General features: G+C 57.8%; 47 protein-coding genes and 3 pseudogenes (1 of these 50 only partly in view). 25 read left to right on the top strand and 25 right to left on the bottom strand.

The window, feature by feature from the left end:
* The 5 genes from benC to PSH80_RS12515 form a co-directional block, all read right to left on the bottom strand.
* A protein-coding gene (benC, locus tag PSH80_RS12535; protein ID WP_120733027.1) for a benzoate 1,2-dioxygenase electron transfer component BenC crosses the window boundary here: on the bottom strand, positions 1-240 show its start. The gene continues 783 nt to the left of window position 1, outside the view; 240 of the gene's 1023 nt are visible here — the first part of the coding sequence; the start codon lies at positions 238-240; the stop codon falls past the left edge of the window.
* Between the two features lie 10 nt (positions 241-250).
* On the bottom strand, positions 251-739 hold the full coding sequence (benB, locus tag PSH80_RS12530) for a benzoate 1,2-dioxygenase small subunit (RefSeq protein ID WP_128593680.1): 489 nt from the start codon (positions 737-739) through the stop codon (positions 251-253).
* On the bottom strand, positions 736-2112 hold the full coding sequence (locus PSH80_RS12525; protein WP_198817383.1) for a Rieske 2Fe-2S domain-containing protein: 1377 nt from the start codon (positions 2110-2112) through the stop codon (positions 736-738). Before PSH80_RS12525 ends, benB begins: the two co-directional genes overlap by 4 nt.
* A 107-nt stretch (positions 2113-2219) precedes the next feature.
* On the bottom strand, positions 2220-3167 hold the full coding sequence (locus tag PSH80_RS12520; RefSeq protein WP_057959707.1) for an AraC family transcriptional regulator: 948 nt from the start codon (positions 3165-3167) through the stop codon (positions 2220-2222).
* 294 nt (positions 3168-3461) lie between these two features.
* A complete protein-coding gene (locus tag PSH80_RS12515) occupies positions 3462-4916 on the bottom strand; it encodes a TrkH family potassium uptake protein (protein WP_305420394.1) in 1455 nt (484 codons plus the stop codon).
* Positions 4917-5340: 424 nt separating this feature from the next.
* On the opposite strand from PSH80_RS12515, the gene PSH80_RS12510 reads away from it, so the two are divergent.
* A complete protein-coding gene (locus PSH80_RS12510; protein WP_120733018.1) occupies positions 5341-7107 on the top strand; it encodes a penicillin-binding protein 2 in 1767 nt (588 codons plus the stop codon).
* Between the two features lie 141 nt (positions 7108-7248).
* Here the strand turns inward: PSH80_RS12510 and PSH80_RS12505 are convergent, their stop codons facing one another.
* Positions 7249-8904 carry a methyl-accepting chemotaxis protein gene (locus tag PSH80_RS12505; RefSeq protein WP_120733016.1) on the bottom strand — a complete coding sequence of 552 codons (1656 nt, stop codon included), beginning with the start codon at positions 8902-8904 and terminating at the stop codon, positions 7249-7251.
* 324 nt (positions 8905-9228) lie between these two features.
* Complete coding sequence (locus PSH80_RS12500) at positions 9229-10113, bottom strand: LysR family transcriptional regulator (protein ID WP_305420391.1); 885 nt, start codon at positions 10111-10113, stop codon at positions 9229-9231.
* A gap of 113 nt (positions 10114-10226) precedes the next feature.
* Between PSH80_RS12500 and argC the strand changes: the two genes are divergently transcribed.
* Positions 10227-11183: an N-acetyl-gamma-glutamyl-phosphate reductase gene (gene argC / locus PSH80_RS12495; protein ID WP_198817387.1), complete on the top strand. Its 957-nt coding sequence runs from the start codon at positions 10227-10229 to the stop codon at positions 11181-11183.
* Between the two features lie 49 nt (positions 11184-11232).
* On the opposite strand, the gene PSH80_RS12490 is transcribed toward argC, so the two are convergent.
* On the bottom strand, positions 11233-12123 hold the full coding sequence (locus tag PSH80_RS12490) for a LysR family transcriptional regulator (RefSeq protein ID WP_057438424.1): 891 nt from the start codon (positions 12121-12123) through the stop codon (positions 11233-11235).
* 165 nt (positions 12124-12288) lie between these two features.
* On the opposite strand from PSH80_RS12490, the gene PSH80_RS12485 reads away from it, so the two are divergent.
* From PSH80_RS12485 to PSH80_RS12470, 4 genes are all read left to right on the top strand, one after another.
* Positions 12289-13371: a 4-oxalomesaconate tautomerase gene (locus PSH80_RS12485; RefSeq protein WP_057438423.1), complete on the top strand. Its 1083-nt coding sequence runs from the start codon at positions 12289-12291 to the stop codon at positions 13369-13371.
* Between the two features lie 43 nt (positions 13372-13414).
* The gene (locus PSH80_RS12480; RefSeq protein ID WP_057438422.1) at positions 13415-14722 is read left to right on the top strand and encodes a dicarboxylate/amino acid:cation symporter; all 1308 of its coding nucleotides are present in this window, start codon (positions 13415-13417) and stop codon (positions 14720-14722) included.
* A gap of 126 nt (positions 14723-14848) precedes the next feature.
* Positions 14849-16153, top strand: a complete 1305-nt coding sequence (locus tag PSH80_RS12475; RefSeq protein ID WP_186625708.1) for a CitMHS family transporter — start codon at positions 14849-14851, stop codon at positions 16151-16153.
* Between the two features lie 86 nt (positions 16154-16239).
* Positions 16240-17493 (top strand): OprD family porin, encoded by a 1254-nt coding sequence (locus PSH80_RS12470; protein ID WP_305420389.1) that lies wholly within the window; start codon positions 16240-16242, stop codon positions 17491-17493.
* Between the two features lie 87 nt (positions 17494-17580).
* On the opposite strand, the gene PSH80_RS12465 is transcribed toward PSH80_RS12470, so the two are convergent.
* A complete protein-coding gene (locus PSH80_RS12465) occupies positions 17581-18825 on the bottom strand; it encodes a M20/M25/M40 family metallo-hydrolase (protein WP_169990102.1) in 1245 nt (414 codons plus the stop codon).
* 621 nt (positions 18826-19446) lie between these two features.
* On the opposite strand from PSH80_RS12465, the gene PSH80_RS27365 reads away from it, so the two are divergent.
* From PSH80_RS27365 to PSH80_RS12445, 5 genes and pseudogenes are all read left to right on the top strand, one after another.
* The gene (locus PSH80_RS27365) at positions 19447-19929 is read left to right on the top strand and encodes a 4-fold beta flower protein (protein WP_370693726.1); all 483 of its coding nucleotides are present in this window, start codon (positions 19447-19449) and stop codon (positions 19927-19929) included.
* 422 nt (positions 19930-20351) lie between these two features.
* Positions 20352-22892, top strand: a complete 2541-nt coding sequence (locus PSH80_RS12460; RefSeq protein WP_305420387.1) for a hypothetical protein — start codon at positions 20352-20354, stop codon at positions 22890-22892.
* A gap of 9 nt (positions 22893-22901) precedes the next feature.
* Positions 22902-24773 carry a hypothetical protein gene (locus PSH80_RS12455; RefSeq protein WP_305420385.1) on the top strand — a complete coding sequence of 624 codons (1872 nt, stop codon included), beginning with the start codon at positions 22902-22904 and terminating at the stop codon, positions 24771-24773.
* Between the two features lie 500 nt (positions 24774-25273).
* On the top strand, positions 25274-25843 hold the full coding sequence (locus PSH80_RS12450) for a DJ-1/PfpI family protein (protein ID WP_305420384.1): 570 nt from the start codon (positions 25274-25276) through the stop codon (positions 25841-25843).
* Positions 25844-26103: 260 nt separating this feature from the next.
* Positions 26104-26205 (top strand): annotated as a pseudogene (locus PSH80_RS12445) (hypothetical protein); the annotation flags it as partial.
* A gap of 27 nt (positions 26206-26232) precedes the next feature.
* Here PSH80_RS12445 and PSH80_RS12440 read toward each other — a convergent pair.
* The 4 genes from PSH80_RS12440 to PSH80_RS12425 form a co-directional block, all read right to left on the bottom strand.
* The gene (locus tag PSH80_RS12440; protein WP_305420382.1) at positions 26233-27447 is read right to left on the bottom strand and encodes an aldose 1-epimerase family protein; all 1215 of its coding nucleotides are present in this window, start codon (positions 27445-27447) and stop codon (positions 26233-26235) included.
* 275 nt (positions 27448-27722) lie between these two features.
* Positions 27723-28202: a YbaK/prolyl-tRNA synthetase associated domain-containing protein gene (locus PSH80_RS12435; protein ID WP_081044254.1), complete on the bottom strand. Its 480-nt coding sequence runs from the start codon at positions 28200-28202 to the stop codon at positions 27723-27725.
* 16 nt (positions 28203-28218) lie between these two features.
* The gene (locus PSH80_RS12430; RefSeq protein ID WP_032859412.1) at positions 28219-28977 is read right to left on the bottom strand and encodes a TSUP family transporter; all 759 of its coding nucleotides are present in this window, start codon (positions 28975-28977) and stop codon (positions 28219-28221) included.
* Positions 28978-28981: 4 nt separating this feature from the next.
* Positions 28982-30067: a TauD/TfdA family dioxygenase gene (locus tag PSH80_RS12425; RefSeq protein ID WP_057959720.1), complete on the bottom strand. Its 1086-nt coding sequence runs from the start codon at positions 30065-30067 to the stop codon at positions 28982-28984.
* A 109-nt stretch (positions 30068-30176) separates the two neighbouring features.
* Between PSH80_RS12425 and PSH80_RS12420 the strand changes: the two genes are divergently transcribed.
* Entirely contained in the window at positions 30177-31109 is a 933-nt protein-coding gene (locus PSH80_RS12420) for a LysR family transcriptional regulator (RefSeq protein ID WP_057959721.1), read from the top strand.
* Between the two features lie 722 nt (positions 31110-31831).
* Here the strand turns inward: PSH80_RS12420 and PSH80_RS12415 are convergent.
* Positions 31832-32725, bottom strand: a complete 894-nt coding sequence (locus tag PSH80_RS12415) for a LysR substrate-binding domain-containing protein (protein WP_057438414.1) — start codon at positions 32723-32725, stop codon at positions 31832-31834.
* 94 nt (positions 32726-32819) lie between these two features.
* Between PSH80_RS12415 and PSH80_RS12410 the strand changes: the two genes are divergently transcribed.
* The gene (locus tag PSH80_RS12410) at positions 32820-33986 is read left to right on the top strand and encodes an MFS transporter (protein ID WP_200661112.1); all 1167 of its coding nucleotides are present in this window, start codon (positions 32820-32822) and stop codon (positions 33984-33986) included.
* 51 nt (positions 33987-34037) lie between these two features.
* On the opposite strand, the gene PSH80_RS12405 is transcribed toward PSH80_RS12410, so the two are convergent.
* From PSH80_RS12405 to PSH80_RS12395, 3 genes are all read right to left on the bottom strand, one after another.
* Positions 34038-34523, bottom strand: a complete 486-nt coding sequence (locus tag PSH80_RS12405; protein WP_057959725.1) for an ATP-binding protein — start codon at positions 34521-34523, stop codon at positions 34038-34040.
* A gap of 270 nt (positions 34524-34793) precedes the next feature.
* The gene (locus PSH80_RS12400) at positions 34794-35648 is read right to left on the bottom strand and encodes an EamA family transporter (protein ID WP_128593695.1); all 855 of its coding nucleotides are present in this window, start codon (positions 35646-35648) and stop codon (positions 34794-34796) included.
* A gap of 62 nt (positions 35649-35710) precedes the next feature.
* Positions 35711-35875 (bottom strand): hypothetical protein, encoded by a 165-nt coding sequence (locus PSH80_RS12395; protein WP_198799237.1) that lies wholly within the window; start codon positions 35873-35875, stop codon positions 35711-35713.
* Between the two features lie 230 nt (positions 35876-36105).
* On the opposite strand from PSH80_RS12395, the gene PSH80_RS12390 reads away from it, so the two are divergent.
* The gene (locus tag PSH80_RS12390) at positions 36106-36300 is read left to right on the top strand and encodes a helix-turn-helix domain-containing protein (RefSeq protein WP_233096723.1); all 195 of its coding nucleotides are present in this window, start codon (positions 36106-36108) and stop codon (positions 36298-36300) included.
* On the opposite strand, the gene PSH80_RS12385 is transcribed toward PSH80_RS12390, so the two are convergent.
* From PSH80_RS12385 to PSH80_RS12370, 5 genes and pseudogenes are all read right to left on the bottom strand, one after another.
* Positions 36297-36878, bottom strand: a complete 582-nt coding sequence (locus PSH80_RS12385) for an HD family hydrolase (RefSeq protein ID WP_198799236.1) — start codon at positions 36876-36878, stop codon at positions 36297-36299. The genes PSH80_RS12390 and PSH80_RS12385 overlap by 4 nt on opposite strands.
* A 107-nt stretch (positions 36879-36985) precedes the next feature.
* Positions 36986-37543 (bottom strand): helix-turn-helix transcriptional regulator, encoded by a 558-nt coding sequence (locus PSH80_RS12380; RefSeq protein ID WP_200661407.1) that lies wholly within the window; start codon positions 37541-37543, stop codon positions 36986-36988.
* Positions 37544-37700: 157 nt separating this feature from the next.
* The gene (locus PSH80_RS27360) at positions 37701-38405 is read right to left on the bottom strand and encodes a methyl-accepting chemotaxis protein (protein ID WP_370693737.1); all 705 of its coding nucleotides are present in this window, start codon (positions 38403-38405) and stop codon (positions 37701-37703) included.
* Between the two features lie 201 nt (positions 38406-38606).
* A pseudogene (locus PSH80_RS27355) lies at positions 38607-38687 on the bottom strand (hypothetical protein); the annotation flags it as partial.
* An 804-nt stretch (positions 38688-39491) separates the two neighbouring features.
* Positions 39492-40031 carry an adenylate kinase gene (locus PSH80_RS12370; protein WP_200656348.1) on the bottom strand — a complete coding sequence of 180 codons (540 nt, stop codon included), beginning with the start codon at positions 40029-40031 and terminating at the stop codon, positions 39492-39494.
* A 172-nt stretch (positions 40032-40203) separates the two neighbouring features.
* On the opposite strand from PSH80_RS12370, the gene PSH80_RS12365 reads away from it, so the two are divergent.
* Entirely contained in the window at positions 40204-41184 is a 981-nt protein-coding gene (locus PSH80_RS12365; RefSeq protein WP_200661409.1) for an NAD-dependent epimerase/dehydratase family protein, read from the top strand.
* Here PSH80_RS12365 and PSH80_RS12360 read toward each other — a convergent pair.
* Entirely contained in the window at positions 41150-41539 is a 390-nt protein-coding gene (locus PSH80_RS12360) for a MerR family transcriptional regulator (RefSeq protein ID WP_057959732.1), read from the bottom strand. The genes PSH80_RS12365 and PSH80_RS12360 overlap by 35 nt on opposite strands.
* A gap of 392 nt (positions 41540-41931) precedes the next feature.
* Between PSH80_RS12360 and PSH80_RS12355 the strand changes: the two genes are divergently transcribed.
* The 3 genes from PSH80_RS12355 (at position 41932) to PSH80_RS12345 (ending at position 44234) form a co-directional block, all read left to right on the top strand.
* A complete protein-coding gene (locus tag PSH80_RS12355) occupies positions 41932-42327 on the top strand; it encodes a hypothetical protein (RefSeq protein ID WP_305420368.1) in 396 nt (131 codons plus the stop codon).
* A gap of 156 nt (positions 42328-42483) precedes the next feature.
* The gene (locus tag PSH80_RS12350; RefSeq protein ID WP_057438400.1) at positions 42484-43110 is read left to right on the top strand and encodes a LysE family translocator; all 627 of its coding nucleotides are present in this window, start codon (positions 42484-42486) and stop codon (positions 43108-43110) included.
* Positions 43111-43271: 161 nt separating this feature from the next.
* Complete coding sequence (locus tag PSH80_RS12345; protein WP_305420366.1) at positions 43272-44234, top strand: arsenic resistance protein; 963 nt, start codon at positions 43272-43274, stop codon at positions 44232-44234.
* Here the strand turns inward: PSH80_RS12345 and yddG are convergent.
* Positions 44231-45121 carry an aromatic amino acid DMT transporter YddG gene (yddG, locus tag PSH80_RS12340; RefSeq protein ID WP_057438397.1) on the bottom strand — a complete coding sequence of 297 codons (891 nt, stop codon included), beginning with the start codon at positions 45119-45121 and terminating at the stop codon, positions 44231-44233. The genes PSH80_RS12345 and yddG overlap by 4 nt on opposite strands.
* Before the next feature lie 865 nt (positions 45122-45986).
* Here yddG and mexE point away from each other — a divergent pair.
* From mexE to PSH80_RS12325, 3 genes and pseudogenes are all read left to right on the top strand, one after another.
* The gene (gene mexE, locus PSH80_RS12335) at positions 45987-47231 is read left to right on the top strand and encodes a multidrug efflux RND transporter periplasmic adaptor subunit MexE (RefSeq protein ID WP_057959775.1); all 1245 of its coding nucleotides are present in this window, start codon (positions 45987-45989) and stop codon (positions 47229-47231) included.
* 15 nt (positions 47232-47246) lie between these two features.
* Positions 47247-50428: pseudogene (locus tag PSH80_RS12330) on the top strand (efflux RND transporter permease subunit).
* A complete protein-coding gene (locus PSH80_RS12325; RefSeq protein WP_057959735.1) occupies positions 50425-51840 on the top strand; it encodes an efflux transporter outer membrane subunit in 1416 nt (471 codons plus the stop codon). The pseudogene PSH80_RS12330 and the gene PSH80_RS12325 overlap by 4 nt, the downstream one beginning before the upstream one ends.
* Positions 51841-51991: 151 nt before the next feature.
* Here PSH80_RS12325 and PSH80_RS12320 read toward each other — a convergent pair whose 3' ends face one another.
* On the bottom strand, positions 51992-53008 hold the full coding sequence (locus PSH80_RS12320) for an AraC family transcriptional regulator (protein ID WP_305420363.1): 1017 nt from the start codon (positions 53006-53008) through the stop codon (positions 51992-51994).
* A gap of 189 nt (positions 53009-53197) precedes the next feature.
* On the opposite strand from PSH80_RS12320, the gene efeU reads away from it, so the two are divergent.
* The 4 genes from efeU to efeO (PSH80_RS12300) are packed head-to-tail and all read left to right on the top strand — an operon-like array spanning position 53198 to position 57377.
* Complete coding sequence (efeU, locus tag PSH80_RS12315; protein WP_115128163.1) at positions 53198-54031, top strand: iron uptake transporter permease EfeU; 834 nt, start codon at positions 53198-53200, stop codon at positions 54029-54031.
* 9 nt (positions 54032-54040) lie between these two features.
* Positions 54041-55237 carry an iron uptake system protein EfeO gene (efeO, locus tag PSH80_RS12310; protein WP_370693725.1) on the top strand — a complete coding sequence of 399 codons (1197 nt, stop codon included), beginning with the start codon at positions 54041-54043 and terminating at the stop codon, positions 55235-55237.
* 14 nt (positions 55238-55251) lie between these two features.
* Entirely contained in the window at positions 55252-56541 is a 1290-nt protein-coding gene (efeB, locus tag PSH80_RS12305) for an iron uptake transporter deferrochelatase/peroxidase subunit (protein ID WP_057959776.1), read from the top strand.
* A gap of 23 nt (positions 56542-56564) precedes the next feature.
* The gene (gene efeO, locus PSH80_RS12300) at positions 56565-57377 is read left to right on the top strand and encodes an iron uptake system protein EfeO (RefSeq protein WP_115128161.1); all 813 of its coding nucleotides are present in this window, start codon (positions 56565-56567) and stop codon (positions 57375-57377) included.
* Positions 57378-57671: the final 294 nt, after the last annotated feature.

Genomic DNA, 57671 nt, shown 5'->3' with positions numbered 1-57671 from the left:
GGTCAGCACCTGGCGTTCCCGGGCTTCGTCGGCGCTCAGGGCGTCGTCGATATAGTCGTCACCCAAGTCGTAGGCGCCGGTTTCACAATGGCATTTGCAGGTACCGCACACCCCGTCGGAGCAGTCCATGGGCAGGTTGATGCGTTGGCGAAAGGCGGCATCGAGGACCTTCTCTCCCACCTTGCAGTCGATGAAGCGGGTCACCCCATCTTCGAAGTTCAGGGCAATGGCATAGCTCATGGCGGTGTCCTCAGATGTGGTAGATGTCGATGACCTGGTGGATGTAATCGTTTTTCAGCACCACTTTCTTGCGCGTGATCAGCGGCTGCTCGCCACTGATATCCAGGCCATAGAAGGACGTCCCGAAATAGCTGTCCGTGGTCTTGTAGCGGTGGCTGAGGGTGTGCCAGTTGAAACGCAGTTCTACCTGCGCGCCATCGTCGGCCAGCACTTCGAGGTTGCCGAGCAGGTGCACCGTGCGCGGCTCGGGCGTGCTTGCGCTGGATCGCTCGGTCTTGATCCGGAAGATCCGGTCTTCCAGGCCGTCGCGGCTGGGGTAGTAGATCAGTGAGATTTCGCTGTGCGGGTCTTCGGTGAGGGTGTCGTAGTCGTCCCAGGCGGGCATCCAGAACTCCACTTTGGGCGAGTAACACGCCAGCCATTCATCCCACTGTCGGTCATCCAGCAGGCGCGCTTCGCGGTAGAGAAAATCCAGCAGGCGGTCACGGGACAGGCTCATGGCTGCACCTCCCGGTCGCTGGCGATCAGGCCCTGCCGTTCGCGCTCGATTGCGCGCTGCAGGCTGGCGGCCCAATGCGCATGCTGGCGCACGAACAAGCCTTCGTCTTCGGTCTTCACCCCGCTCAGTTGCGGGTGCATGCCCATGGCCCTGGCGTTGTCGTCGGCCCCCTCCACCCACTGTTTGGCGCCACGGCTCAGGTCATTCCACAGGGTGGTCGCCCCCTGGTAGCCGGTCTGGCAGGCGCGGAACTCCTCCAGGTCATCCGGGGTACCCATGCCGCTGACGTTAAAGAAGTCTTCGTACTGGCGAATCCGCGTCGCCCGCTCCTGGGCACTTTCGCCGATCGGCGCCATGCAATAGATGGTCACTTCGGTCTTGTCCACCGCGAGGGGCCGCACCACACGGATCTGCGTGGAGAACTGGTCCATCAGGTACACATTGGGGTAGAGGCACAGGTTACGGGTCTGGTCGACGATAAAGTCCGCACGCGCCTGGCCCAGGCGCTCGGCCAATGCTTCGCGATGGGCATGCACCGGACGCACCTCAGGGTTGAGCAGGCGCGTCCACAGCAGGATATGCCCGTGATCGAAGGCGTAGACCCCGCCCAGGCTTTTCGACCAGCCATTGGCATCGACCGTGCGCGTGCCTTCGGCCTCGTAATTGCGCCGGCCCATGGTCGCCGAGTAGTTCCAGTGCACGGAACTGACGTGGTAACCGTCGGCACCGTTCTCGATCTGCAGCTTCCAGTTGCCGTCGTAGACATAGGATGAACTGCCGCGCAGCACCTCCAGGCCCTGGGGAGCCTGGTCGACCATCTGGTCGATGATAACGCGGGTCTCGCCCAGGTAATCACTCAGTTCCGGCACCGCGTCGCTGAGGCTGCCGAACAGAAAACCGCGGTAGTTTTCAAAGCGCGCCAGGCGCTTGAGGTCATGGGAGCCGTCACAGTCGAAGCTGTCCGGGTAGGCCCCGGTCTTGCCATCCTTGACCTTGAGCAGCTTGCCGGCGTTGCTGAAGGTCCAGCCGTGGAATGGGCAGGTGAATGAGCCCTTGTTGCCCTGCTTGCGCCGGCACAACATGGCGCCGCGATGGGCGCAGGCATTGACCAGGCCATGCAGGGTGCCCTGTTTGTCGCGGGTGATCACCACCGGCTGGCGGCCAATCCAGGTGGTGTAGTAGTCATTGATTTCCGGCACCTGGCTTTCATGGGCCAGGTACAGCCACCCGCCTTCGAAGATGTGCTTGATCTCCAGGGCAAACAGCTCGGGGTCGGTAAAGATGTCGCGGCGGCAGCGGAACACCCCGGTAGCGGGATCTTCCTGAACGGACTCGCGCAGTTGTGCAGCGAGGCGCTCGAGTGTACTGGTCATGGGGCAGGCCCTCCGTTGTTCTTGTATCAGGCGCCCTCACCGTACGTGTTCGTCCTGTTCCTCAATATCCGCTTCCTGCAAATCAGTATCCGGCTGGCGCAAGCCGCTCAGCGATGGCGCTTCCAGGTCTGCGAAGGCAGCTCACCAAAACGTTTGCGATAGGCCTCGGAGAAGCGCCCCAGGTGCATAAAGCCATGGTCCAGTGCCACCTCCGTCACACTGCGCGCGGTAGTCAGTTGTAAACGCGCATGCACCCGCTCCAGCTTGCGCTGGCGCACATAATCACGGGGCGACAGACCCACCTGGCGTTCGAACAGGCTATACAGCGAACGCTCACTGACCTTGGCCACCGCCATCAGTTGCTCGATGCTGATGTCCTCGCCCAGATGTCCCTCGATAAACTCGCGCACGGCCTCAAAACCGCCGCCTTGCGCCGCCTGGGGAACCACCCGCAGCACATTGCTGGCCAGCAGCGCCAGCAGCTTATTGGCCACAATCCGCTCATACAGGCCCTGTACCTCAGGTTCGGCGGCGTTTTCCGCCTCATGGCAGATCAGCCCCAGTAACTGCAGAAAACCGTCCATCTCACTCAGCGCCCGGCGTGCATCCGCAAAGCGAATACCCGGTTGCGGCAGCGTCCAGTGCTGCGCCAGGCAAGCGTTTTCCAACAGACGCACCGGTAACTTGATGATGAATTTCTCGCAGTCGGCGGAATAGGTCAGGTCCACCGGGTCATCCGGGTTGATCAGCAAGATCTCTCCTGGCCCGAAGACCTGCTCCCCGCCCCGGGAGTTGGAGCGGCAGTGGCCTGTCAGCAGGATCTGCAAGTGATAAATGGTTTCCAGCGCCACCGACGTGACCCTGACCGGCGCGCCATAGCTGATACGGCACAAGTCCAGGCTGGAAAAGGTCCGGTGACTGATACTCGCCATGGGCCGGCCCTTGGGCGGCAGGCGGATACAGTGGCTGCCCACATGCTGGTTGACATAGTCCGACACGGCATAGGCATCGGCGCCCTGGAAAATCTGGCTGCGCTCACTCAATAGCACGGTCATGGTGCGCCTCTTTATCGTTATTGGCCTCAGGCTGAGGCGTGATGCCGCGACCGTCCAATATGGATAAGGTCTGACGGGATACCTTGGAGGTATGGTCGGCTTTGCGTGGGGCGATAATCCGCACTAGGCCGGGCATCATGCGGCGCACGACCGCTTGGGGGGCGACATGTCTTGATACGTGTTCCGTAGCGCCTTAGATCAGAAGTGCGCTCATGGGACGTGCTGCCACTTTTTATAAACGGGCGCGGGTTGCGGCCTTCGAGGTGGATTAGTCCCGGCCCTCGACAAGCGGGGTCAATATCTCCAGAAAACCGGAGTTACGAGTACCAACACCGTCAGGATTTCCAACCTTCCCAGAAGCATGCCAACGGTCAGTAGCCATTTTGCGGCATCCGGTAATGATGAGAAGTTACCGGCCGGGCCAATGATTGTGCCAAGCCCCGGCCCGACGTTACACACCGCAGTAGCGGCACCGCTCAACGCGGTTGTCCAATCAAGCCCGATGAGCGCCAGGCCCAAGGCGATGACGGCAATGGTGATGGTGAAGAAAAACGAGAAGGTCAATAGCGAGCGCACGATCTCTTCGTCGATGGGATGGCCGTTGTATTTTTTCTGAATCACGGCTCGGGGGTGAATCAACTGCTTCAAGCTACTGACCAGTAGAGCGGCAGCCACCTGAAAACGGAAGATTTTAAGCCCGCCGGCAGTGGAGCCGGAACAACCACCCACGAACGTCAGATAGAAAAACAGCAAGACCGCGAAGCTGCCCCACAAGGTGTAGTCGCCAACAGCAACACCCGTGGTCGTGACGATTGAGGTCACGTTGACTGCCACGATACGAAACGCATCCCACCACTCGTAATCGCTGTGAAAATGCAGCCAGGTGCCCACAGCCAGCGATGTGACAAGCAAGAATCCAATAAATCCGCGTACCTGGTGATCCTTGATCAGCGCACGCCGATTACCCCGCAATGTGGCGACGTACAAGGTGAACGGCATACTGCCCAGAATCATGATGGCCACTGCCACCCAGTGAATCGTTGGTTGTGTCCAATGCCCGAGTGAGGCATCGGAAGTTGAGAACCCGCCGGTAGAGATCAACGACATTGCGTGGTTGATCGCGTCAAATGGCGTCATTCCAGCGAGCCAGAGCGCGATTGCGCCGATGCCAGTAAGCCCGCAATAGAGCAGCAGGATGTACTTGGCGCCCACATGGGAACGCGGCGTCATTTTCTCTGACCAGTCTGAGGACTCTGTCTGGAACAGACGCATGCCACCCACTCGTAACAGTGGAAGGATCGCCACCGCCATGCCAATAAATCCTATGCCTCCCAACCAATGCAGCATGGAGCGCCAGATCAACAAGCCGGGAGATGAGGTGTCCAGGCCACTGAGTACAGTCGAGCCGGTGGTTGTGATGCCAGACATCGTTTCAAAAAACGCGTCGGTGTAACTGATGTCAGTGATGAACAGCATTGGCAACGCTGCGAAGGTGCACACCACCACCCAACTGCCCGTCGTCAGCAGATACATATCTCTCGGGCGAAGCTGACCAGTATCCGGGCGCCCCCGGACGACCAACAGGAGTCCACAGATGAGGGTAATCAAACTCGACCAGAGAAATGCCGACAGATCGTCGCTACGGCCGGAGACCACCAGCGTGATCATGGGAATAGCCATGCTTATGGCCAGCGTGACCAGAAAAATGCCTAAGATAAATCCAATAAGCCGAATTGCTGCGAGGGACATGAGGAGCGTTCCAAATTATCACCGCGCAGTATTCGATGCCGAACCTGGAAGCTCCGTAAATTTTGCGTAAAATTTTCACGAGCAAGCCGTCAGACTGCGTGCGTCAAAGACAGCTTTTGGCCCAGAGCAATTCAACCAGCAGCATGCTGCCAAACGGGTATGACCTCATCACGTTGCCGGGTACTCGATTCGCTTAAAGCGTCTGCATTTCAGTCGTCATTATTATTTTCCCATTTAATAACGAGAAAGCTCGTTGTAAAGATAAAAAATTATCTGTATTGCCAACATTCAAAACTAGAATCGACCATCCAATTCGCTAGAGGCGAATAGATCGAGAAAAGACATTTCTTAATATTACAGAGCGAAGCACGAATAATTTAGTTAGGCTGGTCCTGTTTTGAACGTATACAACAGGATGTGCCGTGTGAAGCCCCTAGCGACAAACCCAAGATTCGCCATTGTCTTAGCTGTTTTTTATACACTATCAATGGTTCTTGCGGCCAAAGTAACTTACCTGATGATTTTTTCCCATGAATTCCTGGCCAGCGAAGGCCGCAAACGAACAACGCGAATGATTGAAACGATCCCCGTTCGCGGGACTATATTCGACAGATTCAGTCAGCCGCTGGCAGTTTCCACACCGGTGAGCACCTTGTGGGTAAACCCTAAACAGTTTGACCCAACAAATCAGCAAGCAGCCTTACTCAAAGAACATCTTGACATCAATGAATCACTAACAAAAAACCTAACACTAAACACTCAAAACAAATCCTTTGCCTATTTGGCCAGAAGGATTGATCCCCAGCTGGCGAACACGATAATGGAACTATCTATTCCTGGCGTTTATGAACGCCAGGAATACAAGAGATACTACCCTCAATCCTCGATGCTTGCTCAGTCAATAGGCTTCACCAATATTGACCAGAAAGGTATCGAAGGTATCGAATTAATGTATAACCATAAACTTTCTGGCCTGCCTGGCATAGAAGAGCACACGTTAAACCTACACAAGCGAGCCACTCGTGAAATCGTTGTGCACAAACCCTTTACTCCGGGAGACAATCTGCATTTGACGATTGACTCCACACTTCAACATTACGTTGAAAAAGCACTACTGAAAGCCCTCATGAAAAATGCAGCCAAGTCTGCAAGTGCGATCCTTATACACGCTAAAACAGGTGAGATATTAGCACTCTCTACAATGCCCTCCTTTAATCCCAATGCACGCAAAAGCTTCAACGCGGAGCTTATTCGAAATCGCGTTTTCACTGATGTGTATGAGCCCGGCTCAGTGATAAAACCATTCAGTATGGCAGCCGTTCTGACGGCTAAAATAATTGACAAAGACGCCATTATTCAAATAGCACCAGGATTCGTAAAGATAAATGGATATACCATCAGGGATGTAGGCAGAGACAGCCAATTGGATTTGGCGGGAATTATCCGCCGCTCTTCAAATGTTGGCATGAGCAAGGTCGCGATTCCGACAGGTGGAGCAGTCATCTCGCAATTGCTTACTGAGTTGGGATTCGGAATCAACACAGCTATCTACTTCCCCGGGGAAAGCGTCGGGACGGTTCCCGTCAACCGGGTGTGGTCCGACATTGCTACAGCGAGCCTCTCATACGGATACAGCTTGTCTGTCAACTTGGCACAACTGGCTCAAGCCTATACCGTCTTTGCGAATGACGGGAATCTAGTTCCACTATCAATAATCAAAGGCGAGGCAAAGCCGTCACGCAACGTCATAAGTCCGGAGGTCGCCAACAGTGTTCTGAGCATGATGGTGCAGGCCGTGGATGGCCCTGGAGCAGGTGGAAAGCGCGCAGCCATCGACGGTTATACAATTGCAGGCAAAAGCGGCACGTCACGCAAGGCATCCAGCGGCGGATATCAAAACAATAAATATAGAGCCATGTTCGTAGGTATCGCTCCGGCCAACGCGCCGGAATTCATAATGGCCGTAATCGTAGATGAACCCACTGCCGGAGGCTATTTCGGGGGCGCTATTGCTGCACCGATTTTTAAGGAGGTCCTTGAAGACGCTCTTCGGATCAGAAATATTCCGAGTGATGAGCGTCGTTCCACTCGCGCCACGCCTGGGCGTGCGGGGGCCCCATCGCCCGCGATGTTTACGACGCCTATACACTCGCAGCCACCATTGCGAGCCCATATACCCGCGACGGGTTGAACGCTCAGTCTGAACTGGGCAGTAAGCTGGGTTCCCAATGATGAGTTGGATGTGGGCCAGCTTTCCGAGTGCAACTCAATGATCATTGCTAGGGAGCCATTTCTCGCAGCAACGCGGCTCGCGATGAAACGGCAACAGCCCCTAGAGCTGAAAGCGCGAGATGTTCTCTCGCAATGTCACGCTGGTGCGTGCCAATCCTTCGCTTTCCTGCTGAGCGCTGCGGAAGGCTGCAGCGGATTGCTCGGCGCTTTCGCTGACGGTCACGATGCCCCGGCTGATCTGCTCGGCAACGGTACTCTGCTGCTCGGCGGCAGCGGCGATTTGGTGGTTCATGCCGTTGATCCGCTCGATCATGGTGACGATCGTGCTTACCGCGTCACCGGCCTCGGAAACGCCGGACACCGACTGCGCACTGGAGTGCTTGCAGCGTTGCATATGCTGCGAGGTCTCATCGGCAATTTTCTGCAGACTGGCGATCAGCCCCTCAATCTCTGAGGTGGCCTTCTGGGTACGCTGTGCCAGGCTGCGCACCTCGTCGGCGACTACCGCGAAGCCGCGTCCGGCCTCGCCAGCACGGGCAGCCTCGATGGCAGCGTTGAGCGCCAGCAGGTTGGTCTGGTCGGCCACCGACTTGATCACTTCAAGCACGCCGCCGATATTGCCGGTTTCATTCTTCAGCCGACCCATGGCCATATTGGACTGTTCGATTGTCTCGGCCAGTTCGCCGATCATGTTCACGGCATCTTTGGCCTTCTGCTGGCTGTACAGGGCCGCGCTATCGGCCTCGCTGGCGGCACTGGCGGCGGATTCGGCATTGCGCGCGACATCCTGCACGGTGGCGGCCATTTGGTGAACGGCGGTGACGATCTGCTCGACTTCGCACTGTGCCACAGCCACGCTTTCGGCGTTTCTCAGGCTCGATTGGCTAAGCTCCTGGCTGGATTCGGCCACGGTTTGTGAGGACAGGTTTATGCCCTTGGTCATGTCCCGCAGGTTCTCTTGCATGCTCAGCAAGGCGGCCATGATGCTGGCTTGTGGTGGCTCAATCGTGCGCTCGCTAGCGCGCAAATCGCCCTGGGCAACCCGTTGGGCGAGCTGGTTGAGTTCACTCGGTTCGGCACCCAGCGCGCGCAGCAGGTTGCGGCTGATGACGTAGCCCAGTACCGCAGCTAGCAAGACGGCCAGCGCCGTAATGGCGAGCAGCAGGTTGCGTTGTGACAGATAGTTTGCGTCATTTTCGCTGACCTGCAGGTCTGCCTTCTGGTTGGTGTAGCGCAGGTATTCGCCAATTGCCCGGGTCAGCTCGGCCAGCAATGGTGTGCACTGCTCGCTGACCATGCGCATGGCCTCATCGTTTTCACCCTTGAACAGGTGTTCGGCAATGGTGTGCGCTACCGGTTTGTAGCGGCTCTCGACCTGCTCGATGGTTGAGAACAGCTCACGTGATCTGGGCGACACATCATCATGGCTATCAATTGCCTGGCGTAGCGCGGCGAGGCTGCTGGCCACCGTTTGTTCGTTAAGGGCAATCGCGCCCCGCTGCTGTCCTCTCGCAGTGACATTGCTGTTCAAGGCGATGTTACGCAGGGCAATCGCGCGCTGGGCGGCGGCGTCGTTCAGTGTGTTGGCCAGGCGGGTACGTGCATCAACCCCATTAACGTAGAGAAAAAAATCCTTATTGCTGTTAGCCAGGGCGTACAGCGAGATCGCGGCGATCAGCAACATAAACGCGACCAGGCTGGCATAGCCGGCATAGAGACTGGTGCGTGTAGAGAACCGGAGAGTGTGCGATGGCATGATGTACCTGCGTAATGAGAGGAGCAATTAAGGGACACCTGCAAGGGTATGTATTCGCCCCTGGTCCGCATCCTGCGCAGGTATTCTTTTGTTCATCGGCAACGAGTAGCGGCGTTGTTTCCTGGCCAGCGATACTTGTACAAGAATTTATTCCTGTACAACTCTTGTACAGATATATTTGGATGATGTCGTCATGACATCACTCAATCCCGATGAACGGTTAGTCACCTCCGGTTTCTGACAGGCGCGAGAAATAGAGGCCGGGCTGACTGTCGCCAACGTCAGCGATAGCTCGAAAGCGCTCCTTTCTCTGACAACATCGCCCTAGCCCGCGCTCAACCCCCACAACACATCCAGCACATGCTGCGTCGGCCGCTCGACGTCCCCACCACGGTGGGCAATACCGAGTTGACGCCACAATAAAGGCTGTAATGGCCGCATGACGATCCGGGTATCGGGCAATGGTGTGGAGGCTTCATGGGGCAACAACGTCGCGCCGTAACCGGCCGCCACCAGGCTTTTGATCGCATCGTTGTAGTTCAGTTGAATACGCGGCATGGGCTGGCATCCATCACTGGCGAACCACTCCGAGGTCAAGCGCGAAAGCCGAGTAGTGTTGTCATTCAGAATCAATGGCTGAGCGGCCAGCCAACCAGGGCTCACAACATCCGGGCATTCCCAGCGCGCCGGCAAGAAAGCCATGACCGGGTCCCGCCGCCATGGTTCGATCCGCAATGCCTTCACCGGGGTCTGTGGCAGCGCGACCAGACCGATCTCCAAAGAGCCCTCGGCAAGCTTCTTCAAGGTTTCCTGCGACGTGAGCACCGCGACCTGCACATCGATAGCGGGATGGCGTTGGCTCAAGGTCTCCAACGCTTGCGGCAACAACTGCGCGATAGCCCCTGTGGAGGCACCCAGCCGCACACACCCGGCCAAGCCCTGCACCTGACGCTCCACATCCTCAAGCGCCTGCTCGGCATCCGCCAACAGGCGCCGCGCGCGGCCCACCAGGGTTCCTCCAATCGCCGTAGGCTGCACGCGCCCACGCGTGCGCGACAACAGCTTGCCGCCAACCCGCGACTCCAGGTCGGCGATATGCAAACTCACCGTGGGGGGCGCCAGGTGTAGCGCACGGGCCGCCTCGGCAAACGAACCCAGGTCGGCAATGGCCACCAACGTGCGCAGACGGTCTAGGCTGATTTCGCGCATGGTTACTCACCCTTCAGAAAAACTGAATTTCATCGTTTGGAAATTCAACTTTTCCTATCTTAACCCCGCACTGAAGATTGGAACTCCTGATTTCCTATGTCCGAGAGCATTCCATGGCAAGCCCCCTTGTATTCATCGACGGCGACCAAGGCACCACCGGGTTGCAAATCCATCAACGTCTACGCGACCGGACCGATCTGCGGCTCATCACGCTCAGCCCCGAACACCGCAAGGACCCGCAACGTCGCGCCGAAATCATCAACGCCTGCGACATCGCGATTCTCTGCTTGCCCGACCAAGCCGCACGCGACGCCGTAGCGAGCATCGAAAACCCCGCCGTTCGGGTGATCGATGCGAGTTCGGCGCACCGCACTCATCCAGACTGGACCTATGGTTTTGCGGAGATGAACTCACAGCAGGCCCAGCACATCGCCCTGGCGCGGCGGGTCAGCAACCCCGGTTGCTATCCCACGGGAGCGATAGGGTTGCTGCGCCCATTGCTGGAGGCCGGGTTGCTGCCCAGGGACTTCCCGACGAACATTCATGCGGTGTCGGGCTATTCCGGAAAAGGCCGCGTCGGCGTGCAAGAGCATGAGGGAGAAGGCGCGTCACAGGCGCCGTCGTTTCAGGTTTATGGCCTGGGGCTGGCACACAAACATATTCCGGAAATTCAGCAGCAAAGCGGTCTGACGGAACGGCCGATGTTTGTGCCGGCCTATGGGGCTTTTCGTCAGGGGATCGTGCTGACCATACCGTTGCAACTTCGGCTGTTGGCGCCGGGCGTGGATGCGCTGCGGTTGCATGCGTGCCTTATGCAGCACTACATCGGTGCGGAGCATGTACAGGTGATGTCGATGCAAGAGTCTAAAGAGTTGACGCACCTTGATCCTCAGGCGCTTAACGGGACGGACAGATTGCGCTTGGTGGTGTGTGAAAATGATGAGACGGGGCAGGTTTTGTTGGCTGCGGTGTTTGACAATCTTGGGAAGGGAGCCGCTGGAGCGGCGGTGCAGAATCTGGACTTGATGGTTGCAGGAAGCCGTTTGCAATCCAGTCGGGCTCGGGGTTAAACGGTCGTCCACGGCAGGCAGCAATCGGCCAAACTCAGCCGTTCACTGCCTATTGCGGCCATTGCTCAAGCAATATCGAGACGAATTTTTCCGCCGCTGGCGAAAGTGATGATCCGCGGCGGTAGACCAAGCCCAAAGAGCGGTTCACAACCGGTTCGATCAACGGGACGCTGACCAAGGTGGGATGATCTTCCGCCGGCATGGACAGGCTCGGCATCGCCGAAACCCCCAGACCGGCCTCCACCAGGCCCAGAGAAGTGGAGAGATGCTGCACTTCGTAGAACCATTGCGGCCGCCAACTCAACCCAGAAAGGGCATGATCGAGCAGCATGCGGTTCCCGCTCAGGCGCCCTACCCCAATAAGACGGTAATCGCTCAGTTCAGACCAAGTGACCGCACTGCGCCCAGCCAATTCATGATCGCGCCGGCACGCCAGTACAAAAGGTTCGCTGACCAATGGCACGAACTCAATGTCCGGATGCTGCCCACTCATCATGTTGATACCGAAGTCGGCCTCCCCCCGCAGTACCGCTTCAAGCCCCTCATTGGCACTCAAATCCAGCAGACGGATCCGGATTTTTGGGTAGCGCTCGTTGTACAGCCGAATGACTGAAGGCAAGAAATAGAATGCGGCAGTTGGGATACACGCCAGGGTTACCCGGCCAATCTGGCGCTCGGCCAGTTCACGGATATTGAGAATCGACTCATCGAAGTCATCCAGCAACCGACGCGCCTTTGGAAGAAAGTCACGGCCGACGCTCGTGAGGCTGACCTTGCGTGTGGTGCGATCCAGTAAAGAGGTGCCCAACCCCTCCTCCAGTTTTTTTATCCGCCGACTGAGTGCAGGTTGAGACAGATGCAAGGCATCAGCTGCTTCGTGAAAACTGCCAAGTTCGGCAATTTTAACGAAAGATCGAATGTCGTTCAGCTCATAGTCCATGTCTTATCTCATCAGCAGCAGGCACCAGAAGAACACCCAGCGTAAATTTATCATTCGCAAAACGCAATAATCTCTTCAATCTTTGCATTTGATAGATTTTTTAAAGCTTGAGACTCTTGCCCCAAGAACATCAATTGCGTCGATTGATTAACAAGAGTCAGCATCATGCAAAGAATTCCCTGTGTGCTTATGCGCGGTGGCACCTCTAAAGGCCCGGTTTTTCTTGACTGGGACTTACCGGCAGCCATTGAGGCCCGTGACGAACTGCTGCTCAACCTGATGGGCTCCGGCCACGAGCTGGAGATCGACGGAATCGGCGGGGGCAGCCCGCAAACCAGCAAGGTGGCGATTGTCAGCCCTTCGCTGCACCCGGACGCAGACGTTGACTACCTGTTCGTTCAAGTGATGGTTTCGCAACGCCGGGTCGACAGCGCGCCCAACTGCGGCAACATGCTGTGCGCCGTCGGCCCGTTCGCCATCGAACAGGGCCTGGTCAAAGGCACACCGGGCCGCACCCGTGTGCGCATTCGCAACGTAAACACAGGGACCTTTATCAACGCCGACGTGTACACACCGGATGCCAAGGTCAGTTACGAGGGCGACACCGCCATCGATGGTGTGCCGGGTACGGCAGCGCCGGTGCAACTGACGTTCCTCGATGCGGCTGGCAGCAAGACCGGCAAACTTTTCCCTACCGGCAATACACAAGACGTGATCGACGGCATTGCAGTGACCTGCATTGATATGGCCATGCCCATGGTGCTGATCGAGGCCAGTCAACTGGGCAAGCGTGGCGATGAAAGCCCGGCAGAACTGGACGCCGATAAAGACTTCCTGCGGCGCCTTGAGTCATTGCGGCTTAAGGCAGGCCTCGCCATGGGCCTGGGTGATGTCAGCGACAAAGTGATACCAAAGCCGGTGCTGGTCTCGCCCGCCAAAGCCGGCGGTACGATCCAGGTTCGCTATTTCATGCCACATAACTGCCACCGCGCCCTGGCCATTACCGGCTCGATTGGGTTGGCCACCGCGTGCGTGATAGAGGGCAGCATCGTCGCGCAGATGCTCGGCGGGATCAGTACGCCGCGCCTTGAAGCGGTACGTATCGAACATCCGAGCGGCGGGATTGATGTCGTATTGTCCTACACCGGCGTCAACGATGAGACAATTCAAGCGTCCGTCGTACGCACTGCGCGCAGGCTTTTCTCTGGCTACGTCTACGCCACAAACGCTCAACGCCTGGCCGGGTAATTCCGGTGGTCGTTGGCGCTTTTGCATCCGCACAATTCTAAAAATGGGTGATGCCATGAAAGTTGTTAAATCGCTCTACTTCCAGATTCTCTGCGCCGTGGTGCTGGGCATCATGGTTGGGCATTTCTGGGCTCAGCAGGCCATCGCGCTCAAACCACTGGGTGATGCGTTCATCAAGCTCATCAAAATGATGATTGCTCCCGTGGTGTTCTGCACCATCGTCACCGGCATCGCCGGGATGAGCGACAAACGCTCGCTCGGCCGCCTGCTCAGCAAAACCATGCTGCTGTTTTTCGGCCTCACGGTGATCAGCCTGGTGATCGGCCTGGTGGCGGTGTACGTGTTCCAGCCAGGTGCCGGCATGAACATCGATCCCAGCCAACTGAGCACCAAAGGCCTGGCCCAGTACACGGAGTCGGCCGCGAAGCTTGGGGTTGTGGAGTTTTTCATGCACATCATCCCGGACACTTTTATCGGTGCCTTCAGTAAAGGGGAAGTGCTGCCGGTGCTGTTTATCGCGGTGTTGTCCGGCTTCGCCCTGTCATCCCTGGGCGAGCGTGGCAAGCCAGTACTCGACGTGCTCGAATCGGCTTCGCAAATGGTGTTCAAGATCTTCGCTTACCTGATGCGTTTTGCTCCGATCGGCGCCTTTGGCGCCTTGGCGTTCACCGTCGGCCAGTACGGCATCACTTCGCTGGGTTCGCTGGCGAAACTGATCATGACCTTGTACATCGCCTGCGGCTTCTTCGTGTTCGTCGTATTGGGCAGTATTTGCCGGGCCAACGGTTTCAGCCTGTGGAAACTGCTGCGCTACTTGCGCGAGGAGTTTCTGGTGGTACTCGGCACCTCTTCCACGGAACCCGTCATGCCGCGCATGTTGGAGAAACTCGAAGCGCTGGGTTGCAAAAAAGGCGTCGTGGGCCTGGTACTGCCCACAGGCTACTCGTTCAACTTGGACGGCACGGCCATCTACCTGTCATTGGCGGCGATTTTCATTGCCCAGGCCTGCAACATTGACCTGAGCTTTACGCAAATCATCACCATGCTGGCGATCATGCTGCTGTCCTCCAAAGGCGCGGCCGGCGTGACCGGCAGCGGGTTCGTGGCACTGGCCTCGACCCTGACGGTCATTCACGACATCCCGCTGGCCGGCCTGGCGTTACTGATCGGCGTTGACCGCTTCATGTCTGAAGCGCGGGCCCTGACCAGCCTGGCCAGTAACGCGGTCGCGACCGTGGTGATTTCGATGTCTGAAAATGCCTGCCACCGCGAAACGCTGACGCGGATGCTCGACGCAAAACCCGATGAGGCAACAGCCTGGGAAGACCTGAAGGTCGCCAAACGCGTCTAGCGCAAACCGCAAACACCTGACTTGACTGCCCCCCTCCCCGCCAGGCGCCATGGTGCCGCCCGGCGGGCCAGGGCTCGTGCGTCTCGGCGTCAGCCATTCTTACGATAACAACAAGAGAATCGTCCTATGCTCGCTTTCCTTGGCTTGGCCATGGTGGTCGTATTCACCTTCCTCATCATGACCAAGCGCTTGTCGCCGATCGTCGCGCTCACCGTGGTGCCTATAGTCTTCGCCGTGATTGGCGGTTTCGGCGGCACCACCGGCAAAATGATGCTCGACGGCCTGAAAATGGTTGCACCGTCTGCCGCGTTGCTGCTGTTTGCCATCCTGTTCTTTGGCCTGATGATCGACGCGGGGTTGTTCGACCCGCTGATCCGCAAGATCCTCAAACGCGTCAATGGCGACCCGATGAAAATCGCAGTGGGCACGGCCCTGCTGTCCTTGCTGGTCGCGCTCGACGGCGACGGCACCACCACCTACATGATTACCTGCGCGGCGATGTTGCCGCTGTATAAACGCATCGGCATGAACCCGATGATCCTGGCGACCATCTCCATGCTGTCGTTGAGCATCATGAGCGGCATGACCCCTTGGGGCGGCCCCGCGACACGGGCCATCGCCGCGCTGGGCCTGGATGCCGGGGAATACTTCGTGCCGTTGCTGCCGACCATGATCGGCGGCGCCATGTGGGTGGTCTTCTCCGCCTTCCTACTGGGGCGAGCCGAGCGCAAGCGTATCGGCAACGTGCAACTGCAAAGCGGTGGCGGCGATTGCTACATCAACGCGATTCTTGAGGACACCCCTCACAAGCGTCCGAAGCTGGCCTACGTCAACCTGGTGCTGGTGATTGCGGTGATGGTCGCCCTGGTGCTGGGCCTGATGCATTCGGCGATCCTGTTCCTGATCGGCTTTGTGCTCGCGCTGATGATCAACTACCCGCAATTGGACATTCAGAAAGAACGCATCCTGGCGCACTCGGGCAATGCCATGACGGTGGTGCTGCTGGTATTTGCCGCAGGGATCTTTGCCGGGATTTTTTCCGGCACCAAGATGGTCGACGCCCTGGCGCAGACCCTGGTCGACTGGATCCCACCCTCCTGGGGCCACCTGTTCCCGCTGGTGGTTGCGATCACCAGCATGCCGCTGACCTTCGTGCTGTCCAACGACGCCTACTACTTTGGCGTGGTACCGATCCTGGCCAATGCCGCCGCGGCATACGGCATCGACCCGGTGGAAATCGCGCGGGCCTCGATCCTCGGGCAACCGGTGCACCTGATGAGCCCGCTGGTCGCCTCGACCCTGTTGCTGGTGGGCATGGTCGACCGTGACATCGGCGACTTCCAGAAAGCCACCGTCAAATGGGCGGTGCTGACCTCCCTGGTCGTTACCGCCCTGGCCTTGCTGACTGGGGCCATCAGCCTGTTTACCTGATTCATCTTCCTGCTGCCGTTCAACGCGCCTCGCTCACGGGGCGCGTGCTGCCCTGCACCCCGAATAACAACAATGAGACGTTTGCCATGAACCTTATGTATTCCCGTCGGGCCCTTTTTTGCGCGTTCGGCCTGGTCCCCCTCGCCGGTGCCAATGCCGAAGGCTTTATTGACGACAGCAAACTCAAGCTGCAACTGCGCAATGTGTATTTCAACGAGAACTTTCGCGATGAGCACGGCATGAGCGCACGCGCCGCGAGAACGGCCAAAAGCGAGCGCACCGAGTGGGCCAAGGGATTCCTGCTGGACTATCAGTCCGGGTTCACCGCCGGCACCCTCGGCCTGGGCATGGATGCCCTGGGGCTCTATGGCGTGAAACTCGACTCAGGCCGCGGGCGCAGCGGCACGGGGCTGCTGCCGGTTCACGATGACGGCCGCGCAGCCGGTGAATTTGCCAGTGCCGGTGCCACCGCAAAAGCCAGGTTCGCCAAAACCATCGTCAAGTACGGCACCTTGCTGCCCAAGACGCCGGTGCTGATTTACAACGACGCACGCTTGCTGCCCCAGACCTACCAGGGCACCCAGGTCAGCAGCAACGACATCGAGAACCTGACCGTCACCGGTGGGCACCTGGACCGTTTCAAATTACGCGACTCCAGCGACAGCGTACCGATCGTGCCGGATGGCTACAGCGGCGAAAAATCAGGGGATTTCAACTACGCCGGTGCTGAATACAAATGGGGCAAGAACACCCGGCTGAGCTATTTCTACGGTGAACTGGAAAACTTTTACCGACAGAATTTCGCCGGCATCCAGCACGACCTGCCGTTGGCCGGAGGCGTGCTGACCGGCGACCTGCGTTACTTCAACAGCGTTGATGGCGGCTCGGCCTACGCCGGCAAAATCGACAATGACATGCTCAGCGGCCAATTGTCCTACGCGATCGCAGGCCATACGTTCGGCGGCGGCTACCAGACCCTGCGCGGCGATGCCGGTTTGCCCTACATCAGCGGCGCCACCGTGTACTCGTTCAGCAACGCCGGTATCGGCAAGTTCATCGAGGAAGATGAGAACACCTGGATGCTCAACTACGGCTACAACTTCGCCGCCGCTGGCGTGCCGGGCCTGACCTTCTCCACGCGCTACCTGAGCGGCAATGACGGCAAGTCCACGAGCACGGTCAAGGAATGGGAGCGTGACGCCGAGCTGGCCTATGTTGTGCAAACCGGCACGTTCAAGGGCCTGGGCATGCGCATGCGCAACTACGTCTACCGCTCCGAGTTCTCCCGGGGCCGTGACAGCAACCGCCTCTACCTCACCTATGACATCGCACTCTGGTAGGTCGTTGGGCATTCGTCTTTGCCAAAAACGGAGCTTCCCGACCGGCCACAAGCATTTTATCGCCTGTGGCTGCGGAAACCGTCGTAGTTACGGTGCTACGTCAGCGCCGGACAGCTGGGTGATCAGTGCCACCGTAAGGTAAAGCCTCGGAGCAATGCTCGACAGCTCGATGTATTCGTCATCGGCGTGCAATCCGGCACCGACGACACCCATCGTCTCCAGCACAGCCGGTTTCGCGCTCCCTGGCATGTATGCGTAGCCCGCATCGGTGCCAAAGCGCATGGCGATAGGCTCAATGTTGCGGCCTATTTTTTTGTAAAGCGCTTGTGCGGCTTTCGCCAGTTGTTCGGAGCCCGGATTCTTGGCCAGCGGTGGGCGACCCTTTTCCAGGCGCAATGTCACTTCAGTGCCATCGATGAGTTTATTCGCAGCGATGCGTTGGGCGTCGGCGAGTACGCGGTCAGTTTCACTCAGATCGGCGTAACGCATATCTGCCTCGGCCGAGGCGCTGGAAGGAATGATGTTGCGTTTCTCTCCACCTTTTATCAACGTCCAGTTGACCGTGGTGCCTTTGGCCGGATCGCCAAGGTCCTTGAGTTGCAACATCTGGTGCGCGAGTTCCATGGCCGCGTTGTGCCCGGCTTCAGGGGCAGAACCAGCATGCGAAGACTTGCCCTTCACGTCGAGAAACACGCCGTTTATGCCGTTGGTAGCGACGGTTACCGCGTCCCTGTCCGGTGGCTCGTACGAGAACACATAGTCCTGCTGACGAGCGAGCTCGGCGATGATTTTTTTCGAACCCGCAGAGCCGGTTTCTTCATCGGGATTGAACAGCACTGTTAGGGTACCGAAATCCTTGAACTTCTGGTCCTGCAGTATCTGCAATGAATGCAGAATCATCGCGACGCCACCTTTGGCGTCAGCAACACCGGGACCGTAGGCGCGCTCGCCGTCGAGCTTGAACGGGCGTTTCGCCGCTGTACCTGGCCCGAACACCGTGTCGTAGTGGACCATCAGCAGAAAGTTCTTGCTGCCAGTGCCTTTGAGCGTGCCCACGATGTTGTCGCCCGCGGAGGGGATCGCAGGTGTCGTGGTGACTTCAGCACCCAACCCCTTGAGCCGCTCAACTAACATCGCGCTGACAGTTTTCAGGCCGAGCCCATGGCCGGTTCCGGTATCAATGTCCACCAGCTCTTTGACGGTGGCAAGATAGGCTTTTTGTTCGGCCTCGGCTTTTTTCAGCAACTGGGGGGCCAAATCCGTAGCGAACGCGGTACAGGATAAGAATGAACACGCGAGCGCGGCGGCGATGGATGAACGTCGGATAAGCATGCTGTCTCCTTCAGATCATTGCTAATTGAAGCCCCATCTTTACCCCATAAATTTCGTCAACGCCACCTATCGCTGCGGACGTTCACGCAGACAATGCTGGTTACCAGCAATAGTTTCTCTATGAATGCCAACACAGAATTGACCCATGTGCTGACGCATGACTAACCCACCTCCTTATCGGTACAAATCCATTAAGGGCAATGGTTTTCGAGGCGTCAGACCGGGTCAGCAATATCTCGGCAACTGGGTCAATTCGACTTCGGTGCCAACACGAAGTCGACTTTTTCAACAGAATCTGCCGATTGCGGTCCTTCGTAATGGGTAGCTATCGGCCGATTGTGTTGAAAAAGTCGGTACTTCCAGACTGCCCGCTTCCTGACTGATGAAAATGCCTTTTTTGCGCTCAGCTACGCGATATCCGAGCCAGGATTCCTCTGCACAAAGTAAAGATTTCAATCTCAAGCGCTTACTTTCCTGCAGTGGAAACCATGGCCGACTTTTTCAATAGAATCGGCCATAAGCAGACGTTCAGAGGCCACGACTGCCAGGCAAGAGCTGCTCCCCAGAAAGCACCAACAAAGAGCGCTTAAGTAGAAATTCCACTCTTTCTCCATCGCCGCAATGGCGCACTGCCATCATCAAAGAGTCAATATGAGGGAGATCATCATTCTCTATCCGTTACTCGACCAAAATTGTGAATTGATGGCTTGGATTGAACCGGGGCGACGTATTTTCGATTCAGACATGAATTGGATTGCCTACCTTGCAAATAATCATGCTTGGTCTGCTGAAAGCGGTAATAGGCTGGGTGCTGTAAGTGGGCTTTTGTGCATGGATCACGCTGGAAAACCGGTCCTTTGGAATCCGAATGAACGGATAGTAGGAACCGGCCGTCCCGTCCGAGCTGGTCGTGCATCTAGAGTTTCCCGCCCCTCGCGTCGGTCCAGACCTTCGCGACCATCTCGCCCATCGAGACCTGCCCGTCCGACGGGCGGATGGTCCGGATCTCACCGTGTTCAGCTGGCTCGCTCAATAAGAGATGCAATTGTGTATATGGCTCTCGGCGGCGACCCGCCGAAAGCTTCCATCAATTTCGGCTGCTGAAGGTTTCTTTGATGGTCGTCAACTTTGAGTCAATCGCTGCCATTCTTGAACGTTTTTTTTGCCGAAAGCCGCTGTACCAGGCAGACCGCTTTCGGCTCAGAGTGTGTAAAAACGCTTCGCCAAATTTAAAGTGTGTGCGTCTACGTTAAATCTGAAATTTATCGGCACATCTGCCAGATGTGGATTTCGCGTAGAAACGCGATTTCCAGTCCGGTCTGGAGTACCTGACGCGCTCAAAAACGTTTTTACACAGCCTGGACCAATAGCGGTCACTTACGGTTGATTAAGCCGTGGAGGTCCCGCCTCGTCGAAGGCCAAAATTCAGCTTGGTAACGGTGCCATAAAACGCTAGATTTGATGCGGCAAAATGCCATCGCTTACCACACAGCCATAATTTTCAGACAAAGCATAAAGGATGTCACATGGGACGACTGATTGTAGTAAAGGACTCGACGAATTTTAATCCGGACCTCGGAAGTGTAATACCGGTTGCAATGGAGCATGAGGACGGTAGTTTTAAAAGTGTTAATATTACAGATTTCCCCAACTCTGGAATTTTCATATCTAAAGAGTATCGAAAAATCGATGAGGTTTTCAAAGACGACGAGCTATTTATAATTACAGAGTGGCATGAGACTGACAATGAATGGCAGGAAAATAAAAGAAAGCAAAAATTTTATTCAAAAGGAGAGTGGGCGGAAAGGCTTGAACATAACGCACTCATCCCAGTAATAAATATGCCTATGCCAGATATCGATACTGGAAAAGTTAGCTTGGGGTACGATCTACCCAAAAACATTTCGTTTTTTATCGAGGACTCGGGCGCAATCAGCGGTCCCTTTAATGCTACTAAGGACGACGACGATTGGTTTCTGACTACCTCGACAGTTCTAACACCGTTAAATCTTCCAACAGACCACATTGCCAAGTTTGATAAAAGTGTACTAGAAGATTGTGGGGAGCTTCTACGTTTCGAGGTGAGAGGTGTTCTGCGTACATTTATCACATCTCTGAAAAAACTAGAGAGAGCTTCTTTCGAAAAGATTGATTATATTTCCTCTTCAAGACTAATAAAATATTATGCAAAGGCTGGCTTTGGAAAAGGAAGCAGTACATTAGGCAAGAATGAAGCAAACAAACTAACTCAGATAATTGATGCCTACAAAAAAAAGAATAAGGCCATGGATAACGATGGCCGTCTCAAGCGATTGGAAAAGGTGTTAGCCGAGTTTCTAAATGATGAGGGCTACGGCAAGGCGATAATTGAGGAGTTCCTTCTAGATAATATTGAAGGAAAGAAATATTTGGATGGTTACTTTGCGCAAAATAAAGATCTACTAATAAAAGAGAAGATAGAAGAAATTGATGCTCAAACGAATGCACGGAAAGAACAGATTCAGCGGGAAATAAATGATATTTCTCGCGTGGCCGAAACTCGTAAAAAAGAATTAGAAGAAATAGACCGAGGTGTAGCTCGTGCTCGGATCGACGCGGATCTAGAAGTCAAAAGAATCCAAGACCAGTCTGCAGAACAAGCACATCAAAGTTTGCTTGAGAAACAAGCATTGCTAACCAATCAAAATACTGAGCTTGAGCAGAAAATAAAGGAAAATCAGAAATTCTTAGAAGAACTCTTAGAGAGAAATCAAGATCTCAAAAATGTGATTAGGTTGAAAGATGAGATTCAGTTTCAGCAACGTACAAATCAAGACAAACAAAAGGAGACGATTGATTTAGAACGAACGCTGGAAAGTCAAAGAACTCTGATCGCGTCGCCCCAGCTAGGCGAAAAACTTACTGAATTAAAAACCTTGATTCAAATGTTAAATGGAAAGCCGGATTATGAGGCGAAGATGGATGTTAAGTTTTCACAGTTGAAAGTCTCTGAGGTGGAGCTTACGAAGTCAAACAGGGCTGAATACATTCATAATTTGCTCGGCGTTTTTCACTCCGACGAGGGGCGACCGTTTACGTATGATGAAATGGTAAATCTCGTAATCAGCACTACACAGTCTTTCCTTACTATATTATCCGGTCCGCCAGGTACAGGTAAAACCTCAACAGCGATTCGGCTGGCTAATGCTTTCCGCATAGATGGGGGAGAAGGACAAGATGCCTCTAACTTCTTAAATGTGGCCGTAGGTCGGGGGTGGGTCGCGGGTAGAGATATCCTGGGATTCTATAACTCTTTAAAAGATGTTTATCAGCCATCTAGAAGTGGCTTGTACCAATTTCTTCGACACAAAGATAGTTCCGATGATTTTCTAAAGCTGGTGCTGCTCGATGAGGCTAATCTGTCGAGCGTAGAGCATTACTGGTCCGATTTCTTAGGCATGTGTGATACCGAGGGGGCTAAACGTCGTATAGATCTTGGTATTCCCGATGCCGGACAACGTTTTCTAGATGTTGGGCCGCAGGTACGATTTATTGCAACGATCAATAATGATGCTACGACTGAAAAACTCTCACCACGTTTAATCGATCGCGCGCCTATAATTACTTTAGGCGAAGACGTAAGCATGGAAGATGTATCTGATTTTGTGGGGGATGGCGGCTTCAATGGTGCGATTCCTATTACTCAAGTTAATCTTGCCTTCAACATATCATCTGGAGAGGCTGACTTCCTCCCTGATGAGCAAGCCGCATTAGAGCAAGTCCTAGCAATTCTCTCAGCGCCGGTATCTAAGACAAGTTCAATACATATCAGCAAACGTAAGATAAATGCAATACGACGCTACTGCTTCGTAGCTAATGAAGTGGGTGGCATGAGAAACAGGCCTCTTGACTACGCAATCGCTCAACATATCCTTCCCGCGATTGAGGGGTACGGTGCAGGCTTCAGAGAACGACTAGTCAAGCTTGAGCAGAAATTAACAGATCTTGACTTAAACATGTCGAAAAGAGCGCTGAAAGCTATCATCGAGGAAGGAGATAGTTATGCGGATACTTACTCTTATTTCTAAGGTACCTGTATGAAGCTCACTGCGATAATAATAAGCGGCAAGAGGAGCGGTCTGCAGCTCGAACTGAATTCCATCAGTCATCAGTCTTCTAATCAAAATTTCTTCCTAGAGGACGAGGCTCTGGAATTCAGGCTGGAAGTTACCGCCCCATTGGATGACGTTTTTTTGTGTCTTCATGAAAATGAAATATGTGCGACCAGTAGCAAGGAGTTTGACGGTCTATGGATATACGAATGGAAGCCAAAATCCACTTATCGGTCATCATTCGAGTGCTTCTTTCATAACTATTATGGAATGGCGGAGCTTTCGATAGCAACGAGAATTGATGGGGTCGGAGAAAGAGTTATAATCGAGCAATATGCTCCTATTGAAGTGCTCGCAAAAAAATTGAATGCTGAGCGCGCTGAAAAGATGCTCGATTTTTTAGCATTCCATGATAACGACGCATTGGCAGCATTCTTCCGAGTCACTCGTTTAAAAGCGGGATTCAAAGAAGGGGAAAGATCGGTTGGTTTTCTGATAGAACAACTTGAGCGAAATGTATTACTACTGATAACTGAACTGCCGAACATATACTCAAAACCAATTGCAAAACTCACGCCCGTTACTAAAATTGTCGTAGTCTCAGCCAACTCAGCAACAGATGATACTACCCTTGCTTGGGTGGCAGAAAATTCTGACAGTTTATATCCAGTTGATGATCAAGAAAGGGCGATACTGGAACTAGATGGGACCTATTATTCTTCAGAAAAAATACTGGAAAACCATCTAAAGGAGGAGCTTAATATTTATGAAAACCAAGTTGTCCACGGCTTCATAATTTCGCTCATGCGTGCAGCCTCAGAGATCCTGAGAGGTCTGGAAGACTATCCGTCTTCCAAGATTCGTTCGCAATCTGGTATATCCGGATATCTTTCATTTTTTTCGCAATTAAGTAAATTCGCGAAAGCCATTAATAAAAATAAAATTGCACGATGTAAGGAACTGATCGCAAACCTGCAAAGATTGAAACGCACCTTTGATGAGCGAGTCCCTGTATCAAACACTGTTATAGGCACTCCTCAGTTTACAAGAAAAGCTAGATATAACCTTCATTATCAGAAGGTTTTTCACAAAATAATAGCATGGCATAGATATGGTGCGCCCGACTGGAGCGTACAGGAGGAGCTCTTTTCGATCCAAAGCATCCCAAAACTTTTCGAATATTATTTGTTATTTTTAATTAAGTACCATTTTGACAGTGCGCGACTATTAGGAATGACGTTTGACTTAACAAGCAACCCCGTTGTGGAACACAATAACTTCGAATATAACTGGGGAGGTTATACTGTACGACTCATGTATGAAATGAAAGCATGGACTCATGATCATGCAAGTTCTTTTGCCGCGAATTTGATCAACTCCGAAGGGTGGACTATTAACTCTACTAATGGAGACTTGAAGCCTAGGGGACAATATGGGCCTTATGCTAACCGTTCACCAGATATGATCGTATGTATTTCTGCTCCCAACGGCGAACAGAGGCAGTTAATTTTAGATGCTAAGTATACGACCAGTAAAAAAGCATTCACTCACTACCTCCCAGAACTTACGATGAAATATCTTCACGGCATACATGAGAAAAACTCGGGAAAGAGTTTATCTGCTGGACTGATGATTGTGAACCCGAGTGAATCCTGCGAGACTCGGCACTTCCATCACGCGAGGTATAGTATTTACGGGGCAAGCCCAGTCACGCCGGCTTTACTAGTAAGTTCCGTGTCTCCGGGCATGGCGGAGGATCAAAACTCTGATTTCAGAACTAATTTGTCGCAGTTTCTGATCTTAATGAGAACTTCCCTCGGGGGGGAGCAACGACGGCATCTAGAAGTCGTTGCTTAATAGTTTGGAGTCTGCATAGGAAGTTAATTGTACTCACTACCAACTAATGTTTGTTTATGTGATGACTATCGCTCCCCTAGGAGGAGCGGTAGTCAGCGTAGGACTGCCCGTCAACGGTACTTTTAGTCGTAGCGTCTGCCTGACGCAGCGCACAAATACTAACCCCACGATGCCCAGATGCTAGCTAACTTCGCTCTTCAGTGTCGGCATTTGGCCGATTCTGTTGAAAAAGTCGGTTCTTCCAGCCTGCCGGAATATTGACCGCTGAAAACGCCTTTCTTGCGCGCTGCTACGCGAAATCTGAGCCCGGGATCCCTCTACTCAAAGTAGAGATTTCAATCTCAAGCGCGTACTTTTCTGCCGTGGAAACCATAGCCGACTTTTTCAACAGAATCGGCCGGTTCCGGTCTTTCGCGACCGGCTACAATCGACCCATAGCTGCCCTTGATGTATGTGTGTTGTCGCCATATGTTATTGGCATTCATGGAGGATTCTGACCGATGGCACGTGTGGGATTGATACTGACACCCGGTTTTGCGGACTGGGAATACGCTTTCATTGCTGGAACTGCGTCTCCGTTTTACGGGATCGACGTCAGGTTTTTCGCTTCTGCTACGGGGGAGTTTCGCTCGCAGGGTGGATTGGCGGTAACGGTCGAGAGCAGTTTGCAACAATGTCTGGACTGGAAACCGGACGTTGTAGTCGTGATTGGAGGAATGGTCTGGGAACGTGCAGAAGCACCTGATATCCGAGAGTTTCTTCATGCTAGTCGTGCAAGTGGAGCGACAATTGCCGGTATCTGTGGGGGAACGCTGGCACTTGCCAGGGCCAGCCTTCTCGACACCGTTCCTCATACCTCGAACAGCGCCGATTTCCTGCAACAGAATGCCATGGGTTATGAGGGGGGCACGCTTTATCGAAGCAGCCCAGTAGCTGTGGTTGCAGACCGCATCATAACTGCTCCAGGCCCTGCACCCGTTAGCTTCACCTGCGCAGTGTTCGAAGCCGCCGGGCTATCTTCCGAGACCACTTCTCAATTCAGAACAATGTTGGCAGCGGAACATCGGTGACTGCGTCGTCCTACAAAACAGCCGGTTAGGTGATGTGTTCGGATGGCCGCTTCTGGCCGATTATGTTGAAAAAGTCGGTACTTCCAGACTGCCCGCTTACTGACTGATGAAAATGCCTTTTTTGCGCTCAGCTACGCGAAATCCGAGCCAGAATTCCTCTGCACAAAGTAAAGATTTCAATCTCAAGCGCTTACTTTCCTGCCTTGGAAACCATGGCCGACTTTTTCAACAAAATCGGCCAAGAGCCGACAGTGACCGAATCGTTGCGAGCAGCCCATCGACTGTTCAAGGTCGCGCGCTCGCTTACGGACCTTGAACAAACCGACGGGATCAGACGCAAACACTTGGCCGAGGGGCTGTAATATCGGCCGACAATGCTCCAGCCGGTCTCACCCCTTGCTCAGATCAACCAACGGCGTCTGCCGCACCTCAGTCTCCCGCCCATCCTGAATCGCCCTCACCTGCTTCAAGGCCTTGTCCACCGCCACCTTATCCGCCAACAAGCTGTAGCTGATGCGGAACTGCTTGTGTTCCTTGGGCCCAATTGTCGGTACCAGGTTCAGTGGCCGCTGATAACGGCGGTTGTAGGAAAAACTTGTCCCCGGCTCTAGCCCCGTGACATAGCCCTGGCCTTGGGTATCGGTGTTTTTCCACAGGGAAAACACGGGCAGTGTCTGGGTGTTGAAGCCGACCGAAACGCCCAGGCTGCCGGCCTTGTTGTGCAACACGGTCAACGTGTCGCCCTTGGCATCGGCATACGGCACCACGTTGTAAACCGTTTCGTCGTAGTCCCTGGTCGGTGCGCGGTAGGTTTGCCAGTCGGGCAGATCGCCCTTGGCCTTGTCGTTGAACGGCGACACCTGTTTCACCGGCGCGGCAAAACGGGCGCCCTGCTCCAGGAACGGGGTGCTGAAGTTGCTGTGATACAGCGCCTGGTATTCCTTCGGATAGTCGCCGTTATTGGTCAGGGTGTCGTTGAGGGTGAACACGACGCTGCCGGGTTCGGTGACCAGTTCGGTCGCGACTGAGAAGTCGACCTTCTTGAACGCCTGCTCTTTCAGTTCGCCGCGTAGGGTGATGGCGTACGGTGGTTTTTCATCGATATGCAGGGTGACTTTGTTCGCAGGAATGTTGGCGGCCCGACCGTGCAGAGTCAGCAGTTCGCCGTTGTCGATGCCTGGGTGGCCGCCCCATTCGTATCCGCAGCGGGTGACCAGCTCATTGAAACCTTCCAACCAGCCCAGACCACCGCGGCCATTGAGCTCGATGAAGGACGGATTGACCACTTCCTTGACCGGCGAATCCCAGCCCATGCGCACATTGCCGACCGAGGCCTGCAAGACGTTCATTCCGCGAGTCGGCACTACCGAGAGTTTCATCGTGCCGTTGTCGATGTCGACGATGCTGACGCCCTCCTGCCGACCGCCGTGCAAGGTGCGCAGGGTAACGCTGAAGGGTTTGTCGGTTTTTAGTCCGAGTTGCTGACTGGTGATCTGCCAGTTCTGGGCAGCTTTGTCGGTGTCGAGCAGAACGTAATCCCAAGCCATGGCGTGGGAGGCAGCGGACAGTGCGCTGAGGGCAACAAAGAGTTTGAGCGGGGTCATGGCGGCAGCCTTTCTTGGAGTTGTGCCATTTTTATAAACTTGATGAAACGCTTCAGCAAGCTAAAAATCGACCCAACGCCGACGAAGTTGGCAATGCAGCGGCCAGTGCAGTTTGAGATCACTGAGCAAACACGGTCAGCTCTCGTGGCCTGCATACCGCAGCCCCTCTACCCACTCTTCAATACACTCGTATCGGCAAAGGCTGGGTGAAGGCCATAGGCCTTGATATAGATCTGTCCCCTTTTTCTTTTTTGCGGCGTTGTGAAAACGTCTGCTCAGGCCTGGCTGATATCCAGCAATCGAGGCATGGCAATCGCCAGATAATCCTGCGTATCGAGCACCATCGACGCATCCAGCCGCCCCGCGTTGAAGGCTATTTCAGCGTAGCCTGTGGTCAAGGCCGGATCGACGATCAATTGAATCCGCTCATCGAAAACAAAAGGAGGGATGGCGCCGATCCGGCACCCGGTCAGGTCCATGGCGGTTTCGGCCTTCACCAGCTCGGCTTTTTTCCCACCCAGGGCCGCTCCGACTTTCTTCATGTCCAACTTCTGGTCGCCCGGCAGTATCACCAGTGCATAGGGTCCGGCCTGCCCCTTGAGGGAGCAAAGCATGGCCTTCGCGCCTTGGCCGGGCTCGGTGCCACGGATTTCGGCGACGCGCGCCGACTGGCCCTCGGCATCGTGCATCAACACCCGGTAGGAGGCTGAGCGGGCATCGAGTAGTGCCACGAGGCGATCGAACATGGGATGCATGGAGTTTTCCTCTGGTTTACAGGAGCAGGTCGTAGGACAGTTTGCTGATCAGAATCACCAGCAACACCAGGAATAGAGCCCGGACAAAGGGCACGCCTTTATGAACCGCCAGCCAGGTGCCAGTGAGCGCGCCCAGAATATTGAATGCCGCCATGGGGATTGCGATCAGGTAGAGCACGTTACCCGTCGGAATGAAGAACATCAGTGCCGCTACGTTGGTCGCGATGTTCACTAGCTTGGCCGATGCCGAGGCATGAAGAAAGTCGAAGGCGAAGCAGCGGATAAACAGGAAGATCAGGAAGCTGCCAGTACCGGGGCCGAACAGACCATCGTAGAAACCGATGGCACCGCCGATGACGATCGCCAGCAGTTTTTCCTTGGTACCGATACGCATGGGTTTGTGCAGGGCGCCGAAATCTTTTTTCCAGAAGGTGTAGATCGCCATCAGTACAATCAACACCAGCACCGCCGGCCGGATCATCGACTGGGGTACGAACGACACCGTGGCGGCTCCGAAGAAGGCCATGACAAAAGCCGCGCAGGCCGCGGGGATCACAAGACCCCAGTCAATCACCACCTTACGCACGAAGGACCGAGCCGCGAATGCCGTGCCGCAGGCGGCCGCAACCTTGTTGGTACCCAGCAGCGCCGCCGGTTGAGCGCTGGGTAGCACGTTGAACAGCGCGGGAATCTGGATCAGTCCGCCGCCGCCCACCGCCGCATCGATCAGGCCGGCGGCGAAGGCGAACACGCAAAGGATGACAATATCGACCATGAAATCAGGCTCTGACTATGTAGGGTTGATGAGGGTCCAGCGGCACCACGCGTGCCGGATCATTGACCCCGAAGACACGTAACATCCAGCGATCACGGCCGTCGTAACGGGGTGTAAAACCATCCCGGGCATGCAGGGTTTGCTGGTTTTTGAAGATCAGCATGTCCCCTGGTTGCAGCAGTATGTGGTGCACGACATCGGGATGATTGGCAGCGGCGGCGAACAGCTGGAGGGCAAACTGCGCATTGGCGCAGGTCGTTTCGACACTCGCTTTGTTGTAGCGGCAATACAGGCCATCGTTTGCGCTTCTGTACAGCAAGGGGACGTTTTCCAGCACATTCCCCTGTTTGCCGAAGGAGGCCGGTCGGCGAACGGTGAAGTTCGGTCGTGACAATTCTTCTTCGACGCAGGCCGGGAGAATGGCCAGCACCTCGTCAATTGCGACGATGCGCGTCGGCACGTCGAGCTCGCAGCGCAGGCCGGTCAGGGACAGGTACTCCGGACAGGCCGACAACTGCGAGACGGGTTCGCAGGTCAAAGGCAAGTGAGGGTTGTCGACATGCATGTCCAGATCCGCGCGCGAGCCATAGGAACTCTTTTCGGTCTCTCGCTTATGCTTGGGCGATACGTGACGGAACACTGTGTCGTTGCTCTCACCGTCGTACGCCAGCGGATGGGTTTGCAGAGTTTGCAGCACGGACAAAATAGCCCCGGCCAGCGTCGGCACGTTCTCGATACCCGGCTCCAGGTCATAGGGCGTGGCGGGCAGTTGCGGGTCCAGCGGCAGCCCCCTGATGATCATCGCCACTTCAGGCGCCTGTGGAAAATTGCGCAGCTGCTGGATTTTCTCGGTGCACAGGACACTTTCCAGCAACAGCCCCAGGACCGGCATGTGGCGGATACCCGAGGCGCTATCGGTCACGTCCAGCGATGCCAGACCGGCCTGAAGTGTGCGTTGTTCTTCGAGCGACAGATGAATTTGCGGTATCTCCCGTCGGGTCGACGTCACTGAATTTTGTTCCTGCCATTCATGAATTACTTCATCAACACCCGCTGCGGCTTTCCCGATTACTTCTTCCAGCTTCGACACGTCCTTGCGCTCCTGTTTGCCCCATCCTTGTGGGTTGAACGGGAAGGTTAACGGAAGGAGCTTTTTTGTGTTGCAATGCCGCGTTGTGAAAAATGCAATGAGGTGGAGAGTGGCGTTGAATATGTTGGGGGAACTTGAAGCCTTCGCGACCGTGGCTCGCAAGCGCAGCTTCGTCGCCGCGGCACGGACTCTGGGGCGCTCCCCCAGCGCACTGACCCGTGCCGTTCAAGCCCTGGAGGAAAGTGTGGGGCTCAAGTTGTTCCATCGCTCGTCCAATGCCGTGACCTTGACCGAAGCGGGTGAATGCTTATTGCCCCACGCGCACAAAATGCTCGATCTGCAACGTGAGGTGGATGAAGACCTGGCCGGTCTCAGCGGCCTGGCCTCTGGCTGGATCCGTTTTTCCGCCCCCGAGGTTCTCGGACACGGGGTATTGCCCCGGTTGATCGCACAGTACTGCGAGCGTTATCCGGACGTTAACATCGATGTGATTTTCACCGATGAGATCATCGACCCGGCCAAGAGCAAGCTGGACTTCTCGATTCGCGGTGCCTTCCCACAATCCAGCGACTTGATCGGCTTTGCGCTCTGGAGTTACTCACGTTATCTGTATGCCAGCCCCGACTACCTGGAGCGCAACGGCATGCCCGACTCCATCGAGGCACTGGAGTCGCATTCGCTGATCCTGCATACGGCGCCACGGATTCTCAAGGAGTGGAATTTTCGCAGTGAAGAGCAGGCCATCAGCTTTCGGGTGCATCCAAAATTTCGTTTCAGCTCCGGCCTGGCGGTATTCCAGGCAGCCCTGGCGGGCGTCGGGATCGCCCGCTTGGCAGATTGGATGGCGGAGCCCGAAGTGGATGCGGGACGCCTGTTTCGGGTTTGTCCTGAGTACAAGCTCACCTCCAGCAACGGTGAGAGCCCACAGATGCACGCGGTGTACCCGGCCGGAAATTTGCCAATGCGGGTGAAGGCCTTGATGGAAATGATCCGCGGCTTAGGTGAAAGCCTCGAATGTAAACGCGGCTCAGCACTAATATGAGGTTACGGGGCGTTCAGCCGTGTCCGCTCACTCTGCAGTTGATCAGACCTGACACGCTGAACCCCACCCTAGGCTACCGCAGACGAGCATCGACAAGATGCTACGCCGGGGATTTTGTATTAGATCTTTATTGGCGCGATGGCGACTATCGACGCCAGCGATGGGTGAAACGCAGGAAAATGCCTGCTCCCATGTCGGCGCAGTCCCTGACGGAGCGCAATCCCCCAAACAGCAATGCCCCCTGTGGGAGCGAGCCCGCTCGCGATGGCGTGGTGTCAGCCGATATCAATGGAAGCGCTGGCCTCATAGCGAGCACACTGGATTTTTGATGTTTAACGGAAGACATCATGAGCGCTTGGCCGATTGTTGCCTGTCACGAACGGCTGCAATCGGCCCAGAGTGTGTAAAAACGCTTCGCCAAAATTGAAGTGCGCGCGCCTACGTTAAATCTGAAATTTATTGGCACGTCTGCAGATGTGGATTTCGCGTAGAAACGCGATTTCCAGTCCGGTTTTGAGCACCTGGCGCGCTCAAAAACGTTTTTACACAGCCTCGGTCGCAAGCCGCCCCCCACAAATAGCCTTCAACCAATCAAGCCCATTCACAACCTGCAGGCCAGACACCCATCCCATTGCTCCCATCAGGCAGACCACACTACCGCGTTTTTCACTACTTGCCCCCTCCGCGCCCCCTCCCCCGGAAAGCTGATCTGCCACCACCGCCTAGATCCGATGATGTTCCAGCAAAAAGTCCACAAACAACCGCACCCGCGCAGGCATTGCCGATCCGCCTACGAACACCGCATGAATCGGTTCCCGGTCGCCGGGGTTCCAGGCTTGCAGCAGTGGTATCAGGTCGCCGCGCTGCAGATCCTCGTTTACGGTGAACTCGCCGATACGCGCAATGCCGGCACCGACTCGCGCAAGTTGTGCCAGCGCTTCACCGCTGCTGCATTCGATGTTGCCGCTGACCTTCAGGGAAAATTCTTTCCCGTCGCGGATGAACGGCCAGTTGGGCTCGGCACGCCGGAAGTTGAAACCCAGGCAGTTGTGGCGGAGCAGGTCTTCCGGTTCCTGGGGGGTGCCGTGGCGCTCTAGATACTCGGGCGATGCCACCACGACCTCACCGGTGTCGCCGAGCCTGCGTGCGGTCAGCGGGCTGTCGGGCAGATGGCCAAAGCGTATTGCTACGTCGGCTTGGCCGCCAAGAATGTCGACCACTTCGTCGCCAAGGTTGAGGTCGACGACGATGTTCGGGTACTGCGCGCTGAATGCCGCCACCAAGGGAACGATGGTCTGCCGCCCATGGCCAAGGGCAGCGCTGACCCGTAATCGGCCCCTCGGCACGCCCTGGTCGGCGATGGCCTCTTCCATCTCGTTCATGTCCGCCAGGATACGTCGGGCACCGCGCAGGAACGCCTCGCCCTCGGCGGTGAAGATGATCGCGCGAGTGGTGCGCAACAGCAGCCGGGTGCCAAGCCGTAGTTCGGTACGCGCAATGATCCGGCTGACCGCCGAGGGTGTCAGCCCCAATGCACGGGCGGCCGCCGAGAGGCTGCCCTCCTGCGCCACGCTGGCGAACACAAGCATTTCACCGGATCTGCCGTTGAAGTCCATTTGTGCCTCTTGCGCAAAGGTGATTGCCAAAAATGCTATCTACCGCCTCAGAAGTCTGGATCGTAGCATTGGCGGCATAGATAAGGAGCCTTTCATGCGTATCAATCCACCCCTCGTTGCACTCGCCATGGGTGCCTTTGGCATCGGCGTTACCGAGTTCGCCCCCATGGGCATGTTGCCGAACATTGCGGCGGACCTCGGCGTTTCGATTCCTGCTGCGGGCCTGCTGGTGAGCGCTTACGCCCTGGGCGTACTGCTCGGCGCGCCACTGATGACCCTGACCACCGGCAGGATTCCCCGGCGCTACCTGCTGATAGGGCTTATGGCGATTTTCACCCTGGGCAATCTGATGTCAGCCCTGGCGACCGATTACTACAGCCTCATGGTCGCCAGGGTGGTGACCTCACTGAACCACGGCGCGTTTTTTGGCGTGGGCTCCATCGTCGCCGCCAGCGTGGTCGCCCCAGAGAAACGCGCCGGCGCGGTGGCGGCAATGTTTATGGGCCTCACCCTGGCGACCATCGGCGGTGTGCCGCTGGCTGCCTGGTTTGGCGAACTGTTCGGTTGGCGCACCGCGTTCTGGGGCATTACCGGCCTCGGCGTGGTGGCCATGGCCGCGTTGTGGTTCGCCCTGCCCAACCTGAAGGCGCCGCCAAGCGTGGGAGTAATGGCCGAAATTCGCGTACTGGGCCGTGGCCCGGTGCTGGGTGCGTTGGCCCTCACCGTCGTCGGCTCGGGTGCCATGTTTACCGTCTTCACCTACATCGCGCCGATCCTCAGCAGCGAGACCCACGCGTCCACCGCCTACATCACCGCGATGCTGGTGCTGTTCGGCGTGGGGCTGACACTGGGCAACATGTGGGGTGGCAAGGCTGCCGACCGCTCGATAGATCGTACCCTGATCGTATCGTTGAGCGTGCTGATTGCCGTCTTGCTGGCGTTCACCGTACTGATGCGCTGGCCGTTGCCAGCTGCCGTGGCCATCCTGATATGGGGCATCGCCAGCTTCGCCCTGGTACCGCCGCTGCAGATGCGCGTGATGGAAGCCGCCAAGGACGCCCCCAACCTGGCCTCGGCGGTGAACATCGGCGCCTTCAACTTCGGCAACGCGATTGGTGCGGCACTGGGCGGCGCGGTGATCAACGCCGGGTTGGGTTATCCGGCGATTTCCCTGGCTGGAGCCGCAATGGCGGGCCTGGGGTTGTTGATGGTGCTGGGGTTTGCCTGGCGGTCGAGGGCGGTGGCGGCAGCGGCGGTGTGAGGAGGATGTGAGCCATCCCCGGAGGATGCCGTCCCTAGGCGCCGCTACCCGTCAAAGACGGTGGATTTTAATCTGGAGTCCTTCATCCTCGTCCGGGGCCCGAAAGTAGCTAGTGATCAGATCGAACTCAGCATCTGTCGCCGCAAACTCATGGTCGGCGCGGCGGTTGCGGATATGCAACCTGCCTCGACAGGTCTCATCGTCCACCTCAAGGTAGTGGACACAATGGGCAACCCCGGCTGAGTCAGCGAGGCCGCGCAACCATTGTCGATCTTCAGGGGTGTTGGCGGGAAAATCCAAGACCACCGTCACGCCAGTATTCAGCACATCGACGACGAGCGGGCCCACCACCTCTCTAATCTGGCGCGACAGGCGCACGTAATCGGTTACTGACTTGATCTGATTAGGGTAAAGCCGTGACAGCCAATGATCCTCACTCAGCAGAATCGCCGACTGTTCGGCTGCCAAACTTTTGGCCAGCGTTGATTTGCCAGATGCAATCTTGCCTGAGATCAGATGAAGCACGGGTTTGGGCATAGGGGACGTCTCCTTGTCGAACCCTGATGATGCTCATACAAAAGCGTCGAAGCAACCACAGATACCTCATCGGGTCGAATCGGCTAGTCGCCAGCATCGGCCAGAGTGGTTGCCGTATTCGGTGCGGCGAAGACGCACTGCGCTTATCTCTTGGCCATCCGTTACAGATCGGGTACGGCAAATACAGGATGCCGTCGACGGGCTGAAACACACACCGTCGGTCATGTGAACGTGTGTTGGATATACGCTTACTTTTTTTGAGCGCAAATATCAGGTTTTCAGGTGCAGCACAAATGCACCGCCCAGTACCAGAACAACGCCCAGCACCTGCACCTTTCCCAGTCGCTCCTTGAAAAACACATAACCCAAAATTGCCGCGATACCGCCCGACAATGTGCTGATTACTGTCACCACCGAAACTGATCCCGACACCGCTCCATAAGCGAACGCCGAAAAACCACCTAGGTTCATCAGGCTCACGCCCGTTAGCGCCATGCAGTTTTTTAAAGGCGGAAATTTCAACCCTTCCTTGATCTTCAAAACCATAACGAACATTACAATCAGCCCGACCAGATAGGCCAGCCAAAGCATGGTCACTGGTCCGAGGACGGGGAGAACGAAATGCCCCTGCAACCAAAAACTGGTGCCGAAGAACACAGCCGCCAGTAACGCAAAGGAAATTGAACTACTGGCCTGCGTGGTGTGTGGCACTTTCGAGTCAGAGTGAATGCTGGAGAGAATTACTCCGAGCACGCACAAGGCGATGCACAGCAACTGGATTAGACTGATCTGCTCACCGCCAGCCCATGACAGCAATGTCGTAACCACACCGTAGGACGTCACCAGCGGCGCAACGATAGAAGCTTTGCCAAGTGCGAACGCTTTGGACAGGGCCAAGGCGCCGAACACAGTCAAAACGGCAGCGGCGATGCCGATGAGCCAAATATCGAATGGTGCTGCCATGGATTTAAGAATGAAGGTCGGGAACACGATCAGCAGCATGCTCATGATCGCAAAACCCATCGTCTGACCGAAAAACACGGCGCGTTTGACGCCGACTGCGCGAGCGTTTAGGCCCACTAAAAAATCCGTACCGCCCCAGAGTAAGGCAGCCAGCAACCCCATTAGTACATCCACGTTTTGTCCTTATAGATGCTCGCTTTGCACATCGAGAGTCCTTCAGACTCCTAAGTGTTCCAGCGTTGGGCCCTCATGGCCTTGTAGAGTATGCCGATGGTCATCGAGATATTGTCGCCTCGACCCTTGGCCCTACTTTTGAGCAACAGATCATAGCCTTCAGGTTGTAAGTAGCGATAGGCGTCGTAGCCCCCCAAAAAATCGAATGCAAACATTTCTACCAATCCTTTCATCAAATACCTCGCCTCGGCCCCGTCGGAGGCCACTTCGAAGATCGAGGCTTTGTTGTTCTCTACACCGCTTCAACCACTTTGTGACATGGCCACCTGCAACGCATCACTGAACCTGGTGGGATGCTTGATATTTGGCGTTGTTAGCGGTGTGCGCCCAATGGTGATGACCGTCACCTGTCGGCTTTCGGGATTTAGGAATTGCTGGCGCAAAGATGCATGGGGTTTACAGAGGCCGCAAGAAAAAACCGTCCAACAATCTGGTAATAAGCTTAATTGACCGCGCCGGCGCTGGAGATAGTAAATCTAAACTAGCGCGCGACTTTGAAATCAGTCGCCAGACACTTTATCGGTACTTGAGATCTACTCAGGGGACTCCTCAGTCACATCCCGAATCGGCACCCATTTAGTGATTTTTAGAATTCGCCAGTATGTGTTCTTTGGTGTCCTGGTCGATGATAGTGCGCAGCACCTCAAACAGCGGCGCGGCATCTGTGTATTTTTTGCCATAGGCAAGATTGAATTCGTAATCGAAGCCCGTTGGGTTCTTGCCTTGGTTGTGCTGCAGCATCGTTTCCAACTTATCCAGCGCCTTGACGGCTACGGCCTCTGGCGACGAAGCATTTTCATAGTCATCCCAAAGCGCCAGTATCTCGGCCTTCAACGGTTCATCCAGGGCACTGGTCAAGAGCAGGAGATCGTTTCTCTCTTGCTCGCTCTTGTTGGGAAACGAATCTTGATTGACGGCGGGAACATCTCCGTTAATGGCCTCCCCCAAGTCGTGGATAACACACATCTTGAGCATTTTCAGCCGATCAAGATCAGTCAGGTAGTCCCCAAAGACAATGGCCATCAGGCAAAGGCGCCAGCTATGCTCCGCCGTGCTTTCGGTGCGCCCGCAAGAGGTGTGCGCGCTTCTAAGCACGTCCTTGAGCTTTTCCGCCTCGCGTAGAAATTCAAGACGCCCTTTGATTTTTTCGATGTCCATGAAAACCTCTGATTCAGTCGGCGAACCGAATACCGCTCACCTTGTTCACGCCAGACTAAATCTCAAGATGTTCAGCGTCCACGCATAAAATATGCAGGGCGATGCCGTCAGAGCGACTCGACCAAGCGCGCTGTTGTTCCGTCGCACAGGGGCATACGCGTCCAACGACACAGGCTTTGGCTGATCGGAACGATGGACGAATTATTGTCACCCGTCAGAAACTCCAGCGCGGGTGGCGCAAAGGCTTCCCGCCAGCCCAATTTATCCAGAGCGAGCTCGTTGCTGATGATATTGGGCGTAGCGAAGCGCCATAGCGAGCGACCCAACAGTTCACTGATCGGACTCGTGAACTGGGCGGCGCGCGAAGGAGAACAAGCAAGCAGACGGTGCGTCAAATCACAAATGAGATGAACAGGACGCGAGCTTTCCCGCACCATTCGTCCCAGCGCTTGATCAGCCGCGGTGGTGAGACGAGCGGCCAGCAATTGCTCAAGTTTTTTGTGCGCGAGAGGATCCAACTCGAGCACGCCACTCTCCCAACGAGAGATAGTCGATTGAGTGACGTTAAACAGCTCCGCGGCATGGGATTGTTTGACCCGGTGTAACAGGCGCCATCGCCTGAGCATAACGCCGGGTAAGACAGGGCTTAGCAACATGTCAGACATTTGGTATTACGGAAAAGTGGAAGGTCTCGCAAGTTTGCTCTGTGCGAGACCTGCATGCAAATGGGCTAACGAGTGATCGTTTCACCTCGAAAACAGCCGCTCTGCAGCCCTCTCCTGGCGCATGACACCAATCCCCGACCCAGAGCGCCTCAGCCCATCAAAGCCGAAACCGCCCCACCGACTGCGCCAACTGCCCCGCCAGCGCCGACAACTCATCCGTAGTTCCGGCCGTCTGGCCAATCACCCGTGTATTGCCTTCCGACATCCCGGCAATCATCTCGACCTGATGCGCGATCTCATTACTTGCCAGGCTCTGCTCACCAATCGTGCGGGTAATGTCGTTAACCAGCTGCGTAGTATTCAACGTCGCGTCAAGAATCTCACGGATCGCCCGCTCCACATCGGCCGTGACGGCCATGCCTTTATCCACCTGGGCCACCCCCTCTTCCATGCTGGTGACAGCCTCGCGGGTGCTTTGCTGGATGCGCGTGACCATGCTGGCGATTTCCTGGGTGGAGGCGCTGGTGCGCCCTGCCAGGCTGCGCACTTCGTCAGCCACCACGGCAAAGCCGCGCCCCTGCTCGCCGGCGCGGGCGGCTTCAATGGCGGCATTGAGGGCCAGCAGGTTGGTCTGGTCGGCAATGCCCTTGATTACCTGGATAATGCTGTAGATGCCTTCGGACTCCTTGTCCAGGGTGCGGATCACCTGGGCCGAGTGTTGCGCCGAGCGAGCGATGGCGTCCATGTCGCTGACGACTTGGTGAATAACTTGCCCACCGTTTTTGGCCAGGGTTTGCGCCTGGTTGGCCATTTCCAGGGCGTGCTCGGCATGCCGGGTGATTTCTTCGATGCTGGCGGTCATTTGGCTGGTGGCGGCCGACATGGTCCCCGCTGCAGAACTCTGCTGCTGACTGCTGGCAGCCACTTCATGGCATCCGTTGCTCAGTTGTTGGCTCATGCGCGTAACGCCCTGGGCATTGCTGCGCACCACATCGATCATGCCGCGCAGGTCATGCTGCATAACGGCAAGGCTGCGGATCAGCATGCTTGCCTCATCGCGGCTGACGGGTTCGGGAATCGCTTCGCTAAGGTTGCCATGGGCAATGCTCTCGGCAATCTGCCGCGCCAGTTGCAGCGGCCGCATGATGCTGCGGGTGACCCAGTAGCCCTGGGCAACCAGCAACAGCAGGCACAGCACCAGCACCACCGCGAGGGTAAAATTGGCGCTGCGCACGGTTTGACGGGTCTGCTCGCCAGTGGCCTTGGAGTTGTTTTCGATCAGTTCACTGAGGCTGGCCATCCGGCCTTCCAACTGGGTGAAGGCGTCGCTGAAGGTGCCCAGTTCTTGTTGGGCCGCAACCGGATCGTTCAGCGCCACGCCGACAATCCGCTCCCCCAGGGCGATGTAATTGTCGAGGCTGGGCTTGATGTCACTCAGCGCGGCTTCGAGGGTCGGGTTGAGCGGCAGCGCAACGTTATTGCCCAGCGCCTCGCGAAAGTGCGCGGTATGGTCGGTGACGGCTTCAAGTACTTCATCCCGACTGCTGACACTTTTGCCCAGCCCCACCAGCATTGCCGACAGCACATCGGCGCGCAGCGCGTCGTGCATCATGTCGGCCTCCAGATGATTGCTCAGGGCGGTCATGCTGACCTCACTGTCAATCATCGCCGCCTCCATCCGCGCATTCCCCAGGTAGTTCACCAGGCTGATGACCAGCACGGTAAGCACACTGGTGCCGATCAGCAAAAACAGACGAAGTTTTATCGACATCCCTAAGCCCTCTGCGGTTATGGCCTAAAACAAGGTATTGATAGCTGTCGTTTAAAACCCATCGACGCGTTCGTTACCACTGATTTAAGCCTACTTGCAGGTTTTCGCCTTGGTGATGGCGGTTAGGTGTCCTTTGTGACGCCTGACGTCGCCGCCGACTCCTGTGCTGAACGGGATTTATCGGTATAGCAACGTCGCCTGAAAGGCGTGCGCAACCATTTGCTCAGCCGTGTGTTCCCCGTCAATGCGCAAGACCGGCACCGTCTGCCTGGAAATCCACGCTTCATGCCGCGCTCGGTTGCGCCCGGAACAGCGCGGATCGTCATACTGGGAGGCCCATTCGCGAAAGGCGACATGTATCTCGTGCATATCGCCCCCAGGGGCAATGCGCTCGCCAAAGAGGCGCTTTTCACGCAGATCCAACCGCTGAAGGCGCACAGGTGTTGGCGTTATCACGAACACGATCAGGTCCACATGCACCATAAGCGCTTCGCCCCAGCCATCAGAAGAGCCGGTCAGCACCCAGCCTTGGTCACCGAGCGCTTGCTTGATCAAACACACGCGCTCATTGGCTGGCCGCTTGGTGGTGAACGGTGGGTGGGTGGGCAGCCAGTAAAAGTCATCCACATCCACATGGATCAAGCCCAGCGACGCAGCCAGGGCTTGCCCCAACGTCGTGACGCCTGCGCACGAAGCGCCAGTAATGTAGATGCGCACTGTTCTCTCCATGAATATAAGTCGGCGTTGGATTCTACAAGAAATCCAGGGGCGAACCCGTTCACTCAAAATTGCGGTTTTTGCTGACGGCAGCGCTTGACTCTGTCCCTTGGGACAAGCCCTACCCTGCCTTATCTATTTCAGTTTCCGCCGTCAGCGGATAAGGCAACCCATGAGTACGCTATCGTTGGTCACCGGTGCGAATGGGCATCTGGGCAACACCCTGGTGCGGACGCTGCTCGCCCGCGGGCAACAGGTGCGCGCCGGGGTCCGTGACCCGGAGCGAAGCACCGCCCTGGCAGGGCTCGACTGCCAGGTAGTGTGCGCCGAGCTGCAAGATCCGCAATCCTTGCGCCAGGCCCTGCAAGGGGTGGGTGTGCTGTACCACGTGGCGGCGGTGTTCAAGCACTGGGCGAAGGATCCACAGACCGAGATCGTCGAGGTCAATGTGCAAGGCTCACGCAATGTCCTGCGTGCCGCCGCCGAGGCCGGGGTTCGGCGGGTGGTGTATGTCAGTTCCGTGGCAGCCGTCGGGCACAACGGTCAGTTTTTGGATGAAACCAGCTGGAACGCTGATCAGCAAAACCCCTACTACCGTTCAAAAATCCTCTCTGAACGCGCGGCCTGGGAAACCGCCCGGGCCTATGACCTGCCCCTGGTCAGCGTGTTGCCCTCGGCAATCATCGGCCCGCATACCACGCGGCTTACCGACACCATGGGGTTTCTGGCAGCCGTACTGGCGCGCAAGTTGGTACTGGACCCGAATTTTCATTTCAACTTTGTCGATGTGCGCGACGTGGCCGATGGGCTGATCCGCGCGGCGGAAAACGGCAGGCCCGGCCAGCGCTATCTACTGGCCAACCGGCAGGCCTCATCACTGGCGCAGGTGATCGAAGCCCTCAACGCCCTTAGCCCAGGCTACCCATTGCCGCGCCGCGCCCCCAAACCCCTGCTATTGCTGATCGCCTGGCTGAAAGAGCAGCAGGCACGCTACACCGGCCGGCCAGCTGACTTGCTGCTCAGCCAGGTGCAAATGTTCTATGGGGTGCGTCAGGTTTACTGCATCGACAAGGCGGTCAACGAACTGGGCTACCAGCCGCGCTCGCCGCATGACGCCCTCACCCAGGCATTTGCGCATCTGTTGGCACGCTGAGGCTGGGGGCGAATTGCTGGTTGATCTGTTGTTGCAACTGCGTCAGTTGCTGCTGCCGATCCTGCAAGGCCAGGATCTGCGCCTGCAACTCCAAGCGCTTGACCTCGATGCCCTGATTGGCCAGTGCCAGGGGGAACGGTGCCTGGTGTTGCTTGGCAGCCAGCAGCTCACTCAGTTCAGCCAGTTTGAACCCCACCGCCTGGGCGCGGCGAATCATCTGCACCAACCTCAGGTGATGGGCGGTGTACAACCGATAACTGCCACGGCGCTGCGGCGTCAGCAGGCCCAGTTGTTCATACAAACGAATGGCTTTGGGCGTGCATCCCGTCAGCTTGGCCAGTTCACCAATGTACATATACCGTCTTCTCCCTGATGCGACGTCGGACCGCAGTTTACTGGGTTGAGCTTCCAGTGGGTAATACCGGCTTTGGGGGAAACGGCCGAACATCACCACCCCCCACCAAGATGCGGTGAATGTTCAAATGCACCCAATTATTGCGCGGAGGCTTTTCGTGTCGTCGCCATCCACTCCTTCAGCCCCTCACGCCGAAAGCCTGGCCGGGACGTCAATCAGATGATTTCGTACAGGCTAAGAGTCTGGGGGAAGCCGCCCTTGAGGCCCCCTCCCCGTTAAACACCCCGTATTGCTTGATGACTCTCTGACCGGAACCCAAATGGCTGAATCACTCACTGAGTTGAGCGATCAGGCAACCCCCTGATCCCCTCAACAACACTTAGGAATCCAGCATGATCAACAGCGCTCCATATCAGCCATCAACGGCCCTCTCAGCCAATGCTCAACCACAGATTGAAGAGCTGCGCATGCCCCCCGAGCCAGGCATGCCGAATCGGCAAACTGTGCGCGTCAGCGTAGCCAATGAACACGTATTCCCGACGGCCGAAAGCTTTCATAAACTGGCCGATTCACTGGGTATTGAAAACGTCAGCGTGTCAATCGGCGCACCTCACTTCGCTGACTATGTAACCCCACCGAAAAATGTGTGGCCCGTCAGCATTCATTTCAGGCCAGACCTGCCCGACGAAAAGTTCAGCCCTGTGCAATTGGAGAAAGTGAACCGGTTTGATCAGCAGATTGACGCAGAACTGCAGCGAAACAAAATCGTAGATCTGGGGCCGCAGTGATGTCGCGGCGTCGAGAGGATTGAACCGTATTCGTGGCGACTACGCCATGCCCTGAGAAGGCGCTAATTCCAAAAAACCTGTGGGAGCAGACTTGATCTTGGAGGCCTCGCAGGAGCACGATGGCCTCCCTCCCCCCTCGACGAAAGGACTCTCGTTATGTTCCCCCTGGAAATCTGGCTGACCTATACCGCCGCCTGCCTGTTGCTGGTGCTCTCCCCCGGGCCGGACAATCTGCTGGCCATCGCCAGGGGCCTGAGCCAGGGGCGTATGGCTGCCGCCATTTCGGGGATCGCGTCGGGTACCGGGATTCTGTTTCACGTGGCCACCGCATCGCTGGGCTTGACCCTGCTGATGCAGACATCCGCCGTGGCCTTCTGGGTGGTCAAAGTCATCGGCGCCAGCTACCTGTTGTGGCTGGGCATCAAGGTCTTGCGTTCGCGCAGCCTGATCAACTTCAAACCGGCGGCGCGGCAACCGCTCAAAAACATCTTCCTCACCGGCTTCCTTTCGGCGGCGCTGAACCCTAAGCCTGGGCTGTTTGTGCTCGCGTTCATTCCGCAGTTCGTCAACCCGTCATTGGGTTCGGTCACCGTGCAAATGATGGTCTATGGCGCCTGGTTCGCCGCATTGACCGCCCTGGGCTTTGCGCTCATGGGGATCTTTGCGACGCGCCTGTCGACATGGCTGCAGCGCAAGCCAAAAGTGGTCAATGGCCTGAATGTGGGCGCCGGACTGACCTTCGTCGCGTCCGGGCTTTCGGTAGCGGCACTCAGTCAAAAATAGACCGGACCAAAGACTGGATGGCCTGCCTGTGCGCCAGACATTGCAGCGCGCGCTGGGCTTACACGGGGGCGATCCGGCGGGCGGACATGGCGGCCGCGCGCCGGGCTGTGTTTTCGATTACCCTGCACGGCGCAAACAGCCCCCCGTGACAAGGACACCCCGTGACCCGAGAACAACTTGAGCACAACCAGATCCCCGTCTACCTCGTCGCCGTGATCGGCGCGGTGCTCGGCGGTCTGCTCGCCCCACAGGCCGCACCGGCTCTTGGCGCCCTGGTAACCCCGACGATTGCCGTGCTGATGTACGCCATGTTCCTGCAGATCCCGTTTCTGCAGTTGCGCCAGGGGCTCGCCAATAAACGCTTTATGGCGGCACTGCTGATTGCCAACTTTGTCTTGATCCCCCTGCTGGTCTGGGGCCTGACCCGTGGCTTGAGCGAGCGTCCGGCGCTGCTGATCGGCGCGTTGCTGGTGCTGCTCACGCCGTGCATCGACTACGTAGTGGTGTTTACCCATATCGGCAAAGGCGATGCGCGGCTGACGCTGGCCGCCACCCCCGTCTTGCTGTTGCTGCAGTTGGCGCTGCTGCCGCTGTACCTGGCGTTGCTGCCGGGCGTAGAGGCGGCGGTGGCAATCCCCATCGGCCCATTTGTCGAGGCGTTTTTGCTGCTGATCGTGGTGCCATTGCTGCTGGCGGTACTGACCAGCGCCGGGGCCCGGCGCTCGCGCCTGGTCGAACGCTGGAACGACGCCTGGGCGTGGATGCCGGTGCCGGCCATGGCGGCGGTGCTGATCGTGGTGATAGTTTCGCAGATCGCGTTTGTCGCGCAGGAGCTCGAACAGTTGCTGCCGGTGGTGCCGGTCTACTTAGGCTTTATGCTACTGGCGCCAATGGTCGGGGCGCTCACGGCCTGGGGCTTTCGTCTGCCGGCAAGCACCGCGCGTTCGGTGACATTCAGCAGTGCAACCCGCAACTCACTGGTGGTCCTGCCGCTGGCGCTGGCACTGCCGGCAGATATCCGCGCCCTGGCCGCCGCTGCCGTTATCACCCAGACCTTGATCGAGCTGGTGTGTGAGCTGATCTATATCCGCGTGATCCCGGCCCTGGTCTGGCGCAGCCGCTAGGATTGCGCACGTGTCGCGTGCCAGCACACCAGTGAACCGGCGGTCACCAGCACCGCCCCCTGCCAGAACTGCGGGGTGAGGTGGGCGCCCAGCCACAGCGCGGCGAAGGCCGAGGACAGTACCGGCGCGCCATAGGACGCGGTCGCCAGCAACGTCAGGTTGCCGCGTAGGATGCCGATATTCCACAGTGCATAGCCGCCCGCCATGGCCACACCGGTGGCCAGCAACTCCAGGCTGTTGCCCAGGCTGAAGGCCGGCAGCACCTCGGCACTGAAGGCGTATTTCACCCACAGTACGGCGGCGGTGAGGATGAAAAACAGCACCACCAGGTTTTGCCCGCCGGCATAGCGCCGCGTGACGTTGCAATACAAGGCGAAAGTAATCGCGCAGCCCAGGGCCAGGCTGTAACTCAGGGGGTTGGATTGCACATTGGCGACGATGGTTGCGAGCGCCAGGCCATCGCCACTGACCACCCACAGAATGCCAAACAGCGCCAGCGCCGAGCCTGGCACGATGATCCAGCGCGCCCTTTGGCCATTCATGACGATTGCCAGCAGCACTGTCAGGCACGGCCAGAGGTAGTTCACCACCCCCAGCTCAATCGCCTGGTTGCGGTTGCTGGCAAACCCCAGAGCCAGGGACAGGCAGACCTCGTAGGCCACGAACAAGCCACTGCCCATGATCAGATAAGGCCAGGACGTGGCACGCAGGCGCGGCCGCCCCAACCAGGCCAGCAGCAGGATGGCGCCCAAGGTGTAGATCAACGCCGCACCGCCCAGTGGCCCGAACAGCTCACTGACACTGCGGATCAACCCGGCGGCGGTGCTCCATAAAATGATCGCGACCAAACCACACACCGTCGCGGCCCGTTCAACCCTGATCTGCATGGATGCCTCTCTGTGAATGTCCCCAACCGCAGCGCCTGCGGCACAAAGGCCGCAACGGTACACGCTTGGGCTATTGCTTGTCTCCTTGTGGGAACCACAACAAAGGAATCTCATTGAGGGCAGAAATTCTGGCCACGCCACACCTCAAATGTGGGAGCCGGCTTGCCTGCGATGGCGGTGGATCAGTCGACACATCCCTACTTGACCTACCGCCATCGCGGGCAAGCCCGCTCCCACAGGGGGAACTCAGCGAACAGAAGATTGTGGCCACATCACAAGTCAAATGTGGGAGCTGGCTTGCCTGCGATGGCGGTGGGTCAGTCGACACATCCTTACTTGACCTACCGCCATCGCTGGCAAGCCCGCTCCCACAGGGGGAACTCAGCGAACAGAAAATTGTGGCCACACCACAAGTCAAATGTGGGAGCTGGCTTGCCTGCGATGGCGGTGGGTCAGTCGACACATCCTTACTTGACCTACCGCCATCGCGGGCAAGCCCGCTCCCACAGGGGGAACTCAGCGAACAGAAAATTGTGGCCACACCACACCTCAAATGTGGGAGCTGGCTTGCCTGCGATAGCGGTAGGTCAGTCGACACATCCCTACTTGCCCCTCCGCTATCGCGGACAAGCCCGCCCACAGGGTGATCTCTTTAGGGCAGGATTTCTTGGTTGGTTGCAGTTCGCACAACGGTGTCTTGTCATCAATGGGATTGATAGCCCCCTAACGAAACCCCCATCCTAGAGGGCTTGGCCGGCCCTTATATCATTCCGAATGATAGTTACCTTTGTTTCATTCGATTCGTGAGCGAGCACGCTGCCGAGCATGATCCGCCCATCTCAAATACATTTGGCGGATGCACCTCATGGAACAGTCACTCAAACATTTGCGCTATCCCCTGGCCCTTTTGGCCGTGCTGGTGATGAGCGCATGCGGCAAGGCCCCCGAGCAAGCGGCCGCCATGCCCGCCAGCAAAGTCAGCGTTGCCAAGGTCCTGGAACAACCGGTCAATGAATGGGACGAGTTCACCGGCCGCCTGGAAGCCCCGGAAACCGTACAGATCCGCCCACGCGTGTCGGGTCAGATCGACCAGGTCGCCTTTACTGAAGGCGCACTGGTGAAAAAAGGCGACCTGCTGTTCCAGATCGACCCGCGTCCGTTCCAGGCTGAAGTCCGCCGTCTGGAAGCCCAGCTTCAACAAACCAAAGCCGCCGCATCGCGCAGTGACAACGAGGCCCAGCGTGGCGAGCGCTTGCGCCAGAGCAATGCGATTTCCGCCGAACTGGCCGACTCGCGCACCACCGCCGCCCAGGAAGCCCGCGCCGCGGTGGCCGGGATCCAGGCGCAACTTGACCTGGCCCGCCTGAACCTCAGTTTCACCCGCGTCACCTCGCCCATCAGTGGCCGTGTCAGCCGCGCCGCAATCACCGCCGGCAACCTGGTGACCGCCGATGTCACCGAGCTGACCAGCGTGGTCTCCACCGACAAGGTCTACGCCTACTTCGACGCCGATGAGCGCGTGTACCTCAAGTACACCGAACTGGCGCGCCAGGGCCGTCGCGGCGCCACCACCCCGGTGTACCTGGGCCTGTCCAATGAAGACGGCAACCCGCACCTGGGCCAGATGAACTTTGTCGACAACCAGGTCAACCCGGCCACCGGTACCATCCGCGGCCGCGCGGTGTTCGATAACAGTGACGGGCGTTTCACCCCCGGCCTGTATGCGCGCCTCAAGTTGGTCGGCAGCGGCACCTACTCTGCCGTGCTGATCACCGACGAAGCCGTGGGCACCGACCTGGGCAAGAAGTTTGTGCTGGTGATGGACGCCGACAACAAGTCCGCCTACCGCGCCGTGGAACTGGGGCCGAAGATCGAAGGCTTGCGCATCGTGCGCAGCGGCCTGAGCAAGGACGACACCATCATCGTCAAGGGCCTGCAGCGGGTACGTCCGGGTTCGCCGGTTGCCCCAGAAACCATCCCGATGGCCAGCCAGGCAACCCTCGCCGCCCTGGCCCAACAACGACAAGCGCTTGAAGCCAGCAACCTGGAGCAAGTGGCGCCGGATAAAGCCGCGCCCAAGCTCGCCAGTGTCGCGATTCCACGCGGTTAAGGGACTACACACCAGATGAATTTTTCCAAGTTCTTCATATCGCGGCCGATCTTCGCAGCGGTGCTATCGCTGCTGATTCTGATCGCCGGCGCGATCTCGCTGTTCCAACTGCCGATCAGCGAATACCCGGAAGTGGTACCGCCAACCGTGGTGGTGCGCGCCAACTTCCCCGGCGCCAACCCCAAGGTCATCGGCGAAACCGTGGCCTCGCCGCTGGAACAGGCGATCACCGGCGTCGAGAACATGCTCTACATGTCCTCGCAGTCGACCGCCGACGGCAAGCTCACCCTGACCATCACCTTCGCCCTGGGCACTGACCTGGATAACGCGCAGGTGCAGGTGCAAAACCGTGTGACGCGCACTCAGCCCAAACTGCCTGAGGAAGTGACGCGCATCGGTATCACCGTGGACAAGGCCTCCCCCGACCTGACCATGGTCGTGCACTTGACCTCCCCGGACCAGCGCTACGACATGCTCTACCTGTCCAACTACGCGATCCTCAATATCAAGGATGAATTGGCGCGGCTGGGCGGCGTGGGTGATGTGCAGTTGTTCGGCATGGGCGATTACTCCCTGCGGGTGTGGCTGGACCCGAACAAGACCGCCTCGCGCAACCTGACTGCCACCGATGTGGTGACCGCGATCCGCGAACAGAACCGCCAGGTGGCCGCCGGCGCCCTGGGCGCGCAGCCTGCGCCCAACGACACCAGCTTCCAATTGTCGGTCAATACCCAAGGCCGCCTGGTCACCGAGGAAGAGTTTGAAAACATTGTGATTCGCGCCGGCGACAACGGTGAGATCACGCGCCTCAAGGACATCGCCCGTGTTGAGCTGGGCTCCAGCCAATATGCCCTGCGCTCGCTGATCGACAATCAGCCGGCGGTGGCGATTCCGATCTTCCAGCGCCCGGGCTCCAATGCCATCGACATCTCCAATGATGTGCGCAGCAAAATGGCCGAGCTGAAAAAGAGCTTCCCCGAAGGCATGGACTACCGCATCGCCTACGACCCGACCGTGTTTGTGCGCGGCTCGATCGAGGCGGTGGTGCACACCTTGTTCGAGGCGTTGATCCTGGTAGTGCTGGTAGTGATCCTGTTCCTGCAGACCTGGCGTGCGTCGATCATCCCCCTGGTCGCGGTGCCGGTGTCGTTGATCGGCACCTTTGCGGTAATGCACCTGTTCGGCTTCTCCCTCAATGCGCTGTCGCTGTTCGGCCTGGTGCTGGCCATCGGCATCGTGGTGGACGACGCCATCGTGGTGGTGGAGAACGTCGAACGTAACATCGAGCTGGGCCTGGAGCCCTTCCCGGCCACCGAAAAAGCCATGAGCGAAGTGACCGGGCCGATCATTGCCACGGCGCTGGTGCTGTGTGCGGTGTTTATTCCGGCCGCCTTTATCAGTGGCTTGACCGGGCAGTTCTACAAGCAGTTTGCCCTGACCATCGCCATCTCCACCGTGATTTCGGCATTCAACTCCCTGACCCTGTCGCCGGCCCTGGCAGCGGTCTTGCTGCGCAGCCATGACGCGCCGAAAGACCGGTTCTCCAGGTTCCTCGACAAGCTCTTCGGTGGTTGGCTGTTCCGCCCGTTCAACCGTTTCTTCGAAAAGGCCAGCCATGGCTATGTAGGCACCGTGCGCCGAGTGATTCGCGGCACCGGTATCGCGCTGTTCGTGTATGGCGGCCTGATGGTGCTGACCTTCTTCGGCTTTGCCCACACACCGACCGGTTTCGTACCGGCCCAGGACAAGCAATACCTGGTGGCCTTCGCCCAGTTGCCGGACGCCGCCAGCCTGGACCGCACCGAAAACGTGATCAAGCGCATGTCCGACATCGCCTTGAAACAGCCCGGCGTGGAAAGCGCCATCGCCTTCCCGGGCCTGTCGATCAATGGGTTCACCAACAGCCCGAACAGCGGCATCGTGTTCGTGACGTTGAAACCGTTCGGCGAGCGTAAAGACCCAAGCATGTCCGCCGGGGCGATTGCCGGGGCGCTGAACGGCAAGTACGCCGATATCCAGGAAGCCTACATGGCGATCTTCCCACCGCCGCCGGTACAGGGCCTGGGCACTATCGGCGGGTTCCGCCTGCAGGTCGAAGACCGTGGCAACCTGGGCTACGAGGAACTGTACAAAGAAGTACAGAACGTCATCGCCAAGAGCCACAACGTGCCGGAACTGTTTGGCCTGTTCACCAGCTACACGGTCAACGTGCCCCAGGTCGATGCTGCTATCGACCGGGAAAAGGCCAAGACCCACGGCGTGGCGATCAGCGACATCTTCGACACCCTGCAGATCTACCTGGGCTCGTTGTATGCCAACGACTTCAACCGCTTTGGCCGGACCTATCAGGTCAACGTGCAGGCTGAACAGCAGTTCCGCCTGGACCAGGATCAGATCGGCCAATTGAAAGTGCGCAACAACAAGGGCGAGATGATCCCGCTGGCGACCTTTATCAAGGTCAGCGACACCTCGGGGCCGGACCGCGTGATGCACTACAACGGCTTTATCACCGCCGAGATCAACGGCAACGCTGCACCCGGCTACAGCTCGGGCCAGGCAGAGGCAGCGATCGAAAAACTGCTCAAAGAGGAACTGCCCAACGGCATGACCTACGAGTGGACCCGACCTGACGTACCAGCAAATCCTCTCGGGCAACACCGCGCTGTTCGTGTTCCCGCTCTGCGTACTGCTGGCGTTTCTGGTACTGGCCGCCCAGTACGAAAGCTGGAGCCTGCCACTGGCGGTGATCCTGATCGTACCGATGACCCTGCTGTCGGCTATTACCGGGGTGATTCTGTCCGGTGGCGACAACAACATCTTTACCCAGATCGGCTTGATCGTACTGGTGGGATTGGCCTGTAAGAACGCGATTCTGATCGTCGAGTTCGCCAAGGATAAACAGGAAGAAGGCCTCGACCCGCTGGCTGCGGTGCTGGAAGCCTGCCGCCTGCGTCTGCGGCCGATCCTGATGACCTCGTTCGCCTTCATCATGGGCGTGGTGCCCCCTGGTGTTCTCCAGCGGTGCCGGTGCCGAGATGCGTCATGCCATGGGCGTGGCGGTGTTCTCCGGGATGATCGGGGTGACCTTCTTCGGCCTGTTGCTGACGCCGGTGTTCTACGTGTTGATCCGCCGTTATGTGGAGCGCAGCGAAGCACGCAAAGCGGCCAAGGCCTTGCAGCTGGAGACACAGCAATGAGTGTGAAAGTGTTCCTGCCGAGCCTGCTGGTACTGGCGCTCGCCGCCTGTGCCGTCGGCCCGGACTATAAAGCCCAGCAGCTGGAGGCGGCCAATATCACGGCCGCCACCGATGCCAAGCAGTACGACCACGCCAAGTTCGAAGGCATCTGGTGGCAGCAGTTCGAGGACCCGATCCTCAACCAGTTGGTGACCCAATCGTTGAGCGGCAACCGAGACCTGCGGGTAGCGTTTGCCCGCCTGCGAGCTGCCCGGGCGATTCGCGATGACGCCAGCAATGACGCGATGCCGACCATCACCAGCCGTGCCAGCAGCGATTTGGCCAAGGGCCAGATCCCAGGCCAGACCACCCGCCGGGTCAATAGCGAACGCTATGACCTGGGCCTGGACATGGCTTGGGAACTGGACCTGTTTGGCCGCATCCAGCGCAACCTCGAAGCCAGTGACGCTGACCAGCAGGCTGCCGAAGCCGACCTCTATCAACTGCAGGTCAGCATGATTGCCGAACTGGTGGACGCCTACGGCCAACTGCGCGGGGCGCAACTGCGGGAAAAAATCGCCCTGGCCAACCTGAAGAACCAGCAGGATTCGCGCACCATCACCGAAAGCCTGCGAGACGCCGGCGTCGGCGACCAACTGGACGTGGTGCGTGCCGATGCGCGCCTGGCAGCGGTCGAAGCCAGCGTGCCGCAATTGCAGGCCGAGCAGGTGCGCGAGCGCAATCGCATCGCCACCCTCCTCGGCCAGCGCCCGGACAAACTCAGCGTGGACCTGAGCCCGGCCAACCTGCCGGCGATTGCCAAGGCCTTGCCGATTGGTGACCCGGGGCAGTTGCTGCAACGGCGCCCGGACATTCTCAGTGCCGAACGCAAACTGGCGGCCGCCACCGCGCGAATCGGCGTGGCCAAGGCCGACCTGTTTCCACGGGTCAGCCTCAGTGGTTTCCTCGGGTTTACCGCTGGCCGTGGCTCGCAGATCGGCTCATCCGCCGCCAATGCCTGGGCCCTGGGCCCGAGCATCACCTGGGCCGCCTTTGACCTGGGCAGCGTACGCGCCCGCTTGCGCGGTGCGGATGCCGAAGCCGATGGCGCCCTGGCCACCTACGAGCAGCAAGTGCTGCTGGCGTTGGAAGAGTCAGAGAACGCCTTCAGCGACTACGGCAAGCGGCAGCAGCGCCTGGTGTCGCTGATCCGCCAGAGCGAATCGAGCCGTGCCGCGGCCGACCTGGCGCAGATTCGCTACCGCGAAGGCACCGCCGACTTCCTCGTGCTGCTCGACGCCCAACGTGAACGCCTGGCGGCCGAAGACGCCCAGGCCCTGGCCGAAGTGGACCTGTATCGCGGCATCGTGGCGATCTACAAGGCGTTGGGTGGCGGCTGGCAGCCGGAGACGGTGGTCGCCAGCGCAAAATGATGTAAAGAGCTCCTTTGGTTGGTCGCATCCAACCAATTTTTGCCCCGTGGTCCATTCGGTCACGGGGCTTTTTTTGCCTGCGTGAAACCGGTCAAACCCTTTGCTTAAAGACGGTCACAAAGATCAAAGGTGGGAGCTGCGCTGATCCAACTCAGCTGGATTCCGTGAGGATCAAGCTGCGGTAATGCCCGGGATTGGAGCCCGACCATTTGCGAAAGGCCTTGTAGAACGAGCTCACATCGGCAAAACCCAGGCGGCTGGCGATCTCGGCAAAGCTGATATCGGCCTCGGCCAGCCACACCACTGCCAGCTCCTTGCGCACGCTGTCCTTGAGCCCCTGGTACGTCTGCCCTTCTTCGGCCAAGCGCCGACGCAGCGTCGAGGCAGACATGCACAACTCATGGGCCAGGCTGTCGGTTTCCGGCCACTGTTGGGCCGGGCGCTGGCGCAGGTCGTGTTTGATGCGCATCGCCAGGCTGTCCGGGTCGCGGTATTTGACCAGGATGTTGGCGGGCGCCTGGGCCAGGAAGCGCTTGAGTTCCTCGGGGCTGCGCTTGACCGGCAGGTCGAGGCAGTCTGCCGAAAAGATCATGCGGGTACGGGTGCGATCAAAACGCAGGTTGTCGGAAAACATCACCTGGTAATCATCACAAAATGCCGGCTGCGCACTGCGCAATTCGATGGCCAGGATCGGGATGCGTCGGCCGGCCAGCCAGCAGGCGACGCCGTGGACGATCATCCAATAGCAAAAGTAGGTAAACGCGCGCCGTGCTTCCGGCTCAGGTTCCAGCAGCACGATTTCCGCCAGGCTTTGCTGACGCACCAGCTGCGCGGGAAGGTGCTCAAGCATCAACGACAGGAAGCCCAGGCCGGTTTCCAGCGCCTCGCCCAGGGTGGGCTGGGCCATGGAGGCACGACACAAAAACCCCAGGCTGCCCGACTTCAACTTGCGCGGGTCCATGCCAAAGAACTCATCATCCCGGCGCCGCGCCAGCAAGCGCCAGAGCCGCGCGTACGCCAGCGCCGGAACCCGGGCGGCGGGCTGCTCCAGCAACGCGGGGTCGATCCCGACCTTGCTCAGGGCCTCCCACGTCGCCGCACCGGGGGCGCAACTCTGCAACAGGGCTTCACGAACCAGGTGGATGGAGATTGTGTCTTTTTCCGACATGGGCCAGGGCTCAATCTTGTAGGTCGGCCATTGTAGGAGCGTGTTGGCTTGTAAGGAACACATACCCCACGCAGCAACGACATAGAGGGCTGTTCAGGCCGCGTTCAGAAAACGTCAAGATCCTCTGTTTAGCAATGAGTATCATTATGTTACAACTTAGCACCCTAACTAATTACGTTGCGGTGCCCGATGCTCGTCCCCTTTCTCATCATGCTGCGCGAAGGCATTGAAGCCGCATTGATCGTTGGCATCATCGCCAGCTACCTGCAACAGACCGGCCGTGGCCAATGGATGCCAGCGGTATGGATCGGCGTATTTCTCGCCGCCGCTTTGGCCCTGCTGGTCGGCGGTGGCCTGGAGTTGGTCAGCGCCGAGTTCCCGCAAAAACAGCAAGAGCTGTTCGAAGGCATTGTCGGCCTGGTCGCCGTGGGGATTCTCAGCTCCATGGTGTTCTGGATGCGCAAGGTCGCACGCTCGATCAAGCACTCCCTGCACCAGTCCCTGGATCATGCGTTGGCCGGCTCGCGCAACCAGGTGCTTGCCCTGATCGCCATGGTGTTTTTCGCCGTGGCCCGTGAAGGCCTGGAGACGGTGTTCTTCTTGCTGGCGGTGTTCCAACAGAGCGAAGGCCCCGCCGCGCCCATCGGCGCCCTGCTCGGCCTGGTGCTGGCGATCATCGTCGGGTTCCTGATCTACAGCGGCAGCATGCGCCTGAACCTCGGTGCGTTCTTTCGCTGGACCGGGCTGTTCATCCTGGTGGTGGCCGCCGGGATCCTTGCCAACTCGGTGCAGGCCCTGCATGAAGCCGGGGTGTGGAACCACCTGCAAGGCGTGCTGTTCGATTTCAGCGCAACCCTGCCGATGGATGGCCCGCTGGGTTCGGTGCTGGCCGGCATGTTCGGCTACCAGGACGCACCGACCGTCAGCACCCTGGGCGCCTACCTGATTTACCTGGTACTGGCGCTGGCGATGTTCTTTATGCCCGCCGCGCCAGCCACCTCTTCTTCCGTCTCCAGCCAGTAAGGTCGTCCCTTGCCAAACCCAGCCCCTGCCTCACCACCCCGCGCGTTGCGTTGGGCGGTCGCCGGTTCGGTGATCGTGATGATCGCCGCCGGCGGCCTGTTCTACTACGCCGCGCAATTGGCCGCCGCCAAGCGCCAGGTCAATCACAACGAAATCGCCGTGATCATCCACGCCCACGCCTGCGAACCCAACACCCTGACCGTACCGGCGGGCCGTGCGAGTTTTCGCATCATCAACCGTTCGGATCGCGCGGTGGAGTGGGAAATCCTTGACGGCGTGCTGGTGGTCGAAGAGCGCGAAAACATTGCGCCGGGCTTGAGCCAGGTGATCAACGCCAACCTGCTGCCGGGCGACTACGCCATCACCTGTGGCCTGTTGAGCAACCCACGCGGCACCCTGCGTGTAACCCCGACGGCCGAGTCTGACGCCCAGGCCAAAGCCAAGCCCTCGATGGTGGCCTTTATCGGCCCGCTGTCGGAGTTTCGCGTGTACCTGAGCAGCCAGGGTGGCGCTTTGATCAAGGCCGTCAGCGCCCTTGAACAAGCGATTGCCGCCGGCGACCTGGCCCAGGCCCAGGCCCTGTACCTGCCGGCTCGCGAGGCTTACCAACAACTGGCCCCGGCGGCCCAGCGCCTGGCCGAGCTGGACAACGCGATCAATGCCCGCGCCGATTACTTCGAGAAGCGTGAACAAGACCCGGCCTTCAGCGGCTTCCATCGCCTGGAATATGGCCTGTTCGAGCAGCACACTCTCGGCGACCTGACACCGATTGCCCAGCGTCTGCTGGCCGATGTCACCACCCTCAAGCAACAGTTGTTGGCGCAGTCGCTGCCGCCCGAGCAACTGGTCAGCATCCTGGTGCGCAACCTCAACAGCCTGGCCGACGTGCGCGCCGCCAGTGGCGAAGAGGAGCGCTACAGCCACCTCGACCTCAACGGTTTTGCCGCCAACCTGACGGTGACGCGCAAGGTGGTGGACCTGATGCGGCCGCTGTTGACCAAGTCCGCCGCCGACCTGCTGCCGGGAGTTGATAGCGCGATCAACGCCTTCGCCGCGCAACTCGACGACTTGCAGGTCGATGGCCATTACCGCAGCTACAACCGCGTTACCGCCGCTCAGCGCCAGCTGATCGCCGACAAGGCCAAGGCTCTGGCCGCCGCACTCGATGGAATCGACCCAGCCCTTGGCCTCTCCGGCCTTAAGTGAAGACGACCAAACACATGAGTGATTCACCACAGTTCAACGCCCAACGCCGCCGTGTGTTGCTCGGGATGGCCGCCACCGGCGCCGCGATTGCCGGCAGCAGCCTCAGTTGCCCGGCAATGGCAGCCGGCGCAGCCCAGGTCACCACCGCGCCCAGCAGCGAAAAAACCCAGGACCACCAGGCCTTCCACGGCAAGCACCAGAGCGGCATCGTCACCCCGCGCCCGGCCTGCGGCATGCTGGTAGCGTTCGACGTCCTGGCCAGCGACCGCGAAGACCTGGAGCGCCTGTTTCGCACCCTCAACCAGCGCATCCGTTTTTTGATGACCGGCGGCAGCGTGCCGCAAGTCGACCCGAAACTGCCGCCCAGCGACTCCGGGATCCTCGGCCCCGTGGTCAGCCCGGATAACCTGACCATCACCGTATCGGTGGGTGAATCGCTGTTCGACGAGCGTTTCGGCCTGGCCGCCGCCAAACCCAAGCGCCTGATCCGCATGGTCGGCTTCCCCAACGACGCCCTGGAACCGGCGCAGTGCCACGGTGACTTGAGCCTGCAGTTCAGCTCCAACACCCCCGACACCAATATCCACGCCCTGCGCGATATCGTGAAAAACCTGCCGGACCTGCTGCTGGTGCGCTGGAAACAGGAAGGCAGCGTACCGCCCCAGGCCCCTGCCCGTGCCGGGCAACCGGCGCAGAGCGCACGCAACTTCCTGGGTTTTCGCGATGGCTCGGCCAACCCCGACTCCAACGACACCAAAACCATGGACCAACTGGTCTGGGTCCAGCCCGGCAGTGATGAGCCCGCGTGGGCCGCCCATGGTAGCTACCAGGCGGTACGGATCATCCGCAATTTCGTCGAACGCTGGGACCGCACGCCCTTGCAGGAGCAGGAAAGCATCATCGGCCGGATCAAGACCAGCGGCGCGCCCATGGACGGTCACAGCGAAGCCCAGGTGCCCGACTACAGCAAGGATCCGGCCGGCAAACTGACCAAGCTCGATGCCCATATCCGCCTGGCCAACCCGCGCACGGCCGCGACCCAGGCCAACCTGATCCTGCGTCGGCCGTTCAACTACTCCAACGGCGTCAACAAGAACGGCCAACTGGACATGGGCCTGTTGTTTATCTGCTATCAGGCGGACCTGGAGAAAGGCTTTATCAGCGTACAAACCCGGCTCAATGGCGAGCCCCTGGAGGAATACCTCAAGCCAGTGGGCGGCGGGTATTTCTTCACCTTGCCGGGCGCCACCGGGCCGCAGGATTTCATCGGCCGAACCTTGCTGCACAGCACTGCCAAGACCTAACCCTCCACAGCGGAAACCGCCCCATGAACATGTCATCTCTTGCGTTGTTATTGAGCCTTTCTCCGCTCGCGGCCTTTGCCGCGCCGGCGCCCCTGGATCTGGTGGGCCCGGTGTCGGACTACAAGATCTATGTCACCGACAAGATCGAGGAACTGGTGACCCAGACCCAGGCCTTCACCGACGCGGTGAAAAAAGGTGACCTGGCCACCGCGAAAAAACTCTACGCGCCCACCCGCGTTTACTACGAATCCATCGAGCCCATCGCCGAGCTGTTCAGCGACCTCGATGCATCGATCGACTCACGGGTCGACGACCACGAAAAAGGTGTGAAAGCCGAAGACTTCACCGGCTTCCACCGCATTGAATACAGCCTGTTTGCCGAAAACACTACCCAGGGCCTGGGCACCCTTGCCGACGGCTTGAACACGGACGTCAAGGATCTGCAAACCCGCGTTGCCGGTCTGACCTTCCCGCCGGAAAAAGTCGTCGGCGGCGCTGCCGCATTGCTCGAAGAAGTGGCCGCCACGAAGATTTCCGGCGAAGAAGACCGCTACAGCCACACCGACCTGTATGACTTCCAGGGCAATATCGACGGAGCGAAGAAGATCGTCGACCTGTTCCGTGGGCAGATCGAACAGCAGGACAAGGCGTTTTTGGCCAAGGTCGACAAGAACTTCGCCACGGTGAACACCATCCTGGCCAAATACAAAACTGCCGATGGCGGCTTTGAAACCTACGACAAGGTCAAGGAAAGCGACCGCAAGGCCCTGGTGGGCCCGGTCAACACCCTGGCCGAAGACCTGTCGACCCTGCGTGGCAAACTGGGTTTGAACTGACACCTCAACGCTAGCGGCTCTGAGCCTGACCCACCGCCATCGCGGGCAAGCCCGCTCCCACAGGGGTCTCAGCGAGCAGAAAATGTTCGCCACACCACAAATCAAATGTGGGGGCTCAAAGGTGCAGAAAATGTTCGCCACACCACAATCAAATGTGGGAGCTGGCTTGCCTGCGATGGCGGTGGTTCAATCACCGCCCAGAGTGACTGAAGCACCGCCATCGCAGGCAAGCCCACTCCCACAGCTGTAGATCCCTATCATCCGGGTTAATCGCGCTGTGCGTTTAACCGTCTT

The sequence above is a fragment of the Pseudomonas sp. FP818 genome (assembly GCF_030687335.1).
Taxonomy (GTDB): domain Bacteria; phylum Pseudomonadota; class Gammaproteobacteria; order Pseudomonadales; family Pseudomonadaceae; genus Aquipseudomonas; species Aquipseudomonas shahriarae.
The sequence above is the reverse complement of the archived record's forward strand: the minus strand, read 5'-3'. Positions and strand labels throughout refer to the sequence as shown.

What these genes read in the sequence shown, in the direction of transcription:
- PSH80_RS12475 (WP_186625708.1), top strand. Translation starts at nt 14,849, where the DNA reads ATGCTCGCTTTCCTTGGCTTGGCCATGGTGGTCGTATTCACCTTCCTC.
- PSH80_RS12395 (WP_198799237.1), bottom strand. Translation starts at nt 35,875, where the DNA reads ATGTTTGCATTCGATTTTTTGGGGGGCTACGACGCCTATCGCTACTTA.
- PSH80_RS12365 (WP_200661409.1), top strand. Translation starts at nt 40,204, where the DNA reads ATGAGTACGCTATCGTTGGTCACCGGTGCGAATGGGCATCTGGGCAAC.
- PSH80_RS27365 (WP_370693726.1), top strand. Translation starts at nt 19,447, where the DNA reads ATGGCGCACTGCCATCATCAAAGAGTCAATATGAGGGAGATCATCATT.
- PSH80_RS12380 (WP_200661407.1), bottom strand. Translation starts at nt 37,543, where the DNA reads ATGTCTGACATGTTGCTAAGCCCTGTCTTACCCGGCGTTATGCTCAGG.
- PSH80_RS12355 (WP_305420368.1), top strand. Translation starts at nt 41,932, where the DNA reads ATGATCAACAGCGCTCCATATCAGCCATCAACGGCCCTCTCAGCCAAT.
- PSH80_RS12515 (WP_305420394.1), bottom strand. Translation starts at nt 4,916, where the DNA reads ATGTCCCTCGCAGCAATTCGGCTTATTGGATTTATCTTAGGCATTTTT.
- PSH80_RS12440 (WP_305420382.1), bottom strand. Translation starts at nt 27,447, where the DNA reads ATGACCCCGCTCAAACTCTTTGTTGCCCTCAGCGCACTGTCCGCTGCC.
- PSH80_RS12455 (WP_305420385.1), top strand. Translation starts at nt 22,902, where the DNA reads ATGAAGCTCACTGCGATAATAATAAGCGGCAAGAGGAGCGGTCTGCAG.
- PSH80_RS12520 (WP_057959707.1), bottom strand. Translation starts at nt 3,167, where the DNA reads ATGACCGTGCTATTGAGTGAGCGCAGCCAGATTTTCCAGGGCGCCGAT.
- PSH80_RS12500 (WP_305420391.1), bottom strand. Translation starts at nt 10,113, where the DNA reads ATGCGCGAAATCAGCCTAGACCGTCTGCGCACGTTGGTGGCCATTGCC.
- argC (WP_198817387.1), top strand. Translation starts at nt 10,227, where the DNA reads ATGGCAAGCCCCCTTGTATTCATCGACGGCGACCAAGGCACCACCGGG.
- PSH80_RS12390 (WP_233096723.1), top strand. Translation starts at nt 36,106, where the DNA reads ATGCATGGGGTTTACAGAGGCCGCAAGAAAAAACCGTCCAACAATCTG.
- PSH80_RS12470 (WP_305420389.1), top strand. Translation starts at nt 16,240, where the DNA reads ATGAACCTTATGTATTCCCGTCGGGCCCTTTTTTGCGCGTTCGGCCTG.
- PSH80_RS12465 (WP_169990102.1), bottom strand. Translation starts at nt 18,825, where the DNA reads ATGCTTATCCGACGTTCATCCATCGCCGCCGCGCTCGCGTGTTCATTC.
- yddG (WP_057438397.1), bottom strand. Translation starts at nt 45,121, where the DNA reads ATGCAGATCAGGGTTGAACGGGCCGCGACGGTGTGTGGTTTGGTCGCG.
- PSH80_RS12485 (WP_057438423.1), top strand. Translation starts at nt 12,289, where the DNA reads ATGCAAAGAATTCCCTGTGTGCTTATGCGCGGTGGCACCTCTAAAGGC.
- PSH80_RS12490 (WP_057438424.1), bottom strand. Translation starts at nt 12,123, where the DNA reads ATGGACTATGAGCTGAACGACATTCGATCTTTCGTTAAAATTGCCGAA.
- efeO (WP_115128161.1), top strand. Translation starts at nt 56,565, where the DNA reads ATGAACATGTCATCTCTTGCGTTGTTATTGAGCCTTTCTCCGCTCGCG.
- PSH80_RS12430 (WP_032859412.1), bottom strand. Translation starts at nt 28,977, where the DNA reads ATGGTCGATATTGTCATCCTTTGCGTGTTCGCCTTCGCCGCCGGCCTG.
- PSH80_RS12450 (WP_305420384.1), top strand. Translation starts at nt 25,274, where the DNA reads ATGGCACGTGTGGGATTGATACTGACACCCGGTTTTGCGGACTGGGAA.
- efeB (WP_057959776.1), top strand. Translation starts at nt 55,252, where the DNA reads ATGAGTGATTCACCACAGTTCAACGCCCAACGCCGCCGTGTGTTGCTC.
- benB (WP_128593680.1), bottom strand. Translation starts at nt 739, where the DNA reads ATGAGCCTGTCCCGTGACCGCCTGCTGGATTTTCTCTACCGCGAAGCG.
- PSH80_RS12410 (WP_200661112.1), top strand. Translation starts at nt 32,820, where the DNA reads ATGCGTATCAATCCACCCCTCGTTGCACTCGCCATGGGTGCCTTTGGC.
- PSH80_RS12435 (WP_081044254.1), bottom strand. Translation starts at nt 28,202, where the DNA reads ATGCATCCCATGTTCGATCGCCTCGTGGCACTACTCGATGCCCGCTCA.
- PSH80_RS12480 (WP_057438422.1), top strand. Translation starts at nt 13,415, where the DNA reads ATGGGTGATGCCATGAAAGTTGTTAAATCGCTCTACTTCCAGATTCTC.
- PSH80_RS27360 (WP_370693737.1), bottom strand. Translation starts at nt 38,405, where the DNA reads ATGACCGCCAGCATCGAAGAAATCACCCGGCATGCCGAGCACGCCCTG.
- PSH80_RS12415 (WP_057438414.1), bottom strand. Translation starts at nt 32,725, where the DNA reads ATGGACTTCAACGGCAGATCCGGTGAAATGCTTGTGTTCGCCAGCGTG.
- PSH80_RS12525 (WP_198817383.1), bottom strand. Translation starts at nt 2,112, where the DNA reads ATGACCAGTACACTCGAGCGCCTCGCTGCACAACTGCGCGAGTCCGTT.
- PSH80_RS12460 (WP_305420387.1), top strand. Translation starts at nt 20,352, where the DNA reads ATGGGACGACTGATTGTAGTAAAGGACTCGACGAATTTTAATCCGGAC.
- PSH80_RS12320 (WP_305420363.1), bottom strand. Translation starts at nt 53,008, where the DNA reads ATGTCGGAAAAAGACACAATCTCCATCCACCTGGTTCGTGAAGCCCTG.
- efeU (WP_115128163.1), top strand. Translation starts at nt 53,198, where the DNA reads ATGCTCGTCCCCTTTCTCATCATGCTGCGCGAAGGCATTGAAGCCGCA.
- PSH80_RS12360 (WP_057959732.1), bottom strand. Translation starts at nt 41,539, where the DNA reads ATGTACATTGGTGAACTGGCCAAGCTGACGGGATGCACGCCCAAAGCC.
- PSH80_RS12350 (WP_057438400.1), top strand. Translation starts at nt 42,484, where the DNA reads ATGTTCCCCCTGGAAATCTGGCTGACCTATACCGCCGCCTGCCTGTTG.
- PSH80_RS12400 (WP_128593695.1), bottom strand. Translation starts at nt 35,648, where the DNA reads ATGGGGTTGCTGGCTGCCTTACTCTGGGGCGGTACGGATTTTTTAGTG.
- mexE (WP_057959775.1), top strand. Translation starts at nt 45,987, where the DNA reads ATGGAACAGTCACTCAAACATTTGCGCTATCCCCTGGCCCTTTTGGCC.
- PSH80_RS12505 (WP_120733016.1), bottom strand. Translation starts at nt 8,904, where the DNA reads ATGCCATCGCACACTCTCCGGTTCTCTACACGCACCAGTCTCTATGCC.
- PSH80_RS12325 (WP_057959735.1), top strand. Translation starts at nt 50,425, where the DNA reads ATGAGTGTGAAAGTGTTCCTGCCGAGCCTGCTGGTACTGGCGCTCGCC.
- PSH80_RS12405 (WP_057959725.1), bottom strand. Translation starts at nt 34,523, where the DNA reads ATGCCCAAACCCGTGCTTCATCTGATCTCAGGCAAGATTGCATCTGGC.
- PSH80_RS12385 (WP_198799236.1), bottom strand. Translation starts at nt 36,878, where the DNA reads ATGGACATCGAAAAAATCAAAGGGCGTCTTGAATTTCTACGCGAGGCG.